The following is a 57671-nucleotide window of genomic DNA, read 5'->3' on the forward strand; positions in this document are numbered from 1 at the left end:
GCCGCTGCGACGAGGTCCGCCGGAGAGGTCATCTCCAGCGACCAGGTGGTGAGTGTGATGGTGCTCATGCAGCTCAGGGAACCATGCCGGGCCCCGTGCGGCCCAGGCGGGCCCGGATCACCGCCGGAGCCGTCGAGTGCGGGAGCAGCGCGGCCGGGTCCCGGGGGCGGATCAGCTCCACCTCCACGTCCTCCGCGAAGCGGTACGGCCGGTGCGCGAGGACCCCCGCGAGGTGGCGGCGTACGCGGGACAGCTCCGCGCGGACCGTCACCGTCCGCGTCGGGTCCCCGAACACCTCCCCGGCCAGCTCCGCCGCCGAGCGCCCGCGCGGGCTCTCCGCCAGCAGGAACAGCAGCTCCGCGTGGCGCGGACTCAGCTCCTGCGACCAGCTCCCCGAGGGCCCGTACACCGTCGCCGACCAGCAGCGCGCCCGGCTGAGGTCCAGCACGATCCGCGACACCGCCGTACTCGTACGGTCCTGCGCGACCCGCAGCAGCCAGCCGCCCGGCAGCGGCTCCACCACGCACTCCCCGAGCTGCGGCACCCACACCCGGCCCGGCCCGAAACTCTTCGGCAGCGGGATCCGCTCGGCCGGGACCAGCCCCGTCACCGCCGCCGTCCAGCCGTTCGGGTCCACCGCCAGCGCCCGTCCCGGCAGGCGGGCCAGCAGCGGGGCCGCCACCGTCCGCAGCCGCTCCAGCGACTCCAGGTGCCGTACCCGCAGCTCCCGCTCCGCGAGGCGCGCCACCGAGCTGACCCACGCGAGGGTCGCCGGGTGCATGGTCGCCAGTGGCCCGCTGACGTCGACCACGCCCAGCAGCCGCCCGTCGCGGGGATCCCGTACGGGCGCCCCGGCGCAGGTCCAGTCGTGGTGGCTGGAGACGAAGTGCTCGGCCGAGAACACCTGCACCGGGCGCCGGGCCACCAGGGCGGTGCCCACCCCGTTCGTGCCGACGACGGCCTCGTCCCAGTCCGCCCCGACCGCGAAGCCGAGCCGGTCCGCCTTGCGCAGGATCGAGGAGTGGCCCTCCCGCCACAGCAGCCGCCCGTCGGCGTCCGCGACGACCATGATGTGCAGCGCCTCGTCCAGGGCGGGCAGCAGCCCCTCGCGCAGCACCGGAAGGATCTCCCGCAGCGGCGACACGTGCCGGCGCTCCTCGGTCTCTGCCGCCGACAGCATCCGCGAGCGCGCGTCCCGGTCCGGGTGCACCCCGCCGGCCAGCATCCGGCGCCAGGACTCGGCGATCTCCGGTCTCGGGGCGGCCGGCGGCCGGTCCCCGGCCAGCGCCGCCGCCCGCACCCCCTTGAGCAGACGAGCCGCCGCCCGCGCGTCCATGGCCGAGATGCGAGCCGCATCGACCGTGCTGCCTGTGGTGTCGGCCACCGGAACCTCCCCGTGCGAACAGGACGTACGACACAAGCCGCCCGGGTGGTCCGTGCCCACTGCTTCCCCGGGCACCCCGACGGACGGCTGCCGACCCAAAGGTTGCAACGGTATGCAACTCTCGCCAAGTCCCGGTCCGCCGACCGAAACTGTCCGGACGCCGCAGAGCGGCGTGCCGGCTCCTCCTCGGGGCTTCGGATCAGGGGTGGTGCCGAGTCGGCGCGGCGCCACCCCTGTACCGGTCGACGGGCCCGGATCCCGGTCGGGAGCGGTTTGGGGACCGCAGCGGAGCCCGACGGGGGCTCCCTTCCTAGCCCGTGATCCGTGCCCGTTCCACCACCGCGCGCAGGTCGAGGCTGTGCGGCAGCGTGCCGAAGGCCGCGCCCCAGTCGCCGCCCAGCCGCGAGGCGCAGAAGGCGTCCGCGACCTCCGGCGGGGCCCACCGCACCAGCAGGGATCCCTGGAGCACCAGCGCCATGCGCTCGACCACGCGGCGGGCCCGCGCCTCGATCCCGTCCAGATCGGCGAGATCCGTCAGCAGGTTCTTGATGGCCGAATCCAGCCGGTGGTCGGCGCCTCGGGCCAGGCCGACCTCCTGGAGGAAGGCGTTCAGTGCCTGCGGCTCCCGCTGCAGGGCGCGCAGGACGTCCAGCGCCTGTACGTTGCCCGAGCCCTCCCAGATGGAGTTGAGGGGGGATTCGCGCAGCAGTCTGGGCAGCCCCGACTCCTCTACGTAGCCATTGCCCCCCAGACATTCCAGGGCCTCCGCCACCATCGGCGTACAGCGCTTGGTCACCCAATACTTGGCGGCGGGCACGGCGAGGCGCAGGAAGGCCTTCTCCTGCTCGGTCCCGGCGTCGTTGGCGGCCGCCAGGCGCAGGGTCAAGGTGGTGGCGGCCTCCGACTCCAGGGCGAGGTCGGCGAGCACGTTGCGCATCAGCGGCTGGTCTATGAGCAGCGCTCCGAAGGCAGAGCGGTGCTCCGCATGGTGCACGGCCTGCGTCAGGGCCTGCCGCATCAGCGAGGCCGAGCCGATGACGCAGTCCAGCCGGGTCGCCGCGACCATCTCGATGATGGTTCGCACCCCGCGGCCCTCCTCACCGACCCGCCGCGCCCAGGTCCCGTCGAACTCCACCTCGCTCGATGCGTTCGACTTGTTGCCCAGCTTGTCCTTCAGCCGCTGGATCGCGAACACGTTGCGCGTACCGTCCGGCAGCACCCGCGGCACCAGGAAGCACGTCAGCCCTCCCGGGGCCTGCGCCAGCACCAGGAAGCCGTCGCTCATCGGCGCCGAGCAGAACCACTTGTGCCCGGTCAGCAGGTACTCGCCGGACGCGTCCAGCGGCACCGCAGCCGTCGTGTTCGCCCGTACGTCGCTGCCGCCCTGCTTCTCCGTCATCCCCATCCCGAAGAGCACACCGCCCTTCTCGGCGGCCGGCCGCAACCCCTGCTCGTACACGTGCGAGGTCAGCCGCGGCTCCCATTCGGCGGCCAGCACCGGATCGGTGCGCAGCGCCGGCACCGCGGCGTGCGTCATCGAGATGGGGCAGCCGTGCCCCGCCTCGGCCTGCGACCAGACGAAGAACCCGGCGGCCCGGCGCAGGTGCCCGGCCGGACGACCCCAGGCGTCGGTCAGCCCGGAGGCCACGGCGTGCCCGAGCAGCCGGTGCCAGGACGGGTGGAACTCCACCTCGTCGATCCGGTTGCCGTACCGGTCGTGCGTCCGCAACCTGGGCGGATTCTCGTTCGACTGCACACCCCATTCCTGGGCCTGCGCGGAACCGGCCGCGCGCCCGAGGCCGGTGAGCTCCTCCCTTACCTCGCCGAGGAGTTCGGGATCGGCGGATGCGAGGTGACGCTCGACGCCCTCCGTGAGGGCCCGATCGCCGCCGTAGACGTCGTGGCCCACCAGGGGCGGGGCCTGGTTGCTGACTGTGTGGGTGGTGGCTGCCATGCGGATACCGTAAGGACGTGCAGCCAGCAAAAGAAACACCCGAGCGGATCCCAGGACGGCTCCACCGGGCCCGCGCCCTCTACCGCAACGTCTCGAAGCGGAAAATGGGCTGGCTGCTGCTGAAGGACACCGTCAACTCGTGCATCGAGTACCGGATCCTCGGGCTGGCGGCCGAGGCGGCGTTCTTCACGCTGCTCTCGCTGCCCCCGCTCTTCCTGGGCCTGCTGGGCCTGCTCGGCTACGTCGACGGCTGGACCGACACCCGGACGGTCGAAAGCATCGAGGAGAACATCCTGCGGGCGGTCGGCACCGTCCTGTCCGACCGGGGCGTCAACGACATCGCGCGGCCCCTGCTCGACGACGTCACCGGCCGCGGCCGCCCCGACCTGATCTCGCTCGGCTTCGCCTTCGCCCTCTGGTCGGGATCGCGCGCCGTCAACGTCTTCATCGACACCATCACCGTGATGTACGGGCTCGACGGCCAGCGCGGCATCGTCAAGACCCGGCTGCTGGCCTTCCTGCTCTACATCATTGCGCTGCTCATCGGGGCGATCGTGCTGCCGCTGATGGTGGTGGGCCCGGACGCGGTCGTCCGGCTGGTGCCCTGGGGCACCGAGGTGATCGCGATCCTGTACTGGCCGACCGTGACCCTGCTGTCCATCGCCTTCCTGACCACGCTCTACCACGTGTCCGTACCCGTGCGCTCGCCGTGGATCGAGGACGTGCCGGGGGCCCTGGTGGCCCTCGCCATGTGGGTGCTGGGCTCGTTCCTGCTGCGGATCTACCTGACCAACACCGTGGAAGGGCCGACGATCTACGGGTCGCTGGCGGCGCCCGTGGCCGTACTGCTGTGGATCGGCATCTCGGCCTTCGCCGTGCTGGTCGGAGCCGCCGTCAACGCCGCGATCGACCGGGTCTGGCCGTCGGTGGCCACCGCCGCGGCCCGCGAGGCGAACGAGCGGGCCCGCGAGGCGGAGGCCGCCCAGCTGATCGCGCGGGCCGCCGCCTGGCGGGCGATGGCGGAGGGCGAGTCGGAGGACGACGAGGACGCCGGGATGCCGTCGGAGTTTCCGGAGCGGTGGTCGAAGTTCCTGCCGCCGGAGGACTACCACTCCCGGCTGCGCAAGCACTGAGGAACCCGGACGGGACGGCCGGACGGCCAGGACATCGTCTAGGCCGGGCCCTTCACGCCCCAGGCGGTCAGCAGCCCGGGGGAGAGCGCGGCGCAGTCCGGTGAGTCCAGGTAGCGGATCGCCTCGTCGATCGCCGCATCGTCGACCAGACCGGTGGCCGTCATCGGCTCCCGCGCGCGGTCCCACGTACCGGCCCAGAACCGGCTGATGGGGCTGCCCGGCAGCAGCGGCGGGACGAGGATCTCGGCCCCCACGGACAGCAGACCGGCCTCCCGCAGGTGCCGGGGGTAGTCCGGCACCCACGAGACGTCCGTGCCCAGGCTCTCCCGCAGCCCCTGCCACATCGCCCGCATCACCCGGCCGTACGTGGCCGTGGGCGCGGCGGGGGTGGTCAGGTCGACCGCGTCGCCGAGGACCAGGACACCGCCCGGGGCGACCAGGGAGGCGAGCTTGCCGATCATCCGCGGCCAGTTCCGCAGGTGCATCAGCACGAACCGGGCGTGCACCAGCCGGAAGCGGCCCGGGCTGAAGTCCAGGGCGGTGATGTCCGCCTCCAGGGGGGTGAGCCCGGCCGTCGGGTGCGCCCGGAGGAAGGCCGTGTCCCGGTCGACGGCCAGCACCTCCGAGACCCCGGCCCGCTCCAGGAGGAGCCGGGCGACGGTGCCCGTACCCGCGCCCACGTCCAGGCAGCGCCAGCCCGGCCCGGCCCCCAGCGCGCGCAGCCGGGCCAGGGTGAAATCGTCGTAGGCGAGGGCGCCGAGGTCGATGCGGTCGTCCTCGCCCGCCAGCTCCGGGCGGAACACCGCCTCGCCGTAGCGTCCGCCGGCCGGCGACCCGCCTGCGGGCGTTCCCGGGGCCGGCGTGCCGTCGGCCCCGCCGTCGGCTGCGCCGTCGGGACGCGGCGGTTCGTCGTCGGGCAGATTCACGTCCGGACCTCTTCACGGGCTGGGGAGCAGCGGGTGCGGCCCGCATCGGCGTCGCCGCCCCACCGATCCTCCACCGGCGCCGGACGGCCCCACCGAGGCGCGCCGGGCCTGATCCGAATGAGCGGCCCGGTCCGTAACCTGGAGGCGTGTACGAGGAAGCTCCGTCGGCGGTCGTCCCCGGCGCCGTGCTGTGGCGGGCCGCGGGCGGCGGCCGGACGGTGCTGCCCGACGGCTGCATGGACCTGCTCTGGGCCGACGGCCGGCTGCTGGTCGCCGGACCCGACACCGGGCCGCATCCTGCCGGGGAGGTCCCGGGCGGCGCCTTCGCCGGGATCCGGCTGGCGCCCGGCACCGCGCCCGCACTGCTCGGCGTACCGGCGCACCTGCTGCGGGACCGGCGCGTCGAGCTGACCGAGCTGTGGCCCGCCCACGAGGTGCGCAGGCTGTCCGGGCTGGTCGAGGGACACGTCGAGGGGTACGGGGACGCGCGCGCGGGACTCGAAGCGCTGGCCCGCACCCGATCCGCCGCGGCCGGGCCGCCCGACCCGCTGGCCGCCGAGGTCGCCGCCCGGCTCCGCGCGGGGGAGGCGGTGGCTGCGATCGCCCGGGCCGTGGGCCTCGGGGAGCGCCAGCTGCACCGGCGCTCGCTCGACGCCTTCGGGTACGGCCCCCGGACGCTCGGCCGCATCCTGCGGCTGCGCCGCGCCCTGGCCCTGGCCCGTGCGGGCATGCCGTTCGCCGAGGTCGCCTGCGTCGCCGGGTACGCCGACCAGGCACACCTCGCCCGCGAGGTGCGTGCGCTGGCCGGGACGACGCTACGGGCCTACGCCGCCGGATCCGACGGGGCGAACAGCGAGACCCCGCCGCCGTCCGGGTCGAGCACGACGGCGTAGCGCTGGCCCCAGAAGGCGTCCCAGGGCTTCAGGTGCCCGGTGTGCCCGGCGGCCGTCAGCTCCGCGTACAGCGCGTCCACCTCCGCCGGGGAGTCGCACAGGAAGGCCAGGTCCCGACGGCCGTCGCCGGTGGGAGGGGTCCAGGACGGGTCGAAGGACCGGACGGTGTCCTCCGTGTCCCACGCGATCCGCAGGCCCCCGGGCAGGACTGCTTCCACGTGCGGCAGGCCGTCCGCCTCGGCCGGGATGTCCAGCCCGAGGCGGCGGTAGAAGGCGAGCGAGGCGGCCATGTCGGAGACCACCATGCCGAACAGATCGAGTCGAGGAGTCATGGCAGCAGGCTAGGCGCGCACCGGGCGCCCGTCTTGAACGAATCGGACACCGGCGGCGCCGTGTCCCGTCGGTCCGCAGGGCATCGGTACGGGCCGCGGCCGGCCACCGGCGTGCTGCGCCGCGTCACCCTCGTCGGCACCGCACCCGACCCGCAGGGTCGACCCGACGGCCGCGCCCGGGCCGCGTACCCGGACGGAGCCCGGTCACAAGCCGCGGCCTAGGCTTCCGCCGTGAACGACACGACACACGAACTGCGGATCAGGCCGGGCGTCCCCGCCGACGCCCCGGCCGTCCTGGACATGCTCGACGCCGCGGTGGCCTGGATGAACGCCCGCGGGAACACCGAGCAGTGGGGCACGACCCCGTACTCGCAAAAGCCCGGAGGGGCTGCCCGGGTCGACCGGTACCTGACCGAGAACACCCCGTACGTGGCCGAGTCGGCCGGGGTGCCCGTCGGAGCCATGGTGCTGGACTCCGGCCCCAGCCCGCAGATGCCGATCGCCCCGGCCGGGGAACCCGAGAGGTACGTCCGGCTATTGGTCTCCGACCGGCGCCACGCCGGTCTGGGCATCGGCGCGGCCTTGCTGGCGCACGCCGCCGAGGAGACCCGGCGGGCCGGCGTCGGCCTGCTGCGCGTCGACTGCTGGGCCGGTGGCGGGGGCGAACTCGTCGCCTTCTACGAGCGCAACGGATTCACCCGCACCGAGCCCTTCCTGTCCGACGACTGGCCGGGACAGGTACTGGCCCGCCGGCTCGGCTGAGGCCGCCCGGAAAAACAAGTGGCCCCGGCGGGAGCGGGCTTGTTACGGTGGGTCCGTTCCCGCCGACCGGTGGGGAACGACGGCATGTGTGTGGACCCGGAGGTGAGTTCGTTGATGACTGTCATTGCGCAGGGCGCTGCCCGCACTCAGAAGACCATCAATGTCACTTCTGTGGTCTCCGGCTGACCTCACACCTCTTCGCGCGCCGCCACCGAGCGAGCGCACGCGGCCGGGGCCACCCTGTGAAGGGTTCCCCTTGTCTCTCTCGTCCTTCTCCGCTTTCCCCTCCACCTCGCAGATCTCGCTCCCGCACGCCCTCGCCCCGTTCGGCTGGGACGACGCATGGGAGGCCGAGTTCGCCCCGTACGCCGAGCAGGGCCTGCTGCCCGGCCGGGTCGTACGCGTCGACCGCGGCCAGTGCGACCTCATGACCGCGGACGGCATCGTCCGCGCCGACACCGCCTTCGTCACCCCGCACGACCCGCTCCGGGTCATCTGCACCGGGGACTGGGCCGTCGTCGAGGCGGCGGGCAGCCCGCGCTACGTGAAGGCGTACCTGCCGCGGCGCACCGCCTTCGTGCGGTCCACCTCCTCGCAGCGGTCCGAGGGGCAGATCCTCGCCGCCAACGTCGACCACGCCATCATCGCCGTCTCCCTCGCCGTCGAACTGGACCTGGGGCGCATCGAGCGCTTCCTCGCCCTGGCCTGGGAATCGGGGGCGCAGCCGCTCGTCGTCCTCACCAAGGCGGACCTGGTCCCCGACCGGGCGACCCTCGGACACCTCGTCCAGGACGTGGAGGCCACCGCGCCGGGCGTCCAGGTCCTGACCGTCTCCTCCGTCACGGGCGAGGGTACGGACGTCCTCGCCGCGATCGTCGGCGACGGCACCAGCGTGCTGCTGGGCATCTCGGGCGCCGGCAAGTCCACCCTGGCCAACGCACTGCTCGGGGCCGAGGTCATGGAGGTCCAGGAGGCGCGCGAGGTCGACGGCAAGGGCCGTCACACGACCACCACGCGCAATCTGCTCGCCCTGCCGGGCGGCGGCGTCCTCATCGACACGCCCGGACTGCGCGGCGTCGGGCTGTGGGACGCCGAGACCGGTGTCGGCCAGGTCTTCTCGGAGATCGAGGAGTACGCGGAGCGCTGCCGCTTCCACGACTGCGCCCACGAGGCGGAGCCGGGGTGCGCGGTGCTGGCCGCGCTGGAATCCGGCGAGCTCGCGGAGCGCCGCCTGGAGAGCTACCGCAAGCTGCTGCGGGAGAACCAGCGCATCGTCGCCAAGACGGACGCCCGGCTGCGGTCGGAGATCCGCCGTGACTGGCGCCTGAAGTCGGCGGAGGGCCGCGCCAACTATGCCGCGAAGCGGACCGGCCGGGCCTGAGGCACGTGACGTCCGTGGGCGGGGCGGACTCGCCGCCGCCCCGCCCACGGACGCGTCAGCCGGGCTGCCGCAAGGCCTGTTGCGCGGTGCAGGTGATCCGGCGGACCGACGACAGGGCGTACCCGGCCGTCACGTACCCCGCGATGACCGACAGGGGGCCGAGCGCGGCCAGGCCCAGCAGGGCGGACGACATCAACGGGTCGCCGGGCTGCTGCCGAGGGGCAGCGGGCGCCGGGGGCGCAGCGGGCGCCGGGGGCGCAGCGGGCGCCGCGGGCGCAAGGACGACCGGGGTCCCCGCCTGCACTTCGAAGACCGGGTCATTGCCCCTGTCCACGGCCTGCACCGCGAGCAGGTGGACCACGGCCAGCAGCACCGTCCCGGCCATCATGAACACCCCGCCGTACAGGCAGGTGAGACGTAGGCGGCTCACGGAACGCCGCTGCGGCCAAGGCCGCTCACCGGCCACGGCATCAACGACCACACGGCCCCCGACTCGGACAGGCACCTGTACTTCCCCCCTTGCGACGTGACAGGCCATCACTCCCCAACTGTCGCTGTTGCTCCCCTAAGCAGAGCGTCAGTACGGCGGCGGTGGGAGCCGGTGAGTGCCGGCCGGCCCAGGCCGGCCCGGGTCGGCTCCGGTCAGAGCCCCCACACATGGACGCGCTCCGGGTGGATCCGGATCACCTCCGGACTGAAGTGGGGACCCAGCTCGTGCGGGCCCGTCTCCAGCGTGGCGCGGCCGCGGATCTCGATGCCGCGCACCTTCCACGGCCGGGTGCTCACCAGGTCGTCCACGACCAGGGACAGCCGCGGGTTCCCCTGCAGGTTGCGCCACTTCTTCGTCGTGCCCATCGCCAGCCCGCCCACCAGGATCGTGCCGTCCCCCTGCGGGAAGAACCCCACCGGGTTCGCCTGCGGCTGACCGGCCGCGTCCACCGTGGCCAGCCGGCCCAGATGCCGGGAGCGCAGGTACGCCAGCTCCGCCTCGCCGAAACCCTCGAATTCCCTCATATCGGTGAGCCTGGCAGCCCTCGCACCGCGCCGCATCGGGCCGCAGCCCTACGCCGGGGGGCGTACGCCGCCGCTGCGACGGCTACTGCGCCGCCACCGCCCCCACCCACGCCCCGACCACCAGCAGGCACGCGAACAGCTCCACCAGCACGCTCGTCCCCACCGAACGCATCACCGCCCGCACCGAGGCCCGGGCCTCGCCGTGCGTCCCCAGGCGGCGCCGCTCGCACAGGTAGATGCCGCCCACGAAGCCCGGTACCGCCCCCACCACCGGGACCAGGACGAAGCCCAGCACCGCGCCGGCCCCCGCGAACACCGCCGTCCGGGGGGTGACGCCCAGCCCCCGCACCCGCCGGGGCGGCAGCAGCCACTTCACCACCTGGACCACCAGCAGCAGGGCCGTCGCCGCGACCAGCAGGGACCAGGAGAGCGTCGAGCGCACGTGCAGCGCCCACCACAGCAGCCCCGCCCACACCAGCCACGTGCCCGGCACGCCCGGGATCAGTACTCCGACCACCCCGAGCAGCAGCACCAGACCCACCAGGAGCAGCTGAGGCAGATCCATCTGCTCAGCGTGACCGACCAGGGGCTATCGGGCCACCCAGCCCCGCTCGAACGCGTGCCAGCCCAGCTGCAGCCGGGTCGTCACCCCGGAGAGCTCCATCAGGCCCTTGACCCGCCGCTGCACCGTCCGCAGCCCCAGCTCCAGGTGCTTGGCCACGCTCGCGTCCGTCATGCCCGCCAGGAGCAGCGAGAGGATCTCCAGATCCGTGGCGTCGGGACTGCCCCCGGACTCCTCCGCCGAACCGGCCGGCCCCAGCCGCAGCGGCAGCGACTCCCGCCACACCGCCTCGAACAGGCCGGTCAGCGATTCCAGCAGCCCCGACGCGTGCACCACCAGGGCCGCCGGCTCCGCCCCGCGGGCCGTCAGCGGGACCATGGCCAGCGTCCGGTCCGCGATCACCAGCTTCGTCGGGACCCGGTCCGTCACCCGGACCTGCTCGCCCCGGGCCAGCGCCGCCGACGCCTCCCGGATCCCGCTGGGCAGGCTCAGCACCTCCCGCTCGATGACCACCCGGTAGTCCACCCCGCGCCCGGAGGCCCGGTCCTCCGCGTCGTTGTCCGTCCCCGTCACCACCTGGGGCCGTCCGGTGACCAGCGCGCAGACCTCCTTCTCCGCGCCCAGCTGGATCTGGTGGAAGCGGTGCGCCACCGCGCTCGCGCCCTGCACCACCTCGACCAGGTCGTGCACCGCGGGCTCGGTCGCCTCCGCCCGGTACTCCTCGGCCAGGAGCGCCGCCGCCAGCTCGGCCTGCTCCAGCTCGTGCCGCTGCTGGGTCAGCAGGGCCCCGAGGGCCACCCCCGGCGGGGCCGCCACCCAGCGCCCGGGCCGGGCCGATGACTGCGCCGCCAGCCCGTGCCGCTCCAGGTGGCGCAGGGCCCGTTCGGTGTGCGGAACCGGCAGGGTCAGCCGGTGCGCCAGGTCGGGTACCTCCGCCGCCCCCAGCGCGACCAGCGCGCGGTACGCCGACTCCTGCCCCTCGTCCAGCCCTATCGCACCCAGCAACCCGTCCACCCACCTTTCGACACGCGCCTGGCGGGAAGCGGCCACGGCGCAAACCCGCCGCGGACATCATCGCCGCACCCCCCGCCACTCTGCCAAGGTGACGCCACCGCAGCACCAACATCCGCTGGCCAGAAGCCATTTACGCGGCGCTTTCGCCGTGCAATGCAGTAGTTGGCCGGAATTCACCTGGGGAGAGCGATGCGTCCGATATCGCGCACGGCGCTCGGGGCGGCCACCGCGGCCGTCCTGGCCGTCACCGCCGTCGGCCCGTCCACGGCACAGCCCGCCGACGGAGCGCCCGGAGCGGGAAGGAGACCACTCGTGGGCAGCGAGGCGGCCGGAAAGCAGCCCACCGCCCCCGTCACGGTGACCCTGGTCACCGGAGACCGGATCCTGGTGTCCACCGACGCCGCCGGCCGCACCGCCGCCACCGCGATGCCGCGCGCGGACGGTTCACAGCCGCTCGTGCAGACCCGGCAGTCGGGCAAGGACCTCTACGTCCACCCCGAAGGCGCCGTCAAGGCGCTCGCCGCCGGCAAGGTCGACCCCGAGCTCTTCAACGTCACCGGCCTCGTCCGGCAGGGCTACGACGACGCGCACACCAAGAAGCTGCCGCTCATCGCGGTGTACGACGGTTCCGTGAACGTGGCGCGCAGCGCCCCGCCCGCCCCGCGCGGCGCCGACCGCTCGCTCGTCCTCGGCTCCATCGGCGCCGTCGCGCTCGCCGCCGACAAGGAGCAGGCCGCCGCCTTCTGGTCCGACGTCACCGGTACGGACGCCCGCGCGCGCTCCGTCTCGGGCGGGCTCAAGAAGCTCTGGCTGGACGGCAAGGTCCGGGCGAACCTGGAGCGCTCCACGAAACAGGTGGCCGCCACCGCCGCCTGGGCCGCCGGGTACGACGGCAAGGGCACCAAGGTCGCCGTCCTCGACACCGGCACGGACCTGGACCACCCCGACCTGAAGGGGCGGGTCTCGGCGTCGAAGAACTTCACCGACTCCGACACCGACGCCGACCGGCAGGGCCACGGCACCCACACCATCTCCACCGTCGGCGGCTCCGGCGCCGAGAGCGGCGGCGCGAAGAAGGGGGTCGCCCCCGGCGCCGAACTGCTCAGCGGCAAGGTCCTCAACGACGGGGGCTACGGCCTGGATTCGTGGATCATCGCGGGCATGGAATGGGCCGTCGAGGCCAAGGTCGACGTCGTCTCCATGAGCCTCGGCGATCCCTCCCGGACCGCCTGCGACGACCCGCTCGCCACGGCCGCCGAACGGCTCTCCCAGCAGGGCCCGCTGTTCGTCATCGCCGCCGGCAACTCCGGCCCCGGCAACAACACGCTCTCCTCGCCCGGTTGCGCCGCCTCCGTGCTGACCGTCGGAGCCGTGGACCGCGACGACACCACGGCCACCTTCTCCAGCCGCGGCCCGGCCGGTCTCCAGCACACCCTCAAGCCCGAGATCGCCGCCCCCGGCGTCGGGATCTCCGCAGCCGCCGCGGGCGGTCGCGGGGTGTACGCCTACCAGTCCATGTCCGGCACCTCGATGGCCACCCCGCACGTCGCGGGCGCCGCCGCCATCGTCAAGCAGCGCCACCCCGACTGGACCGGGCAGCAGATCAAGGCCGCCCTCGTCGGATCCGCGAACACCAAGGTCCCCGGTGACGTACGGGAGACCGGTGGCGGCCGCCTCGACGTGAAGGCCGCGATCGACACCACCGTCACCGGCGCCCCCGCCGTCCAGGGCGGCGCGTACCACTGGCCGCAGGACCGCAGCGACCGCACCACCGTCGAGGTTCCGTACACCAACGCCGGCACGAGCGCCGTCACGCTGAACCTCGCCGTCGAGAAGGTCACCGGCAACGACGGATCCACCGTCCGCAGCCAGGTCGCCCGACTCGACCGGCGCACCGTCACCGTCCCGGCCGGGGCCACCGTCAAGGTGCCGCTGGCACTCGACCCGGCCGCGAAGCTGGAGCGCTCCCAGTACGGGGACGTCACCGGCCGCGTCGTCGCCACCGCGAGCGGCGTGCGCGTCTCCACTCCCTTCTCGCTCTACGTCGAGCCGGAGACGGTGACCCTGCGCGTCAAGCTCGTCGACCGCGCGGGCCGGCCGGCCGCCGGGCCGTCCTCCCTGGACGTGATCGGCACCGACGACGCCACCGGCGAGCGCCGCTTCAACGACGGCTCCGTCGACCAGGTCTACCGGGTGCCCCCGGGCGCCTACTTCCTCGCCGCCTTCGTGGGCACCCCCGACGCGGGGGAGGGCGCCGAACTGATCGACTCCCTCACCTATCTCGGCCGCCCCCAGGTCGAGGTGAAGAAGGACACCACGATCGTGCTCGACGCCCGCAGGGCCGGGCGCCTGAACATCGCCGCCGACAGGCCCGTCGAGGCCCGCAACACCACGCTCGGCTTCGCCCGCAGCTGGGGTCGTGATGCATGGCTGCACGCGGGCACGGCGATGGGCGGCCGGACCATCCGCGGCTTCTACGCCTCCGTCGAAGGCCGCGCCAAGGACGGCGACTTCGAGTTCGGCAGCTACTGGCGGGCGGCCGCGCCGCAGATCACCGAGCTGAACGCCGTGGGCGGACCGGTCCTGCACCCGCTCACCGCCTCCACCGGCAGCGACAACCTCGACGGAACCGGCAGCGCGCCGCTCGTCGACGCGGGCTCCGGCACCCCCGAGGAACTCGCCGCGGCGGGCGCCGCCGGCGCGGTCGTCCTGGTGAAGGCGGTCGACGGGGCACTGCACGAGGTCGCGCAGAACGCGCAGGCCGCCGGCGCCAAGGCGGTGCTCGCCCACCGCGAGGCACCGGGCCGCTGGGTCGCCTTCACCGGTTACGCGGGCGGCGCCCTCCCCACGATGGCCATCGAAGCCGCCGAGGGGCAGGCGCTCCTGGCCAGGCTGAAGACCGGCAGGGTCACGCTGTCCTGGAAGGCCACGGCGAAGAGCCCGTACGCCTACTCCCTCGCCTTCCCCGAGACGGGGGAGGTCAAGGGCAGCCGGACGTACCGCGTGCGCGACCGCGACCTCGGCCAGGTCGAGTCCTCCTACAACTCCATGGGTGTGGCCGCCGACTTCATCGACCTGGCCGGCGCCTACCGGCCGATCGGCAGCGCGGTGTACTTCGGCGGGATCGAGACCGTCGCGGCCCCGGGCACGCGGACGGACTACTACTCCGCCGGGGACACGGCCTGGGACCAGATGCTCTCCAGCAGCTTCCCCTGGGGCGAGTTCATGGTCGGTGAGCAGCGCACCTACACCAAGGGTCAGAAGGTGAAGGTGAGTTGGTACGACGGGATCATCGGGCCGGTCGCGCCGCGCGACCTCTCGGGCAAGGAGACGCTCGCCGCCGAGCGGCAGGGCAACCTGATCGGCTTCGCCCCCGCCATGTGGGGCGACGGCGGCCACGCCGCGCAGCCGGGCTCCTTCGGTGACATCGGCGGGCTCCAGCTCAAGCGGGGCGGCGAGGTCATCGGGGACAGCTGGTACCCGTTCGGCGTCTTCGAGGTCCCGGCCGAGGAGGGCCGCTACGAACTGACCCAGAGCATCGAGAAGATCGGCCCGCCCGCCCGGGTCTGGCAGCGGTCCACCTCCGTTCTGACGACCTGGGGCTTCACCTCGAAGCTGGACGCGTCGGCGTACTCGCAGGGGCTGCCGCTCCTCTTCCCGCGGTACGCGGCCCCGCTCGACGGGATGAAGACCGTGGAGGCGGCGAACGGCCAGAGCATCGGGCTGGGCGTCACCGGGCACGCGGGCTACACCCCGGGTGCGCTGAAGTCGGCGAAGCTGTCGTACTCCTACGACGGTGAGAACTGGACGCAGGCGAAGGTCGGTGAACGGGGCGGCCGCTGGACCGCGGTCGTGGACCACGCCGGCGCCTCCGGCAGGCCGGTGTCCCTGAAGGTCGAACTGACCGACGCGAAGGGCGCCACGGTCAGCCAGACGGTCGTACGGGCATACGGCGTGCGCTGACCCGTACGGGTATCGCGCGAGGGGTCCACCGGACGGCGGTCCGGTGGACCCTTTTCCCGCATTCGGCGTTTTCCACCCCCGTGGGGGGCCAAGAATGGAGCCATGAGTCAGCAGGGCGCGGACGACTGGTGGCAGAAGCTCTACGAGGGCCCGGACGCGGGAGCGGAACCCGACCCGGGGGACACCCTGGACAACCGGTTCCGCTCGGCGGCGGGCGTGACGACGGAACCGGCACCGAACCGGGGCCAGACCCTGGGCCACGGCCCGGGCCAGGGTGCGGGGCAGGGCTCGGGGCCGGATCCGGGCCCCCCGGAGCCCCAGCGCCCCCCGGAGCCCGCGCGCCCCCCGGAGCCCCAGCGCGCCCCGGAGCCGCTGGTGCCCGGCCCCCGGCAGGGGGACGCGGAACCGGGGCCCGCCCCGGCCCCCGCCCCGACACGGACCCCGGCCCTGCCCACCCTGCCGCCGCCGCGGGATCCCCGGGCGGGCGACGCCACCGGGTACGCGCTCGGGGGTGTGGCCGTGCCCCCGGTCCCGGTGCAGGAGCCCGAGCTGCCGGTCCGGCGACCGGAGTCGCCGCGCACGGAACCCCGGTTCGATCCGCGGCCGGTAGCGGCGCCGGAGGCCGCACCGGATCCGGGTCCCGAGGAGGCACCGGCTCCCGGGTGCGCAACGGTGGCGGCCGGACCCGCGGCCGCCCGGCCCGAGGTGTCCCACCTCGGCGACCGCGCCCCCACCTACGCTCCGGAGCCGGGAGCCCTCCCGCCCGCCGACCCGGCCGCCCTCGAAGGGCTGACCCCGGACACCGTTCTGGAGGGCGCCCGCTACGGCACCTACACCCTGCGCGCCGCCTCCCTGCGCGGGGACTCCGCCCGCTACCGCGGCGAGGCCCGCCGCGATTTCCTGCTCACCGCCCGGTTCGGCAGCGGCGACGACGCGCTGGTCCTGGTCGCCCTCGCCGGCGGGGACCGGGCCGCCCCCGGGGCAGCCGAAGCCGCCGCCGACCTGTGCCGCACCGTCGCGTCCGCCGTCGGGCGGAGCCAGGACCGGCTGGCCGAGGACATCCGGGCAGGGCGCCGCGACGCGCTGCGTTCCGGTCTCCAGCGCCTCACCGACCGGGGCTACGGGCGGCTCCGGGCCCGCGCCGCCGAGCTGGGGCTCGCGGAGACCGCGTACACCGCGGGACTGCGCGGGCTGCTGCTCCCGGTGGACCCGCAGTGCCGCACCCGGGTGAGCTTCGGCGCCGGCGCGGGCGGGCTCTTCCGGCTCCGCTCGGGCGAGTGGCAGGACCTGGAGCCCGACGGGCAGCCCGAGGACACCGAGGGAGGTTTCCGCTTCCGCGCGTCCGTGGCCCGGCCGGGGGACACCCTGCTGCTGTGCTCCGGGGGGCTGGCGGAGCCGATGCGGGAGGAGGCCGCCCTCTCGGCGGAGCTCGCCGCGCGCTGGTCCGAGCAGGAGCCGCCGGGTCTCGCGGCCTTCCTCGCGGACACCCAGCTCCGCCTCAAGGGGTACGCCGACGACCGCACGGCCGCTGCGGTCTGGGAGGCGTAACCGGCGCACCCGTGGCTGGATGGGAGGCACACGCGGCAGAGCCGGAGCCGGACCGGAGCCGGACCGGGGCCGGACCCGAGACCGGGAAGGGTGCCTCCTCATGGCCAAGCAGAACGTGGCGGAGCAGTTCGTCGACATCCTCGTACGGGCCGGCGTCCGCCGGATGTACGGGGTGGTCGGCGACAGCCTCAACCCCGTGGTGGACGCGATCCGCCGGACGGACGGCATCGACTGGGTGCAGGTCCGCCACGAGGAGACGGCGGCCTTCGCGGCCGGCGCCGAGGCCCAGATCACCGGCCGCCTCGCCGCCTGCGCCGGCTCCTGCGGCCCGGGGAACCTGCACCTCATCAACGGGCTCTACGACGCCCAGCGCTCGATGGCCCCGGTCCTGGCACTGGCCTCGCACATCCCCTCGGGAGAGATCGGCCTCGGCTACTTCCAGGAGACCCACCCCGACGAGCTCTTCCGCGAGTGCAGCCACTACAGCGAGCTGATCTCCAACCCGCAGCAGATGCCCCGGCTGCTGCAGACCGCCGTGCAGCACGCCATCGGCCGCAGCGGGGTCAGCGTCGTCGCGCTGCCCGGGGACATCGCCTCCCTCCCCGCCCCCGAGAAGGCGGTGCAGCATGCCCTGGTCACCGCCCGGCCGACGGTACGGCCCGGGGAGGGCGAGATCGAGAAGCTGGTCCGCCTCGTCGACGAGGCGGACCGGGTCACGCTGTTCTGCGGCAGCGGCACGGCCGGGGCGCACGCCGAGGTGATGGAGTTCGCCGGCCGCGTCAAGGCGCCCGTCGGGCACGCCCTGCGCGGCAAGGAGTGGATCCAGTACGAGAACCCGTACGACGTCGGTATGAGCGGGCTGCTCGGCTACGGCGCGGCATACGAGGCCACCCACGAGTGCGACCTGCTGATCCTGCTCGGCACGGACTTCCCGTACAACGCCTTCCTTCCCGACGACGTGAAGATCGTCCAGGTGGACATCCGGCCGGAACACCTGGGCCGCCGCTCCCAGCTGGACCTCGCCGTCTGGGGGGACGTACGGGAGACCCTGCGCGCCCTGAACGCGAGGGTGCGGGCGAAGACGGACCGCCGCTTCCTGGACCGGATGCTGAAGAAGCACGCCGACTCCCTGGAAGGGGTGGTGAAGGCCTACACGCGCAACGTGGCGAAGCACACGCCGATCCACCCCGAGTACGTGGCCTCGGTGCTCGACGAATTGGCCGACGAGGACGCCGTGTTCACCGTCGACACCGGCATGTGCAATGTGTGGGCGGCGCGCTATCTTTCCCCGAACGGCAAACGGCGCATCATCGGCTCCTTCAGCCACGGCTCGATGGCGAACGCCCTTCCGCAGGCCATCGGCGCACAGTTCACCGACCGGAAACGTCAAGTGGTGTCGATGTCGGGCGACGGTGGTTTCTCGATGCTGATGGGAGATTTCCTCACCCTGGTGCAGTACGACCTGCCCGTCAAAGTGGTCCTCTTCAACAACTCGTCCCTCGGCATGGTCGAGTTGGAGATGCTGGTTTCCGGCCTGCCCTCCTACGGGACGACGAACAAGAACCCCGACTTCGCGGCGGTCGCGCGCGCGGCGGGCGCCTACGGGGTCCGCGTGGAGAAGCCCAAGCAGCTCACAGGGGCTTTGAAGGATGCTTTCCGGCACCCGGGACCCGCTCTGGTGGATGTGGTGACGGACCCCAATGCCCTGTCGATTCCTCCGAAGATCAGGGCCGAGATGGTGACCGGATTTGCACTGTCCGCCAGCAAGATCGTGTTGGACGGCGGGGTGGGCCGCATGATCCAGATGGCTCGATCCAACCTCCGTAACGTGCCCCGCCCGTAAGCCCGCAGGAGTGCGGAACCGCCCGGGGGGCATGCATCCCGTAGACCTGTTCGAGAGCGTGGACACGGGAGGGACATCGCCGTGCGGGTGGGGGCGAAGACCGGAAAGCTGTGGGGGAGAGGGAGGCCGGTGCCGCGCGAACCGTCCGCCGGCGAGGACGGGGGAACGGTGGACATGCTGCGCATCACCCGGAGTGTACGCCGGGCCGACCTGAAGGCGGTGGGTGAAGTCCGCAGAGCACTGAGGGAGTTGATGCGCCACCGGTGCCGGACCGATGCCGCCGAGGTGGCCGAGTTGCTGATCACCGAGCTCGTCACCAACGCGCTCGTCCACACCGACCGGGGTGCGGAGGTGCACGCGAGTCTCGCTGCGACACGCTTACGGGTGGAGGTGCGGGACTACGTCGCACGCCGGCCCCGGCCGTACGTACCGACCGCCGACGACGGTACGCACGGCCGGGGACTGCTGCTGGTGCAGGCGCTCGCCGACGACTGGGGGGTGGACGCGCTGGCCCTGGGCAGCGGCAAGGTGGTGTGGTTCGAGCTCGACGGACGGCATGACCCGTCGTACGACGCAGGGCCCGCCTGACCGGCGGGCCCTGCGGGGGTTTCCCCCGGCATCGGGATCTGTCAGCCGAACTGCTGCTCCAGGTCCTTCAGTTTGCGCTCCAGTGAGTCCAGTCGGGGGATGGTCTGGGTGTCGTCCTCGGCGGTGAGGTCCACCGTCCGGGTGCCGGTCACGTCAGTGGATTCGGTTCGGTTGACGGCCTGCAGGGAGGGCCGGCGTCGCAGAGGCAGTTGTCCCGGATCCGATATGGCCGGCTCCGCGCCGACCGGCGCGGAGCCCGCTCCCTGCGTCAGTTCCGGTAGCTCGACCTGACGGCCGCGCGACCGCCCGAACGCCCGGTTCTGCCGGCCCAGCGCCTTGATGCGCGCCCGGTCCAGCCGGTTCTGGTCGCGCCGGCGGTGCCGGTCCTGCTCCCTCTCCTTCTTGTCCTCGCGCACCTCGTCCACGGCTTCGTCGAGCGTGCGTACCCCCTCCAGCAGCATGAGCGACCAGGCGCCGAAGGTCTCCCGGGGGGCCCGCAGCCAGCGGACCATCCGGATCTGGGGCAACGGCCGCGGGATCAGGCCCTGTTCGCGCAGCGCCGCCCGGCGCGTCTGCTTGAGGGCGCGGTCGAAGAGCACGGCCGCCGAGAGCGACATCCCCGCGAAGAACTGCGGGGCCCCGTCGTGACCCAGGCCGCGCGGGGCGTGCACCCAGTTGAACCAGGCGGCCGCGCCCGCGAACAGCCACACGAGCATGCGCGAGCCGAGGGCCGCGTCACCGTGGCTGGCCTCGCGCACGGCGAGCACCGAGCAGAACATGGCGGCGCCGTCGAGGCCGAAGGGGACCAGGTACTCCCAGCCTCCGGTGAGGTTGAGGTTCTGCCGGCCGAAGCCGACCAGTCCGTGGAAGGAGAGCGCGGCGGCGACCGCCGCGCAGCAGAAGAGCAGGACGTACGAAGCGGTGCCGTAGACGGCTTCCTTGCGCCGCCTTCGTTCCTCGCTGCGCTCCCAGCTGTCGTCGGCCGCGGCCTTCTCGCTCTCGCGCTTGCCACGGGCCAGTACCGCAACTGCCGCAAGTACGCCCAGGATCAGCAGGCTGCCGGGCAGCAGCCAGTCCAGCGATATGTCGGTCAGTCTCATGCGGATGTCCCTTGCCTCGCGTATGCGGCTATGCGGCTGTGCGGCTTTCCGGGCGCCATAGTGGCGCAGCGGGTGAGGCGCGCACGCGGGTTTCGGGGCAAGTGGACGCCATCGGGGGGCGGGGCCCGCCGGATAGGGTGTTGTGACTCGAACTGGCGCCCGTGCGAGCCCAGTTGTGTTCGAATTCGGTCAGCCGTACGGGGTGGGTTCAGGCGGCGTTCGCCGCGAGGCGGGCGATACGGTCGGCGTCGCAGGTGCGGGGGCAGGTGACGCAGGTGTCCTCGGGTCGGATGGTGTAGAAGAAGCAGCAGCCGGCCCGGTCCCGGGTGGGCAGTTCCTCGCCGGCGGGCCCGGTGAGCGTACGGAACCCCGCGCCCCCGGTGTACGGAGCCGTCGAGCCGGGCAGCAGCGCCTCCAGCTCGGCCATGGCCCGCTGTTCCTCGCCGAGCAGGCTGCCGATGTACCAGAGGCCCTCCACGACCTCGTCGGTCACCATGCCCCACAGGGCGCGACGGCCGCGCCGCATGCGCGGGCCGAAACCTTCCAGCAGCGGTCCGAGGTGATGGGCCACCGCAGCCCGCACCTCTTCGCGCAGCGCCTCCTCGTCGGGCACGACACGGGCCCCCGGGAGTGCGGCCGCAGGATCGTCCGGCAGGCAGGCGAATTCCCCGACGCGCACGCTCATCCGGCCGAGGGTCCGGTGGAAGGCCACCTCCGCGACCGGGAACCGCGGGGCCCGCCGGTGCAGGAACCACGGGAGGGTGATCAGCAGGCAGGCCGGCCACGCGTACCGGTGCAGCCCGAAGCCCGCGATCACATCGGGCCGCGCGTGGGTCCCGTAGTCCCGCAGGACCTGGGCGTTGTCCCAGGCGAGGAAGGCGTCCAGGGCCGGCCCGCCGGCCGCGAGCTCGTCCGCGCCGACCCATCCCGCACCGCGAGGGAGGGGTTCGTCAGCGGCTCGCTCGACCACGCGCAGCCCGCCGTACGCCTCGGCCAGCCGGTCGAACGCATCCGTCACCGCAGAGCCGGGCGGGGCGGATGTGACAGCCGAGAAGGTCGTGACGGTCATGACGGGCCACCGAATCACAGAATCACACGATCGTTAACAGGTTAGCCTTACCTTACCTGATCCGGCTCGATCCGCACCCCCCTCGCCCGGCGCACGCCGTCACTTATTCTCAGGACAGGTCGAGACCCGCAGGAGGACCGAGTGCACGAAACGGCCCACGCCCGGGTACCGGCACAAAGGCAGAAGGTGTTGCGCCATTCGGTGCGCGGTCAGGTGCTCGACGCGCTGCGCGCGGCCCTGATCGACGGCGAGCTGGTGCCCGGTGAGATCTACTCCGGCCCGGCCCTGGGAGAGCGCTTCGGGGTCTCCGCCACCCCCGTGCGCGAGGCGATGCAGCAGCTGGCCCTGGAAGGGGCGGTGGAATGCCTCCCGAACCGGGGGTTCCGGGTGCTCTCCCGCAGCCCGCGGGAGCTGGCCGAGCTGGCCGAGGTACGAGCGCTGCTCGAAGTCCCCGTGATGCTCCGGCTGGCCCGTAGCGTGCCCGCGGACGCCTGGGAGGCCCTGCGCCCGGCCGCGGCCGCCACGGCCGAGGCGGCGGCCGCCGGTGACCTGCCGGGGTACGCGGAGACGGACCGGGACTTCCACCGGGCCGTGCTGCGACTGGCCGGCAACGACCAGCTGGTGCAGGTGGCGGAGGAGCTCCACCGACGCGCCCAGTGGCCCCTGCCGGGTGCTCCGCGGGTGCGGCGGGCGGATCTCGTCGCCGATGCGGCGGAGCACTCGGCACTGCTGGAGGCACTGATCGCGCGGGACCTGCCGGTGGTGGAATCGCTGGTGCGGGAGCACTTCGCGGGCTCGCCCGGCTGACCGGAGCCCTGTCCCGGGCCCCGGGCCCCGCGCCTCAATCGCCGGCGGGGCTCAGGATCGGGGCTCCGCCCCGGACCCCACGCCTCAAACGCCGGCGGGGCTGGATTCGGTCGGGTGGAGTTGGTCCGCCAGCCAGGTGGGGATGCCGCCCAGCAGGTGGAACAGTCGGCGGGCCTCCGCGCGGAGCCGGGCGGCCTCCGGCTCCGGCTCGGCCTCGGCCAGCGCCGCCAGCGCCGGGGCCGTGCCGATCAGGAAGCCCAGGTCCTCCCGGATGCGCAGGGATTCCGCGAAGCCCTTGCGGGCCTCGGCCACCTCCCCGTCCCGCAGGGCCAGTGCGGCCAGATGCCGCCAGGTGAAGGACAGCAGCAGGGTGTCCCCGTGCGCCTCGGCCCCTGCGTGGGCCCGGTGGTAGGCCGGACGGGCCGACTGCGGGGCATCCGCCAGGTGCTCCGCGACGAGCCCGCGCCGGAAGTCCAGCAGCGGGCGGGTCCGGGACCCCGGGGACAGCAGGGCGGCCGCCCTGCCCAGCGCGGAGCGGGCCTCGTCGGCCCGGTCGCGCACCCCGAGCACGGTCGCCGCGTACGCCAGCTGACCCCGTTCGCACGCGGCCGCGCCCCGGTCGTCGTCGTCCTGGGCGACCGCCTCGGCGATCCGCAGTGCGTCCTCGGCCTCGGCCCAGCCCTGGCCGGTGAACAGGCAGCGCTCCACCAGCAGCGCGGTCCGCTGTACGGCCGCTCCGGCACTGCCGACGTGCGGCGTCAGCAGCGCCGCGGCATCGGTCCAACAGCCGCGCGAGCGCAGCCGCCATATCGCCCGCTGAAGGGGGTCGTCCCCTCCGGTTGTTCCGGCACCCGACATGGCGGTGTCCGCCACATTGCCCTCCCCAAAGCAACCAAGCAGCGCGTCATTGAGCCCTGGGGCGAAATGAGAGCACGGATCGGCGGCATCGGCCAAGGGGTTGGGTGAACTCTTTCACAAAGTCCGGACGGATCATCAGCCGCCCCGTGGCCGAACCCTGCGGCCGAGGGGCGGATCTCCTCAGCTCATCCGCAGTGCGAGGAAGAAGTCGAGCTTGTCCTCCAGCCGCGACAGGTCCCGGCCCGTCAACTGCTCGATTCGCCCGACGCGGTAGCGCAGCGTGTTGACGTGCAGGTGCAGGCGCGTCGCGCAGCGGGTCCAGGAGCCGTCGCAGTCCAGGAAGGCCTCCAGTGTCGGGATGAGCTCCGCGCGGTGGCGCCGGTCGTAGTCCCGCAGCGGGTCCAGCAGCCGGGCCGTGAAGGCGCGGCGGACGTCGTCCGGGACGAACGGCAGCAGCAGCACGTGCGAGGCCAGCTCGTGGTGGCCCGCCGCGCAGACCCGGCCCGGGCGCGCCGCGGCCACCCGGCGGGCGTGCCGGGCCTCCTCCAGCGCCCCGCGCAGCCCCTCCGCGGAGTGCACGGCCGCGCTGACGCCCAGGGTGAGCCGGCCGTCGTCGGCCAGACCGGCCGCCAGGGGGTCCCGTACGGCCGCGAGCAGCTCGTCGGCGTGCAGGGCCGAGTCCGGGCCCTTGTCCTCCCCGGCGTCCCCGGACAGCGAGGGCAGCGGCACCAGGGCGATGGCCTCGTCACCCGCATGGGCCACGGCGATCCGGTCCGAGGGCTCGGGCCCCGAGACCGACGGGTCGACGAGGATCTCCTCCAGCAGGGACTGCGCGACCGGGCCGCCGGGGATGTCCCCGCCCTCCCAGTCCACCCGGGCCACGACGACCTGCCAGTGCGGGGCGGCGCCCAGTCCCGGCAGCAGTACCGGCGCAGCCACCCGCAGGCGGGCGGCGATCTCGGCGGGCGGAGCACCCGTCTGGACCAGCTCCAGCACCTCCTGCGCGAGGCGGCGGCGCACGGTGCGGGCCGCGTCGCGCCGGTCCCGCTCCACGGCGATCAGCTGGGTGACGCCCTGGAGCAGGTCCAGGCGCTCGGCGGGCCAGTCGCCCGCGTCCGCCTCGACGGCCAGCAGCCAGTCCGAGAGCACCGTCTCGCGCACGTCACGGGCGGCCGGACCGGCCGGGCCGCGGCCGTGTCCCCTGATCGGGAAGAGCGAGTAGGTAATACCCTGGATGGAGATCCGATGCGGCCCCCTGCGGCCCGTCCGGACCGCCGCAAGGTGCTCGCCCGCCAGTGCTGCGCACACGCCCGGCGCCAGCGGCTCGCCCGCCCCGGCGATCTGCCGGCCGGTGGGGGACAGCACCCAGGCCCGGAGATCGAGGTCGGTGGTGAGCAGATCGAGCACCACGTCGGGGCCGCCGCCGGCCGGACCCGAGGTCATCAGCCGGCGGTGTCGGTCCACGACGGCCGCGAGGTCCCCGGCACGCTCGCCCGAGACCTGCCGTACGACGTACTCCGTGATCGTGGCGAATGCAACGTCCTCGTTCACGGCGAACAGCGGCAGCCGGTTGCGCACGCAGGCCGAAACGAGATCATCGGGGATCGCGCCCAGCTCCGCCTCGCCCGCGGCGAGCCCGGCCACGCCCGCACTCGCCAGGATTCGTACGAATGGCTCGGAGTCGGCTGAATTTCGTCTCCAGGCCAGGCCGGTAAGGACCAGCTCGCCCCCCGACAGGTACCGGCTGGGATCGCGCAGGTCGGTCGTCATGACCCCGCGGACCGTCCGGTCGAGTTCACCCTCGCCGCCGAGCAGCCGCAGCCCCAGCGCCTCGGTTTCCAGCAGTGCGCGCAGCCGCATGATGTCGCCGCCGATCTGTCTCGAATGTTGCCGTTGGAAATCGGGCAGGTCGTCGCATCCCGCCTTTCATACGAATCTACAAGACGAGGGAGGCCGTCAGCCAACTCCTTCATGGTTTCGGTGACTGCACCCGGGGGACGGGCGGCTTGTGTACTGGGTCCACACCGCGTTAACAGCACGTGAACGACCAGTCGAGGGCTCTTGGGCCTCCTGGCTCGAAGTAAACGACACGATGAAGAAGAAGAGAGCCGCTCATGGACTTCCTTCGCCCCGCCAGCTGGGAGGAGGCGCTCGCCGCTAAGGCCGAGTACCCCTCAGCTGTGCCGATTGCGGGTGGCACCGACGTGATGGTCGAGATCAACTTCGACCACCGTCGGCCGGAGTACCTCCTGGACCTGAACCGCATCGGTCTGCTGCGGGAGTGGGAGGTCGGCGAGGACGTGGTTCGTCTGGGCGCCTCCGTCCCGTACACGCAGATCATGGAAAACCTCCGTACGGAGCTTCCGGGACTCGCGCTCGCCTCGCACACGGTCGCGTCCCCGCAGATCCGCAACCGCGGCGGCGTCGGCGGCAACCTCGGTTGCGCCTCGCCGGCCGGCGACTCCCACCCCGCGCTGCTCGCAGCGGGCGCCGAGGTCGAGGTGGAGTCCGTACGCGGCTCGCGCCTCATCCCGATCGACGAGTTCTACACCGGCGTCAAGCGCAACGCGCTCGCCGCCGACGAGCTCATCAAGACCGTCCACGTCAAGAAGGCGGACGGTCCGCAGCAGTACTCCAAGGTCGGCTCCCGCAACGCGATGGTCATCGCGGTGTGCGCGTTCGGTCTGGCGCTGCACCCGGAGACCCGCACGGTCCGCACCGGCATCGGTTCGGCCGCGCCGACCCCGATCCGTGCGAAGGCCGCCGAGGAGTTCCTGAACGCCGCTCTCGAAGAGGGCGGCTTCTGGGAGTCCGGCAAGGTCATCACCCCGTCGATCGCCAAGCAGTTCGGTGACCTCGCCTCCGGCGCGGCCAACCCGATCGACGACGTCCGCGGCACGGCGAAGTACCGCCGTCACGCGGTCGGCATCATGGCTCGCCGCCAGCTCATCTGGACCTGGGAGCAGTACCGCGGAACCGGCAACGGCCGCTCGCTTGAAGGGGCTGCGTAATCATGCGCGTCAATTTCACTGTCAACGGCCGTCAGCAGGAAGCCGACGACGTGTGGGAGGGCGAGTCCCTCCTCTACGTCCTGCGCGAGCGCTTGGGCCTGCCGGGTTCCAAGAACGCCTGTGAGCAGGGCGAGTGCGGTTCCTGCACCGTCCGCCTCGACGGCGTGCCGGTCTGTTCCTGCCTCGTGGCCGCCGGCCAGGTCGAGGGTCGCGACGTCGTGACCGTCGAGGGTCTGGCGGAGTTCTCCAAGCAGCGCGAGGAGCACGGCCACGGCGGTGCCTGCGGCACCGGCGGCGGCTGCGGCAGCAAGGGCGTGTCCCTGGACGCGGCCAAGCAGTGGCAGGCGCACGGACCCAACAGCGAGCTCCGCTCGCGGGCCGGCGACTCGCAGACCGGCGAGGGCGTGGAGCTCTCCAACATCCAGCAGGCGTTCATCGACGCCGGTGCCGTGCAGTGCGGTTTCTGCACCCCGGGTCTGCTCATCCAGGCGGACGCGCTGCTGGAGGAGAACTCCTCCCCGTCCGACCAGGACATCCGTGAGGCCCTGTCCGGCAACCTCTGCCGCTGCACGGGCTACGAGAAGATCCTCGACGCGGTCCGCCTCGCGGCCGCCCGTCAGTCAGAGGCGGTCTGACCATGGCTCAGAACACCCGCACCGTGCCCGCAGGTACGCCGACGAACGTCACCCAGAAGCACAACAAGGGCGGCATCGGCGAGTCCATCCTCCGTCCGGACGGCACCCTCAAGGTCACCGGCGAGTTCGCGTACTCCTCGGACATGTGGCACGAGGACATGCTGTGGGGCCAGACGCTGCGCAGCACCGTCGCCCACGCCGAGATCGTCTCCATCGACATCTCCGAGGCGCTCGCCATGCCCGGCGTGTACTCGGTGCTGACGTACGACGACCTGCCGGCCGAGATGAAGAACTACGGCCTGGAGATCCAGGACACCCCGGTCCTCGCCCACGGCCGGGTACGGCACCACGGTGAGCCGGTCGCCCTCGTGGCGGCCGACCACCCGGAGACCGCCCGCCGCGCGGCCGCCAAGATCAAGATCGACTACCGCGAGCTGCCGCTCGTCACCGACGAGGCCTCCGCCCTCGCTCCCGACGCGCCGCTGATCCACGAGGGCCGCGACGACCACCACATCGGTCACGTCCCGCACCCGAACATCGTGCACCGCCAGCCGATCATCCGCGGCAACGTGGAGGAGGCCCGCAAGCGCGCCGACGTCATCGTCGAGGGCGAGTACACCTTCGGCATGCAGGACCAGGCCTTCCTCGGCCCGGAGTCCGGCCTGGCCGTGCCGTCCGAGGACGGCGGTGTCGAGCTGTACGTCGCCACCCAGTGGCTGCACTCGGACCTCCAGCAGATCGCCCCGGTCCTGGGCCTCCCGCCGGAGAAGGTCCGCATGACGCTCTCGGGCGTCGGCGGTGCCTTCGGTGGCCGCGAGGACATCTCGATGCAGATCCACGCCTGCCTCCTGGCCCTGGCCACGAACAAGCCGGTCAAGATCGTCTACAACCGGTTCGAGTCCTTCTTCGGTCACGTGCACCGTCACCCGGCGAAGCTCTACTACGAGCACGGCGCCACCAAGGACGGCAAGCTCACGCACATGAAGTGCAAGATCGTCCTGGACGGCGGCGCGTACGCGTCCGCCTCCCCGGCGGTCGTGGGCAACGCGTCCTCCCTCTCGGTGGGTCCCTACGTCCTGGAGGACGTGGACATCGAGGCGATCGCGCTCTACACGAACAACCCGCCCTGCGGCGCGATGCGCGGCTTCGGCGCCGTCCAGGCCTGCTTCGCCTACGAGGCCCAGATGGACAAGCTCGCGGCGAAGCTGGGCATGGACCCGGTCGAGTTCCGCCAGCTGAACGCCATGGAGATGGGCACGGTCATGCCGACCGGCCAGGTCGTGGACGCCCCGGCGCCCGTCGCCGAGCTGCTGCGCCGCGTCAAGGCCCGCCCGCTGCCGCCGGAGCGCCAGTGGGAGAGCGCCGGCGAGAACGCGGACGTCCGCGCGCTGCCCGGCGGTCTGTCGAACACCACCCACGGTGAGGGCGTCGTCCGCGGCGTCGGCTACGCGGTCGGCATCAAGAACGTCGGCTTCTCCGAGGGCTTCGACGACTACTCGACCGCCCGCGTGCGGCTCGAGGTCATCAACGGCGAGCCCGTCGCGATGGTCCACACGGCCATGGCGGAGGTCGGCCAGGGCGGTATCACCGTCCACACGCAGATCGCCCGTACCGAGCTGGGCGTCACGCAGGTGACCATCCACCCGGCCGACACGCAGGTCGGCTCCGCCGGTTCCACGTCCGCCTCCCGGCAGACGTACATGACCGGTGGCGCCGTGAAGAACACCTGTGAGGCGGTCCGCGAGGCCCTCCTGGAGATCGGCCGCCGCAAGAACGGCTCGTACCACCCCGCGTGGGCGACGGCCGAGCTGCTGCTCGAAGGCGGCAAGGTCGTCACCGACGGCGGCGAGGTCCTCGCGGACATCGCCGACATCCTGGAGAACGAGGCCATCGACCTCGAACTCGAGTTCCGGCACGCGGCGACCGAGCCCTTCGACCTGGTCACCGGCCAGGGCAACGGCCACGTCCAGTACACCTTCGCCGCGCACCGCGCGGTCGTCGAGGTGGACACCGAGCTCGGCCTGGTCAAGGTCGTCGAGCTGGCGACCGCGCAGGACGTGGGCAAGGCCCTCAACATGCTTTCCGTGGTCGGCCAGATCCAGGGTGGTACCACCCAGGGTCTCGGCGTCGCGATCATGGAAGAGATCATCGTGGACCCGAAGACCGCGAAGGTGCGCAACCCCTCCTTCACGGACTACCTGATCCCGACCATCCTCGACACCCCGACCATTCCGGTCGACGTCCTGGAGCTCGCCGACCCGAAGGCCCCCTACGGCCTGCGCGGTATGGGCGAGGCCCCGACCCTCTCGTCCACCCCGGCCGTCATCGCGGCGATCCGGCAGGCGACGGGTCTGGAGATCAACAAGACGCCGATCCGTCCGGAAGCCCTCACCGGGACCCTCTAGGACGGCGTGGTCCGGGGGCCGCGAGGCCCCCGGACCTCCTCAGACTCTTCGGGCGGTGCGCATGGGAACGTCACACTTCACGGCGCACCGTCCGGAGGACCAACGAAGCACCGCACCGCTCGCGGTCCCTTCACCCGGCAGTACCCCTGCAAGAACCCCCGTAGTACCAGCGGTCACCCCCGCACTACCCGCAGTACACGCAGTGCACATTCGCGTCGCCTCGGGCCGTCACCCCGGGTCGTGCAGCCAAACGCAGCATCCCAAATCCCGCATCTCCAATCTCCAAGCGGGTGCCCCTTTGAACCTTGGGAGTTAGGCACCATGACCCAATCGTCAGTAGAGCCCAAGACCACCGCGGAAGAGGCCGGCGACGGCTCTCAGCCACCCGCCGGCAGGTCCTGGCTCGACCGGTACTTTCACATAACGCACAGAGGCTCCAACATCGGCAATGAGGTTCGTGGCGGTATCACGACCTTCATGGCGATGGCTTACATCCTTCTGCTCAACCCCCTGCTCCTCTCGGGCAAGGACGTCGCCGGTACCACGATGGCCGCTTCGGCGATCATCACCGCCACCGCGTTCGCCGCAGCCGTCACGACGCTCCTCATGGGCTTCGTCGGCAAGGTGCCGCTCGCCCTTGCCGCCGGTCTCTCCGTGTCCGGCGTGCTGGCCTCGCAGGTGGCCCCCCAGATGACCTGGCCGCAGGCCATGGGCATGTGTGTGGTCTACGGTGTCGTGATCTGTCTCCTGGTCGTCACCGGCCTCCGCGAGATGATCATGAACGCGATCCCCCTCGCGCTCAAGCACGCGATCACCATGGGCATCGGCCTCTTCGTCGCCCTGATCGGCTTCGTCAAGGCCGGTTTCGTGGGCAGGGGTCCGGAGTTCGGTCCCCCCGTCCAGCTCGGTGCGGTCGGTGAGCTGTCCGGCTGGCCCGTCATGCTCTTCTGCGTCACCCTGATCACCATCTTCATGCTCCAGGCCCGCAAGGTGCCCGGCGCCATCCTGATCGGCATCGTCGGCGGCACCGTCCTGGCCGCGATCCTCAACGTCATCGTGGACATCGATCCGAAGGCCTGGAAGAGCGGCCCGCCGGAGCTCAGCGGCTCCGCAATCTCGAAGCCGGACTTCTCGCTCTTCGGCGACGTCTCCTTCGGCGGCTGGGGCGACGTCGGCTACATGACGGTCGGCATGATCGTCTTCACGCTGGTGCTCGCCGGCTTCTTCGACGCCATGGCCACCATCATCGGTGTCGGCACCGAGGCCAAGCTGGCCGACGACAAGGGCCGCATGCCGGGCCTGTCCAAGGCGCTGTTCATCGACGGCGCCGGTGGCGCCATCGGTGGTATCTCGGGCGGCTCCGGTCAGACCGTCTTCGTCGAGTCCGCGACCGGCGTCGGCGAGGGTGCCCGCACGGGTCTCGCCTCCGTCGTCACCGGCCTGTTCTTCGCCGCCTGCCTCTTCTTCACCCCGATCACGCAGATCGTCCCGGGTGAGGTCGCCTCCGCGGCCCTGGTCGTCATCGGCGCGATGATGATGCAGAACGCCCGCCACGTGGACTGGTCCGACAGCGCGACCTCGATCCCGGTCTTCCTGACCGTCGTGATCATGCCGTACACGTACTCGATCACGGCCGGCGTCGCCGCCGGTGTCATCTCGTACGTGGCCATCAAGATCGCTCAGGGCAAGGCCCGGGAGATCGGCGGCTTCATGTGGGCGCTGACCGGGATCTTCCTGGTGTTCTTCGCCCTGAACCCGATCGAGCACTGGCTCGGGGTCGGCTGACCCGGACCGATCGGGTCGGTCCACCGATGAGGCCGACCCGATCGACCCGGTCGACCTGCTGGTCGATCGGCTTTTCGAGAACCGCACGCTCCACGTATCCGATACTGGAACCGAACCTCTCCGAGGAGGCCCCCCATGCTGGACATCGCCGAAGAGCTGAACCGGTGGGTCGAGCAGGGACGTGACTTCGCCGTCGCCACCGTCGTGGCGGTCGGCGGGAGCGCGCCCCGGCAGCCCGGTGCCGCACTCGCCGTCGACAGCGAGGGCACGGCCATCGGTTCGGTTTCCGGTGGATGCGTGGAGGGTGCGGTGTACGAGCTGTGCCGGCAGGCGCTGGAGGACGGCGAGACCGTCCGGGAGCGCTTCGGCTACAGCGACGACGATGCCTTCGCCGTGGGCCTGACCTGCGGCGGAATCATCGACATCCTGGTCACCCCGGTCCGTGTGGGCTCTCCCGCCCGCGAGGTGTTCGCGGCCGGCCTGGCCGCCGCCGCCCGCGGCGAGGCCGCGGCGGTGGCCCGGATAACGCAGGGTCCGGCCGAGCTGATGGGCCGCGCCGTGTTCGTCCGTACCGAAGGCGCCCACCAGGGCGGATTCGGCGGACACCCCGAGCTGGACCGCACCGTCGCCGAGGAGGCCCGCGCCATGCTCGACGCCGGCCGGACCGGCGTGCTGGAGATCGGCGCCGACGGCCGGCTCTGCGGCGAGCCCCTGCAGGTACTGGTCGAGTCCAGCGTCCCGCCCCCGCGGATGATCGTCTTCGGCGCCATCGACTTCGCCTCCGCCCTCGTGCGGATCGGCAAGTTCCTCGGCTACCGGGTGACGGTGTGCGACGCACGGCCCGTCTTCGCGACGAAGACCCGCTTCCCCGAGGCGGACGAGATCGTCGTGGACTGGCCCCACCGCTACCTGGAGACCACCGACGTCGACGGCCGGACCGTCCTGTGCGTGCTCACCCACGACGCCAAGTTCGACGTCCCGCTCCTCGAACTGGCGCTCAAGCTGCCCGTCGCCTACGTCGGCGCCATGGGCTCCCGCCGCACCCACGAGGACCGCAACAAGCGACTGCGCGAGGTCGGCGTCACCGAGCTCGAACTGGCCCGGCTGCGCTCCCCGATCGGCCTGGACCTCGGGGCTCGATCCCCGGAGGAGACCGCGCTGTCCATCGCCGCCGAGATCGTCGCGAACCGCCGCGGCGGCAGCGGCGCGGCCCTGACCGGCGCGCACATCCCGATCCACCCGGACGTCTCGAGAACGACGATCGACCGGATCGGCTCCGTGGCTTGACTGCCTGACCGGCCGCCCGGCCGCCGAAGATGAGAAAAGGGCGCGACCCGTAGGGGTTGCGCCCTTTCGGCGTCCCCCCTATCTTACCGGCCGGTAAGAGGAGGCACCCTCTCCATCCCTTCCCCGTAGCGGAGTCGATCGGATGTTACGAACCGTGCGCACCCTGGGCCTGCTGGCAGCTGCCGCCCTGCTCACCGCATTCACGCCGGCCCCGACTGCTCCCGCCCCGGGCGGCGGTCTGCGCGAGGTGCTCTTCGTAGGGAACAACTGGGAGGGGACCGCCGACGTCCTCGCCTCCACCGGCGACCTCGCCAAGGTGGGCCGGATCGACGTGGTCCCCGACAAGGCGGAGCGGCTGCGCGAGATCTACCTCAACCCCGTGAAGCTCGCCTTCTTCCTCGGCATCCGGGAGAGCGCCGGTGAGGGGCACGACCAGTTCGTCGACGACATGTACACCACCCCCGACGGCACCGCCGTCGTCGTCTCCCGCCCCAGCTTCGCCGACGTCGTGTCCATCGACGTGACCTCCGGCCGGATCAACTGGCGCTTCCCGGTGTCCGGTTACCGCTCCGACCACATGGCCGTCTCCCCGGACGGGACCCGCGTCGCCGTGTCGGCCTCCACCTCCAACACCGTGCACGTCCTGGACATCACCACCGGGCGCCAGGTCGGCTCCTTCGGCACCGGCGACAAGCCGCACGAGAACACCTTCACCCGCGACGGCCGCTTCCTGTGGAACAGCTCCATCGGCGAGGTCAACACGGCGTTGGACGCGCCCTGGCTGGACTGGACGAAGGGCGACCGCAAGATCACCGTGGTCGACGCGCAGACCTTCCGCACGGTGCGGGTGATCGACATGCGGGAGCGGCTGGACGCCTTCGGCCGCCGCGACCTGTCCGACGCCGTCCGCCCCGTGTCCTTCAGCCCCGACGAGTCGAAGCTCTACTTCCAGGTGTCCTTCTTCAACGGCTTCCTGGAATACGACGTGCCCTCCGACCGGATCACCCGTCTCAAGACCCTCCCGGCGAACCCCGCCACCAGCCCCGACCGCACCACCTGGGTCAACGACTCCCGCCACCACGGCATGTCCATGAGCCCCGACGGGGCGAAGCTCTGCATCGCGGGCACCATGGACGACTTCGCGACCGTCGTGGACCGGGCCACCCTCGCCGAAGGGCCGCTCGTGCCCGCCGCCAAGCCGTACTGGGCCACGGTCGACGGCGACGGCAGCGCCTGCGTGATCTCCGAGAGCGGCGCCGACCGGGTCACGGCCATCGACTTCGCCACGGGCACCAAGCGGGTCTCCGTTCCCGTCGGCGACCATCCCCAGCGCGTCCGGCTCGGCCATGTCCCGGCGGGCTGGACCGGTCCCGTCGGGCGCTAGGCCGGCGGCGTGGGGCAGGCCCGGAAACTCAGCCCACCGTCACGGTCGGCTCGTGCCGGACGGGGAAGTTGACCGAGTTGGCGATGAAGCAGGCCCGGTGGGCCTCCTCGTGCAGTGAGATCGCCGCGGCCACCATCGACTCGTCGCCGACGGTGATCCGGGGGTGCACCACGGCCTCCGTGAACTGCCCGCTGTCCCCGGCGGTGGCCATCGTCCCGGTCGCCTCGTCGACGTACGAGGTGACCACCACGCCGTTGATGGTGCAGAAGTGCAGGTAGGAGAGCATGTGGCACTGGGACAGGGCGGCGAGCAGCAGTTGCTCGGGGTTCCAGCGGGAGGCGTCACCGCGGAACGTCGGGTCGGCACTGCCGAGGATCGCCGGCAGCTCTGCGGCGACCACCTCGTGCGCCCGTGAGTAGGCGCGGTAGTGGCTGGTGCCGGTGCCGAGGTTTCCGGTCCAGGTCACGCGGGTGGTGTAGGAGTGCAGTCGGGCCATGGCGGCTGCTCCCTCTCTCGGGTACGGACCGGGCGGGCGGACGCCCGGGACGTGGCGGCGGCCTGGTCGAACCGTGCCGGACGTCGACCTGGATCGTACGGCCGTCGCCACGGCCGTGTCGGCCGCGCCCTCCGCGAGGCGATCGAAGGCACCGCCGGCCTCCGACGGGCGCACCGTCGGCGGGGTCAGGCCCGCCACTCCTCCCGGAGCATCCCGAACAGCACCTCGTCGTACCGCTCACCCGCCAGCAGCACGGCGGCCCGCCGCCGCCCCTCCTCCCGGAAGCCGAGCCGGGTGAACGCTCGTACGGCCCGCTCGTTCCCGCTCCAGGTGTCGAGCTGGAGCCGGGTGAGCGGGAAGGCGCCGAAGAGGTGGTCGACCAACAGCCGCATCGCCTCGGAGCCGTGCCCCCGGCCCCAGAACTCCCGCTCGCCGATGGTGATCCCGAGCGTGGCCGATCCGGCCCAGGGGTCCAGGTCGCGGTAGTCGACGGTGCCGATCACCCGGCGGTCCGGCAAGGTCTCCACCGTGAACACCGCCGACTCCCGGGGCGAGAGCACCAGCATCCGCTCGAAGAGCATCGTCAGCGCCTCCCGTGTGACCGGGCCGAAGCACGGGTCCCCGGCGGACGCCCAACGGGCCACCTCGGGGTCATTGCGCCAGCGCAGGTGGTGCTCCGCGTCCTCGGCGCGCAGTGCGCGCAGTGCGACGAGTTCTCCCTCGATCAAGCTCTGATCCTCACTCCGTGACGTCCGGAGGCACACGGTAGCCACAGATGATCACGGAGGCGACGGAATTTCGGAGACACCGGGGCGGCACACCCCGGCGGCCGACCGCCGGAGCGACTGAAATCCATGACCTCCGGCCCTTATGGGATGACCGGTCCGCGATGACCGATTAGTCTCGCGATCATGGTGGACATCCGCGAAGTACCCGAGTCCGACATCGACCGTGCTCTGGAGCTCGCGTACCTGGTCTTCCACGACCGGCCCGAGAAGGAGGTCCGGGACAAGCACCACGCGCTGCTCGCGAGTTGCGACCGGATCGGCGCCTACGACGGCGCCGCCTTGGTCGGCTTCATGGCCGCGCACGACTTCCGGCTCTCGGTGCCCGGGGCGGACCTGCCCTGCCCCGGGCTCACCTTCGTCTGCGTCGCCCCCACCCACCGCAGGCGCGGCGTACTCACCGCACTGATGACGCAGATGCTGCGGCGGACGGCCGCCGCGGGCAGTCCGATCGCCGCCCTCTGGGCCTCCGAAGCCGCCATCTACGGCCGCTTCGGCTACGGCAGCGCCACCACCGGAGCCACCATCGAGATCGACTCCACCCGCCCGCTGGCCCTGCGCATCGAACCGGACCGGCGGCCGCTGCGGCTCCTCGACCCGGAGGAGGCCCTCGCCGTGATCGGGCCCTTCCACGAGGCCGCCCGTGCCGGGCGGGCCGGCCGTCCCACCCGCAGCGCGGAGCGGTGGCGCGAGGAGTGGCTCGCCGAACAGGACGAGGAGGACGAGGAGCTGAGCCCGCCGCGGATCATCGTCCTCGGGGGAGCGGGCGAGCCGATCGCCGGATACGTGCTCTACCGCACCAAGCCGGAGGACGACGCCGCGGCCGTCCGCGTGCCGGGCCGGGTCCGGGTCGACGAGCTGGAGGCCGACACCCCGGCGGTCGCCGCCGCGCTGTGGGAGTGCGTGGCTTCCCTCGACCTCACCGGCAAGGTCTCGGCGTGGGGCCGCCCGCTCGACGACCCGCTGCTGCACTTCGCCGCGGACCGGGACCAGGTACGGGTCACCGCCCAGTTCCCGGCGCTCTGGGTGCGCCTGGTCGACGTACGCGCCGCCCTGACGGCGCGCTCCTGGGCCGCGCCGGTGGAGGTGGTGCTGGAGGTGCACGACGTACGGCTGCCCGCCAACGCCGGGCGGTTCCGGCTCAAGGCGGGGCCGGCCGGGGCGACGTACGAGAACGACCACGCGGACTCCGCCACGGCAGACCTGGCCCTGGACGTACGGGAACTGGCCGCGTGCTACCTCGGCGGAACCCGGATCGAGGAGCTCGCCCTGGCCGGCCTGGTCCAGGAGCACACCCCCGGCGCGGCGGCGGCCCTGGACGCGGCCCTGCGCACGCCGGTACTGCCGCACACGAGCGACGAGTTCTGAGGTCCGGCGGCGGGGGCGGTCGGCCGGCGAGCCGGTCCTGCCCCCGCCGCACGGCCTCGGGGTCAGGCGGGCAGTGAGATCCGGGCGGCCGACATGCCGAAGCCTGGGCCCAGGATGCGGGTGGACAGCAGGTCGGGCTGCGGGTGCAGGTCCTCCGGGCGGTAACGGCGGATCTTCTCGTGCCAGTTGAGGATGCCGGCGTGCCAGTCCTTCAGCTCGCCCACGTACGCGTCCAGCGCCTCCCGGGCCTCGGCGCCGAGCTTCCAGTCGTCGTAGAGCAGCGGCAGCTGGGTCGCCACGATGTGCTCGAACTCCTCGGTCCGCCGGGTCATCAGCTCATGGCAGATGTGCAGGGCCTGCGGGTAGTCGATGTCGAAGAAGTTCCGTGTGACCAGGACGTAGTTGTGGACCTCGCCCTCGACCTCCACCTCCTTCTGGTAGGAGTAGATGTCGTTGATCATGCAGGCGGCGTCCGCGACCGCGTTCTCCAGTGAGCGGATGGTCCCGGAGGTGTAGATCTCCTCGGGGATCCCCCGGCCCTGGTGCCCGAGGCGGCACAGGTACATCGTGAGGTGGCTGCCGAAGGTGTGGCGGCGCATCTCCGCGTAGTCCACCGGGTCAGGGATGCGGTTCTGGACCTGGTTGTCCACCTCCCACAGCCAGCTCTCCAGCATGCTGACCAAGGTGGCCCGGAACTCGGTGCGCTGCTCGACGGACATGCCGGCGCTGGTGCGCACCCACAGGTCGCCGAGAGCGCGCTCCATCGCGGTCACCGGCTCGGGCTGTCCGGCGTGGTCGACCGGGATCATGGAGATCAGGCGGGCGGTGGTCGCCTTGGCGGCCGGAAGGTTCCTGCTCTGGGCGAAGACCACCGGGTAGTAGTCGTCCCCGTACGTGCCCCAGGTCAGCCAGCAGGCGTTGAGCACCAGCTGCTCCGGTGTGGCGTCGGGGTCGATCCCCGCCGAGCAGACGGCGAAGTCGAAGCCGCGCAGCCGCTCCTCGGTCCAGATGGCCGAGCCGGGGTCGCCGGGCTGAGGGTCCAGCAGGCCCATCCGCCGGGACCAGGCCACCGATTCCTCGCGCGCGTGCGCCAGGTGCGGGCTGAGGCTGAGCCGGTGCGGCATGTAGATCTCGGGGATGACGGAGGGGCCGGTGCGTTCGAAGGGCACGTGGGTGAAGGAGCGGTGGCGCAGCTCCATCGAGCGCTTCGTGAACACGGACCGCAGGTCGAGCGCGGTGGTGCCGAGCCCGGACGGCAGGAAGGGCAGGGTGGTCGGGGCGGTGGGCCGGGCCTCCTTGTTCATGTACCGGCTGGAGACCATGTGCCACTCGTGGCCGCCGGACTGCCAGTCCTGCAGGCCCTTGGCGTAGGCGAGGACGGCCGCGATCTCCGCCGGGTTCAGCGCGTGGTCGGCGAAGAGCTGGGGGAGCTCGACGAGCGCGGTCTGCTCGAACTGCTGGAGGCGGGAGGTGAGCAGGTCGTTGGAGGCCTCGGCGGCCTCCTGGGTGGTGCAGCCGAGGAAGGTCTCCAACACCAGGATGGCGTTGGAGAGTTCACCCTCGTCGGCGACCTCGCGTTGGTAGGAGAAGATGTCGTTCCTGATGTGCACGGCGTCGGAGAACGCGTCGCGCAGGACGCCGAGCGCGCGGGAGTGCGCGACGCGCGCGGGGACCTCGGCGGACACGTACTCGATCAGGCCGGCCGACCAGGGGGCGCCACCCACCTTGCGGCGCATCTCGATGTATTCGAGCGGGTTCGCGACGCGCCCGATGTTGATGTTGGCGAGCTCCCACATGGACTCGTTGAGGAGGTTCTTCGTCGACAAGGAGAACCGTTCCCGCCAGTCGGCGGACATGGCGGGAACGGTCCGCGCCCACAGGTCCGCGAGTCCCGCCTCCACCGGGTTGGTGGCCTCGGGGAACCCGCCGGACAGGTCCATCGGCATGAAGGCGGCGAGCCGGTCGAGGTACTCCTTGGCGCCGTCGCGGTCCTGCGAGCGCTTGTACATCTCCAGGAAGTGGTCGTCGAAGAAGAACACCCACACGTACCAGTCGGTGACCAGCGCCAGGGCGTCGCGGTCGCAGTCGGGGTGGGTGTACGAGCAGAGCAGTGCGTAGTCGTGCGAGTCGAGGTCGCTCTCCTCCCAGACGCCGGACCCCTCCAGCATCCCGAAGTCGCGCGCCCACTGCTTGGTGTGGGTCCGCGCGTCCTCCAGGTGGGGGTTCAGTCGTGCCGGATAGGGAACATAGAAATCCGGCAGTTGAAACGGCTGCGTCACGGCGGGCTCGGCCTTTCGTCCATGGGTACGGGAGCCCGGTCGGCCCGGTCCCCCGCACGAGATCAGCAGTGCCCTACCCCTGGTACGCATGGGACAAGGGTGAATTCACTTCATCAGGTGACGAACCGCCCGTTCCGCGCCGCGGGGCCCTGCCGGGGGCTACGGGGCGGGGGAGGGAACGGCGGAGGCCGCCTTGCCGGGTGCGGGAAGGCGGCCTCCGTTCGTGCGATGTGCGATGTGCGGTTACGGCGTGGGGATCGGGAGCGGCGCCGTGCCGAGGGTGGGGACGGTCCAGCGCTGGGCCGGGCCGGCGTGGCAGTCGTAGAGCCAGAGCTGCCTTCCGGGAGTGGTGTCGTAGTTGCCGAGGTCGAGGCAGCGACCGGAGGCGGGGTGGTAGATGCCACCGTCGGCCCGGGGCAGGAACTGCTGGCTGCCGGCGCTGCCGTCACAGGTGCGGAGCTCGATGAGAGTGCCGTTGACGACACCGCCGCCGGCGGCGTTGAGGCACATGCCCTGGTTGCGGATGGTGCCGTCGTTGGAGATCTGGAACTGCTGGGGGGCGCCGCCGGTGCAGCCCCAGAGCTGGATCTTGTTGCCGTCCTCGAGGCGGTCGAAGTCGTTGTCCACGCAGAAGCCCGTGGGCGCGGTCAGGTGGATCGGCCCGGTCGCCTGCGGGGCGGTGACGGGGGCGGCGTAGGGGTAGACGGCGAGGTTGCTGATGCCGCCCTTGAAGGGGGAGGAGTCGAGGTACGCACCGGCGTCCTTGAAGCGGCCCAGGTGGAAGGGGCCGACGGGGGCCGGGCTGGTGGACGCCTTGTGGTGGCCGGTGGCCGCAAGGGTGCCGTTGACGTACAGGCGCATGAGGCCGGTGTTCTCGTCGTAGACGGCGGTCAGCTGCTGCCAGGTGTTCAGGGTGATGGTGCCGGCGCTGTTGACCTCATTGGTCTCGTCGTACGGCCAGGGGTTCGTGTCGCCGTTGGCGATGGAGAACTGCCAGACCTTCTTGTTGTGGTTGGGGAAGAGCAGCAGCGAGCTGTTGCGGCCCAGATCCTGGCTGAGGACGACTCCGCCGAGTTCGGTGGCCTTGACCCACGTGCTGATGGTGAAGCTCTTGCGGGTGTCGATGACGGGGCCGGTGGTGCTGGCGTAAGAGCCGCCCGCGTTGCTGAACGCCGCGTAGGACGAGCTGCGGCCGCCGATGTTCTCGGCCGCGGGGAAGGTGACGTTGGTCGTCGTGGCGGGGAAGCTGCCGACGGCGCTCGGGGTGGTCGTGCCGGTCCGACCGGTCAGCTTCCACTGCGCCTTGGGCAGGTTGAGGTTGCCCAGGGTGACGGGGGTCGTGCTGACACCGGTGGCGGTCGGGAAGGGCGTCGCGGTGCCGACGCCGTTGAAGGCGACGAGCTGCTGGTTGGTGTCGACGGCCCACAGGTCGGGGATGCCGTCGCCGGTCAGGTCGCCCTCGGAGCCGACCCGCGGGTAGACCTTCGGGTCGATCGTGCCGGAGACGAGGCCCGCGGCCGGGTTGGTGAAGCCGGTGAGGTCGGGCGCCTGGGCCGTGCCCTTGACCGAGAAGGCGTGGAGCGTGCCGTCGGTCTTGGAACGGGCCCACAGGGTCGGGAAGTCGGTGCCCTGCGCGCGGCCGGGGGTGAGCAGGTCGTAGCCGGCCCACTTGGTGTCGTTGGCGGAGAGGAGGACGGCCTGCGGGGCGAGCGCGTTGAGCGAGCCCGCGGTGCCCAGCCACAGCCGTCCGTTCTCGACGAACAGCAGGGACGTGGTGGGCAGCTTGTCCGCCGTGTCACCCGAGTCCCCGGTGGGGGAACCCAACGCCGCGATCTGGGTCACCTTGGACCAGTTGGTGACGCCGTAGCCGTGGGCCGCGCAGTCGATCGAGGCGCCGGCCGGGGTCACGCAGGTGGCCGGCTTCGTGATCGGCGCGTTGGCCTGCCCGTCGAGGCGGCCGCTGTTGTCGTTGCTGTAGAGGTAGAGCTCGGCCTTGCCGGGCTCATGGGCGAAGAGGTCGTCGACGGTCTTGCGTCCCAGACTGCCCCGGTGGCTGATCTGGACACCGTTCCAGTTGGGGGTGGCGCCGGGCGCCGCCTGGACGACCGCGTTGGGCGCGCCGTACGGGTCCTGGCCGCCCGCGATCGTGCGAAGGTTCCCGGCGGTGTCGGGAAGCAGCACGTCGGGCTTGCGGTCGTTGTTGATGTCACCGAACACGGGCTTGCCCGCGTCGGGGTTGGACGGCGCGTAGTAGCTGTAGACGAACGGCTGGGACATGTTGCCCGCGTTGTCCTGGGTCTGCAGGTAGACGTAGTTGGTGCCCCAGTGCGGCGGGGTGACCTTGACGTCGGCCTTGCCCCCGGTCAGCTTGATCACGCCGGGGTCGGTGCACTTCCAGCCGGTGGCGGCCGCCTTGACCGGGTCGGTGGTCCAGCGGGCGCAGGCCAGGCCGGAGGTGCGGGTACCGGTCGCCGGGGCGGGGTCGGTGCCGCTGAGCGTGAAGGTGCCCTCCTGGCCGACGAGCTTCGGGTGCGCCCCGATGGTGCCGGACGCGGGGAAGTCCGCGGAGGCGACGGTGGCGGTCGGCGGGGTGCGGTCGACGCGGAAGAAGCACCACTCACTGTCGGCGCTGGTCAGGAAGCCGTCGGTGTTGCGGGCGTGCCAGCCGTACTGGTGGCCGTCGATCAGCTGACCGGCATCGACGGTGACGGGACCGCTGCTGCCGTTCCAACCGCTCTCCTTGAAGTCGGTCTTCCCGGCGTTGTCGTCGTCCCAGTAGATGAAGGCCGTCCACAGCTGGAGGCCGGTGGCCGAGTGGGTGTCGGCGGTGAAGGTGATGTTGTTGTTGGTGCCGACCCAGCCCGGATTGTCCCAGGCGTTGGCGGCTCCGGGGGTGCGGCAGCCCGCGTAGGTGTTCGTGTCGGCGAAACCGGGCGTCGGGCCGGTGCGGGGCGACGACACGGTGGGCGTGATGTCGTACTCGACGACGATGCGCGGGGTGTTGTCGAACCGCTGGCGGTAGTACTTGTCGGACTCGTTGTCGGGAGCGAGACCCACGGTGATGGTGGGCCACCTGTACTGGACCGCCCTCTTCACGAGGTTCTTGACGTCGAAGGCAATGCCACCGGACCCCGACATGGTGATGCCGGCTTCCTTCGCGCAGCCGCCCATGTGCGAGTTCTTGTCGCAGGGCTGCCGGTTCCAGCTGGTCGGGTTGCCGATGGCGTTGGTGGAATACAGACCCATCGGGGTCTGGGTGCTCGGGCTCGAGGAGGAGACCACGTTCGCCTCGAACCGTGCGCTGAGGACCTCGGTGCCGTAGAGCCGGGTGTCCACGCCGATCTGGAAGTAGGCGCGGGTCCTGCCGATGCCGTCGCACGGCGGATTGCCCACGTTGTAACCGCAGTAGCCGGTGGCGGGCCTGTCCTGCCCGTACTGCGTGCCGTTGAACTCGTTGGTGTCCGGGTACGCCTCCTGGACCTGGGCCCACGCCTGGTTGGCGTTGTTCAGGCTGGGCGCCCAGCCCGGATCGATGTACCAGGGGCCGGTGCCCTGACCGAGGAGCGCGGTGTCAGGGACGAGTTGGATGCCGCGGTCGTCGACGGTGGTGGCGATCGGCTTCACCGTGGCGCCCTCGCCGGGGCCGTCGGAGCTCGACGCGATCGAGGGGGCCAGGGGGGTTTCCTCGGCCGGCGCGGCCTGCTTGGCGAAGGCGCCCGCCGACTTCGTGCGGCCGGCGCCGGCGCCGCCGGTCGACGCGGAGCGGGCCGAGTCCCACATGACCGGGGTCGGGGCGGTGAAGCGGGCGTTGCCCTGGGCGTCCGCCGCCTTGAGGTTGCCGGCCGCGTCGGCACTGACCGTCAGGCCGTCGGTCTCGACGGGGAACTGGAGCTTCTGGAGGGCGGGACTGGCGGCGGCCTCGGCGGTGCGGACGATCAGTACCTGGCGCCAGCCGCCGACGGTGGTGGCGGTGAGTTCGAGGTCCACGCCCGGCAGAACGGACGGGTAGAGGGCGCTGTCCCCGTTGAGCGTCGGCTTGGGCAGCGAGAAGGGTGCCTTGAGGGCCAGCTTCTTGCCGTCGGCGGCCGTCATGGTGGCCATCGGACCCGTTCCGCCGCCGGAGAAGGCGAGGCGGGAGGGGACGGCCAGCGGGGCCACCGTGCCGTCGGCGGTGGTCTGCAGGGTTGCGTCGACTTTCTGCCATTTTCCGGAAGGGTTCTTCACCCGCTCCGGCGCGAGCGAGGTCTCTGTGGTGAGCGTCCCGCCCGGGGTGGCGAAGGTCTGTGAACTGGCCGTCGTCAGCGAGTCGATGAGGACCCGCTTGCCGTCGCTCTTGGCCCGGGCCTTCGCGGTACCGATCGCCGAGGACGCCCCGGATGACGGCGGGGGCGGGGGTGTGGGCCAGGAGGTGTCGGCCGGGCCGTGGCCGCGCTCCTCGGCGGCGTACGCAGGAGGGCCGGTCAGCAGACCGGCCCCGAGAGCGATTACGGCGGCGCCGGCCAAGGGGATGGTGAGCATGCCGGGGGAGCGGCGTCTGCCGGACACCCCCGGGCCGGAGTGGCTTGAAAGGAATGCAGGCCTCAAGTCGGAGGTCCTCGCTGTCAGCGGTAAATGAAGAGAAGTCAGGGGCACAGTTCCTTCCGATCTGCAAACCTGTCAACAGTCTGTGAGAAACCTGTGAAGGTGCGATGTCCGGTTCATGTCACGAATCGCCATGTTGTCCATGGGTGACATTGCTCATGGCGGGACATTCTTAATATCTCCTTAGACTTCCCAACGCCCGTTCCATAGCGTGCACTTGGTCCGGACCCTCACGGGCCGGCCTTTTCCTGTACCGGTTTCCTGGGGGGATCCTGTTGTCTCATCGGAGTCGCTTTGCCATGCGCTCAGCGCGTGGCAGAGCACGGGTCGCGGTTGTTGCCGCACTCGCCGTTCTAGTTTCCGGCCTGGGTCTTCCCGCGGTCCAGGCGGCTGACAAACCGCCAAAAGTGTGGGTGCCACCGAAGACCGCCCTGCCCGGCGCGAAGCCGGTCAAGGGGTCGGACGCCAAGTCCTCGAAGGACAAGGCGCCGGCCGCCAAGCCCTGGAAGCCCGCGCCGAAGTCGAAGGCTCCGGTCGGGACCAGCCGGGTCGAGGTCGGCGCCCGCCCCGAGTCGAAGCCTGCCGCCGGAGCGGGGTCGGTCCAGGCCGGCGAGTTGCCCGTCTGGGTCGCACCCGGGAAGGACGCAAAGGCCAAGGCCCTGCCGTCCGGGCCCGCGAACGCGCCCTCGGCTGCCGGGAGCGGCAGCCTGAGCGTTGAGGTGAAGGACGCGGCCAAGGCGCGCGCCGCCGGAGTGAACGGTGCGCTGATCACCCTCACCGAACCCGCGGGCGTTGCCGCCACGGGCAAGGTCGAGGTCGGCCTGGACGTGTCGGCGTGGGCCAACGGCGCCGGCGCCAACTGGGCCGACCGTGCCCGCCTGGTGCAGCTTCCCGCGTGTGCCCTGACGACCCCGGGTGCGGCCGGTTGCACCACCCGTACGCCCGTCGCCTCGCGCCGGGACGCCTCCGGGCGCCTGGTCGCCGAGGTCGAGGTGGCGAAGAACGCGGCGACTCCCAGCATGCTGCTGAAGTCGCAGCAGGGCGCGCAGGCGGCGCCTTCCGCGGCCCCGCAGGTCATGGCCGCCCAGGGCGTGGCCCTCGCCGTGGAGCCGGGCCCGTCCGGCAACCTCGGCGACTACTCGGCGACGCCGCTCCTGCCGTCGGCCTCCTGGCAGGCCGGCGCGAACTCGGCGAACTTCACCTACGGCTATACGGCCGAGATCCCGTCGACGATCGCGGGCGCGGCGCCGAGCGTCGTGCTCGGCTACGACTCCTCCTCGATCGACGGCCGTACCGCGTCGACCAACGCCCAGTCCGGCCTGATCGGTGAGGGCTGGGACTGGCACCCCGGCTCGATCTCCCGCTCGTACAAGGGCTGCAAGGACGCGGGCATCAAGGACTCGGGCGACGAGTGCTGGGCCGGCGACATCCTCTCCCTGTCGATGGCGGGTCACGCCGGGCAGATCGTCCGCGACGACAACACGTGCGTCTACCGCCTGCAGGGCGACGACGGCACGAAGATCGAGCGCCTGACCGGCCAGCGCAACTCCGCCTGGAAGGGCGAGGGTTTCCGCGTCACCACGACCGACGGCACGCAGTACTACTTCGGCGCCAACCGCCTCCCGGGCGGTGACGGCACCGACCCGGAGGCCAAGTCCGTCTCCACGGTGCCGGTCTACTTCAACAGCGGCCAGGACAAGTGCCTCGGTGCCGACACTCCGGCCAACGGCACCCACCAGCAGCTGGGTTGGCAGTGGAACCTCGACTTCGTCGTGGACCCGCACCAGAACCTGACCTCCTACCGCTACGAGCAGGAGGACAACCACTACGGGCGCGGCGGCGGCCAGAACAACGGCAACGGCACCCCCACCCTCTACCAGCGCGCCTCCTACCCGACCTGGATCGGCTACGGCCAGCGCCTCCCCGACCAGATCGCGGCCAAGGGCAAGGCGAACACCGCAGCCCAGATCTGGCTCCGCTCCGCGGACCGCTGCTTCGAAGCGGGCGACGCCTGTGACCCCACGAAGCGCAAGACCAACGCCACGGCCTGGGGCGACACCCCGGTCGACCAGGAGTGCGCGGCCACCGGCCAGTGCCTGAACCTGTCGCCGACCTTCTTCACCACCAAGCGGCTGACGAAGATCGACACCGAGGTCCTGGGCACCGGCGGCTACCGCAACATCGACTCCTACGCGCTCAAGCAGCGCTTCGAGGCGCCGGGTGACGGGACCTCGCCGTCCCTGTGGCTGGAGTCCATCCAGCGCACCGCCACCAACGCCCGGTCCCCGCTGACCGTGCCGCCCGTGCTGTTCGAGCCGCTGCAGATTCCCAACCGCGTCGACGGCGTGGTCAAGCGCCCCGACGGCACCGAGGCCAGTACCTCCCGCTACAACCGGCCGCGCATCCAGACCATCACCACCGAGACCGGTGGCCGCATCAACGTGGTCTACAAGGCCCCGGAGTGCTCGCGGGTCAAGGGCACCATGCCCGCGGCCGACGACACCAACACCATGGCCTGCATGCCGGTCAAGTGGTACCTGCCCGGCCAGTCCTACCCGGACCCGGTCAACGACTGGTTCCACAAGGTCGTCGTCGAGTCCGTCACCCAGCAGGACATGGTCGCCGGCCAGGTCAGCACGGTGACCAACTACGAGTACGGCGGTGGCATCGCCTGGCACCGCAACGACTCCGAGTTCGCCGACCCCAAGACCCGTACGTGGGACCAGTTCCGCGGCTTCGCCACGGTCACCACCCGTACCGGCAGCGGCAACGCGTCCGAGGCCCCGCGCACCAAGTCGGTGGCCACCTTCCTGCGCGGCATGGACGGCGACGTCCTCGCCAACGGCACCAAGCGCAGCGTGAACGTCCCGGACAGCCAGGGCGGCACCATCAAGGACGAGGACGTCCTGTCGGGCTTCGTCCGCCAGACCGAGACCTACGACCGCGACGGCGGCACCGTCGTCGGCGACGAGGTCTCCACCCCCTGGCTCGGCGCCGTCACCGCCACGCGCGCCCAGTCCGGCGGCATGCCCGCCATCACGGCCCGCGCGCTGAACACCGGCAAGGTCACCAGCCGCGCCAAGCTCGCGAGCGGCGCCTGGCGCACCACCGAGCGGACGTCGACGTACGACGACACCCTGTTCTCGCGGCCCCTCCAGGTCGACGACAAGGGCGACGTCTCCCGCACCGACCAGCGCATGTGCACCACCTTCGAGTACGCCACCGGCCCCGGCGGCGCACTCTCTCAGCTCGCTTCCCGCACCCTGATCGTCTCGGGTGCGTGCGGTCAGACCCCGAACGCCGCCAACACGGTAGGTGACACGCGCACCTACTACGACGACAAGGCGTACGGTCAGACCGGCGCGACGGCCGACCAGACCGGCACCGAGGTGCTGGAGAGGTACGACGGCGCGGGCAAGCCGGTCTACCGGCTCAACATGACGGCCGCGTACGACCTGTACGGCCGTCTGACCACCAGCACGAACAAGGTGCGCAAGGACGCCGCCCACCCGGACGGCGCGGTCACCAAGACCGAGTACAGGGCACTGCCCAACGCACTGCCCTACGAGGTCACCCACACCAACCCGCTGGGCTGGAAGACCACCACCACCCTCGACACCGGCCGTTCGCTGCCGATGAAGACGACCGACGAGAACAACCACGTGGCCGAGCGCGGCTACGACGCCCTCGGTCGTGTCACCACCATCTGGCAGCCGGGGCAGGACCGGACCGTCGACCCGCCGGTCCGCAAGTTCTCGTACGCCATGAACGGCGCCAACGCGCCGACCACCGTTCTGAGCCAGGCGCTCATGAACGACAACAAGTACATCAACAGCTACACGATCTACGACGGCCTCGGCCGCGTCCGCCAGACCCAGGCGCACACCCCGTCCGGCGTCACCGGACGCATGGTCACCGACGCGCTCTTCGACTCGCACGGCTGGCAGGTCAAGACCAGCGCGCCGTACTACAACGACGAGAAGGCTCCCGGCGGGGCGCTCTTCCTGCCCAACGGCGGGGTCAACCCCGACAGCAAGATCCCGTCCCAGACCGTCTCGATCTTCGACGGACTCGGCCGTACCACCGCCTCCGTGTTCCAGTCCTACGGGACCGAGCAGTGGCGCTCGAAGACGGAGTACCCGGGCGCCGACGAGGTCCGAAACATCCCGCCGGCCGGTGGCTACGCCACGGCTAAGATCACCAACGGCTTGACGTCGGTGGTGCGCCAGTACAAGGGCAACACGCCCGCGGGTGACTACGACGCGACCACGTACGTCAGCAACACCCAGGGCAAGGAGCTCTCCCGCAAGGACTCCGCCGGCAACGAGTGGACGTTCGCCTACGACCTTCTGGGCCGCACGGTGAAGACCACCGACCCGGACTCGGGCACGGCGGAGACTGTCTACGACGACAGCAAGAATCTCGTCACGGTCAAGGACGCACGCGGTAAGCAGGCCACGGCCGTCAGCGACCTTCTCGGCCGCACGGTCGCAACGTACGAGGGCGCGGCAGTCGACCCGGCGAAGCGGGTCGGTGCCTTCACCTACGACACCAAGGCGCTCGGCAAGCCGTCGACCAGCACGCGCTTCGTCGGCGGAGAATCGGGCAGCGCGTACATCACGGAGGTCACCGGCTACGACAGCGGCTACCGCCCGTTCGGCAGCAAGGTCACCATCCCTGCCGTCGAGAAGGAGCTGCAGGGCACCTACGAGACGAAGAACTCCTACGACAAGTACGGCCAGCTCAAGACCACGGGCCTGCCGGCCATCGCGAAGGCCGGCCTGGACGCGGAGACCCTGACCTACGGGACGAACTCCGTCGGCAGCTTCACCTCGCTCGACGGCAAAATCGGCTCCGTGATGACGCCGTACGTCGTGGACATGCGCTACGACCCCTTCGGCAGGGCCATCCGCACCACTCTCGGTGACACCGGCCGACAGATCGTCTCGACCGTCGACTACGACGAGGCCACGGGCCGGCCGGTCCGGTCCACCCTGGACAAGCAGACCGCGGCCACGGCGAGCGTCGATGTCCTCGACTACACCTACAACCGGGTCGGCCAGCTGACCTCGATCAGCAACACGCAGGACGGCGCCGCCCGTGACCTGCAGTGCTTCACGACCGACTACCTCGGCCGGCTGACGCAGGCCTGGACCGACACCGGGACCACCACGACGGCTCCCCAGCCGAGCGTGCGCGGCATCGGCGGCTGCTCCAACGCCACGGGGCCCAAGGTCGACGGGACGGGCAAGCCCAGTGTGGGCGGGCCGGCGCCGTACTGGCAGCAGTACGAGTACGACAAGATCGGCAACCGCACCAAGCTGGTGAAGAAGGACGTCACGGGCAACGCGGCCAAGGACACGACGGTCACCCAGACCTTCGGATCCGGCCCCAACACCCCGTCCACCGACCCGAAGACGGGCGGCGGCACGGGCGGCCCGCACGCGCTGATGGCCTCCACGGAGACCAGCAGCACGGGCACCAAGGTCACCTCGTACACGTACGACGCGACCGGTAATACCGCCTCGATCACCAGCACCCCGGGCACCAAGACCCTGACCTGGAACGACCAGGGCAAGATCGACAAGATTACCGGTACCGGTGAGAGCGGTGGCACGAGCTACCTCTACGACACCGGCGGCAATCAGCTCATCCGCCGCGAGCCCGGTAAGACCACGCTCAACCTCGGCACCGACCAGATCACCCTGGACACCGCCACCACCAAGGTCTCCAACGTCCGTACGTACGGTGCGCCCGGCGGCCTGTCCATCACCCGCACCACCACGGCCGGCGTCTCGTCGCTCGCCTACCAGTCCTCGGACCACCACGGCACGAACGGCGTCCAGTTCAACGCGACCGACCTGGCCCAGGTCCGCCGCCCCGCGGACCCGTTCGGCAACGAGCGCGGCACCCGGCCGACGCCGGGAGCCTGGGTCGGCGACAAGGGCTTCGTCGGTGGCACCAAGGAGAAGTCCACCGGCTTCACCCTCTTGGGTGCCCGTGAGTACGACCCCACGACGGGCCGGTTCATCAGCCCGGACCCGATCATCGACGGTGGCGACCCGCAGCAGTGGAACGCGTACGCCTACTCCAACAACGACCCGATCAACAAGTCGGACGCGAGTGGCCTCCGCTACATAGACGACGACCAGGCAAACGTCGACTACTACATAAGGAACACGACGCAGGAGGGCGAGACACCTAGAGCCATCCGCGACGAAAGCCCTGAGCAGAAGGAGCTGACCTCCTCCAACCACGAGCTCAACAAGGCCAAGAAGAAGCGCGACGAACTGAAGCACGCCGTAGTCGATCTGGTCCTGGATCTGATCGGTTACAACGACGCCCGTGACTGCTTCACCAAGGGCGACGTCATGGCGTGCATCAACACGGCGCTCAACGCGGTTCCCTGGGGCAAGCTGGCCAAGGCCATCAAGATCGGCATCAAAGCCTTCAAGATCTACAAGGAACTGAACAAGGCCTACGACGCGGTCAGTGCCGCCGAAAGTAAGGCCTCCAAGGCCATGGCGGCCTTCACCAAGGCCAAGAAGGCCGAGGACGAGGCATCTGCTGCAGCGGCTCAGGCACGAAAGGCCGGGGACGAAAAGGCGGCGACGGAGACAGCCACCGACAGCGCCGGCACAGAATCCAAGGCCGGCAGAGGCGATGCCGACGCCGAGACGGGCGGCGGAGGAGCGGAAGCCCGCGCAGCCGACTCCGAGGCCGGAGCCGCGTGCCCCATCAAGAGGAACAGCTTCCCCACGGGTGCGCGCGTCCACATGGCCGATGGTACGAGCAAGGCCATCGAGGACGTCCAGGTAGGCGACGAGGTCCTGGCCACGGACCCGCAGACCGGTGAAACCGAAGCCAAGACGGTCACGGCGACCATCACCACCCCCGACGACAAGGAGTTCACGGACCTCACCCTCACCGACGACGCGAACCCCCGCGGCCCGCCGGTCACCCTCACCTCCACCTCCCACCACCCCCACTGGAGCGAAACCCGCCGCCAGTGGCTCGACGCCGGCGACTTCGCCGAAGGCGAGCAGCTCCGCCAGCCCGACGGCTCCACTCTCACCGTCAAAGCCACCCGGAACTACCCGCTCGCCGTCACCACGCACAACCTCACCGTCGACGACTTCCACACGTACTATGTGCTGGCGGGCGCCACGCCGGTCCTCGTTCACAACTGCGGTCCCGTATATTCGGAAATTGCCGATGGGCGCCGGGGTGCGGCCTACGCGGAGGTCTCCCCTCAAACTCTGGATAATGCGAGCGCCGGACATATTGGCAGTGAGCCTGGAAAGCGGAAGCCTGATGGTTTCCGGAGTGGCGTGGGCGACTCTCGGGGCCACTTGATCGGCAGGCAGTTTGGTGGCGATGGGCGTGATATGCGAAATATCATCGTGCAGGGTGGGGCGCAGAATAATGGCGCCATCTCGGCCGCAGAGGACGCTATTGCAGCCCATGTGCGTGGTAGCAGAAACACGATCATGATGAGCGTGACGCCCATCTATGGGGAGGCGAAGTACCGCGCAACGCATGTTCGGATCGAGGCAGTAGACGACTTCGGCTGGTCGTTCGATCAGATCATTCCAAATTTCTAGGACCTTGCCATGAGCGCGCTAAGTTCACTCACCCGCCTGTGTGCACCACCGATGACGCAAGCGGGATCACCCGGAGGGTTGCCCAGCGGGGCAGGTCTGGTCATCCCACCAAGCCACACGGCCATGCTTGAGCTCTACGGTCCTGGCTGTTTCAACGATTTCCTCTGGATCTATGAAAATTCGCGCCCTGATATTTGGCCGAACATCGGAGCGCGCAGTCGCGAATCATCGGAGATCCTTTCAGGGAAGGACATCCTCGACATTCGGTCCACAGTGGGGCGACTTGGAGCCGCTCCAGGTGATTTGATCCAGTGGGGGAGCACCGATAATGCAGATTCCCTCTTCTGGATCCCTGTAGGCCCAGAGGACCGCTGGCCGACCTTAATTGTCGAGGCTGGGCAACTGGACTTCTTGGTGATCGAAGAACAGTCTCCGGCAGTCATCCTCGGTCTCCTTGAAGGGGCACTCGACTGCCCATTCTTCCCTGTTGAATTCAAGGACTCCGGCCCTCTCTTTGAGAGGTGGTCGGGCGGTCAGGTGGGTGAAGGCGAGGCGCCTTAGTGCATCACCTTCCCTAGTGGAAATATGTGAGCGTTGCTAAGGTGATCCGATTCACCCTTGCGATGAACGGGGAAACGCGAGGCCCCCCGCAGGAGAGTTTCCTTCGGGGGGCCTTAGCGGCTGTTTGACGGCAACGGTGACGGCAACGTCAGCGGACAGTAGGTGCGACGGGCGGGTCGTCGGGGCCGTGGTCGGCTGGGCTGAGGGCGTGGTCGAGGGTGTTGATGGCCTGTCGTTGGAGGCGAAGCCTTACGTGGGCGTAGACGCCGGCCGTGACGCCGATGTGAGCGTGGCCGAGGAGCTCTTTGATGACGACCAGGTCAACACCTTGCTCCAGGAGCAGGGTGGCGGTCGAGTGGCGTAGGTCGTGGAAGCGGATGCGGCGCAGACCGGCCCGGTCGAGCAGTCCGCGGAAGTGACGTGTGACGTTGGCGGGGTCGAGGGGGCTGCCCGCTGTTGTCGTGAAGACGAGACCAGAGTCCTTCCAGCTCGCCCTTGCCACTTGTTTCTCTTCGTCCTGTTGCTCCCGGTGGCTGCGCAGGGAGCGGGCGCACTCGGTCGGTAGAGCGATGCGGCGTTCAGACGCTCGGGTCTTGGTGGGCAGCGAGGTGAGACCGGCGGTGCGGGTGCGTTGGAGTGAGCGGCTGATGTTGGCCGTACCACTGTCGAGGTCGAGGTCTTCCCAGCGGAGGCCGAGGAGTTCGCCTTTGCGGAGTCCGGTGCGTAGGGCGAGTTCGTACAGCGCGTGCAGCCTGTCGCCGCCCGCCGCCTGGAGGAGCTGTCGGGCCTCGGCTGCTGTGAGGGGCTGGAAGCGTCTCGGGCGAGGTGCGGTGGTCTTGACGTTCCGGGCGACGTTGCGGGGCAGCTCGTCCTCGCGGACGGCGTGTTCCAGAGCGGACTTCAGGACCGAGTGCACGTAGGTCACGGTCAGCGGCGACAGCACCTTGCCGCAGCACTGGCCGATGGTGCAGCACCGCTTCCAGACGGTGTCCAGCCCCTGGGCGCAGCACTGGCAGGTGGTGCGGAGCCGGTCAAGGAAGGTCCGCACGTCCCGTGTGGTCAGTCGGGCGAGCTTCTTCCTGCCCAGCCCGGGGATGAGGTAGAGACGGATGCAGGTGCCGTACCGAGTGTGCGTGTTCTCGCGGAGCTGATGGACGGCGACGCTGCCGAGCCAATAGGCGAGGTACTCGCCCACAGTGCTGTCTGCTGTTGCGACGGGGAGACCGCGGTTGCTGTCTGCGATCTTCCCGGTGAGCTTGTCCGCAGCTTCCTTCCGGGTGGTCCCGTAGACGCGGACGCGCTTGCGGCTGCCGTCGGCGGCGAGGACGTAGCCGGCGGCCTCCCAGCGTCCGTCCTTGCGCTGGTAGATGGTGCCCTCGCCGTTTGCGCGGGCCTTCCCCTTCGGGGCGGTCATCGGGCGGCCCCTTCCAGATGCAGCTGGATGTAGTCGGTGAGCGCGTGGACGGGGATGCGGCGGGCGCGGCCGACCGTGAGCGAGGCGAGACGGCGGCTGCGGATCAAGTTGTAGAGAGCGGATCGGCCGATCTTGAGGTGGGCCATCACTTCGGGCACGGTGAGGAGTTCGTCGTCACGCACGGGCCGTCACCGCCTGGGGGTGGGTGCTGCCGATGAGGCGGGCGAGTCGTTCGAGGTCGGGTGTGAGGCCGGTGCCGTCGAAGGCCCAGCGGGCGAGTACGAGCGTGGTCGCCTCGGGCGTGGGGGTGTGGCGGCGATGCCAGGCGGTGCGGGCCTCGCGGAGCGCGCCAAGGGTGGTGGAGTAGGTACGGGTTTTGGTGGAGAAGTGGCCGCGGAAGCCGAGCATGTGGGCCCAGGTCCGCAGTTTCAGGTGTTCGAGGTCGAGGCGGGCGCCGAGGGCCCACGCGGTGCGGATCATGCGGGCCGCGTGGTCGGGAATGGTTTCCTGGCCGAGTTCGGCGATCAGCTTCAGGCGGTGGTCGAGGGTGCCGGCCGTGCTTTCGGCGCCCTTGGTGGCGTACTTCGCCACGTACCCGGCGACCTTGCCCTCGGTGATGGTGGTCCCGTCCTGGAAGGCGGCGGACTGGATGACTTTGACGTCCAGCTCCTTGCCGAAGCCGAAGGAGTAGGTCCGGCCGTCGATCTCCGGCCCGCCGACGTGGGAGCGGGCGGCGGCAGCGTGGACGGCATCGGCCAACATCACGGGCGTGGCCCACGCGGGTGGCGGGGTGTGACCGCCTCTGGGGCCGTCGAGGCGGATCACAGCGTGGAAGTGGATCAGCCCGCGTCGCTGGTACTCGGCGACCTTCGCGTACGAGACTCGGGCGACCTTGGGGAGCAGGCGCTGAGGGATTCCGGCTACGGCGGCGATAGTGCGGCGCAAGTGGAGCATGAAGCGGGCCCACAGGGCGGAGGCGTGGGCGTTCCACAGGACCGCACCCCTGTAGTCGTACCGTTCGGTGTTGAGCGGGGTGCCAAGGGCCGGGTCGTCCTTGGCGTGGGTGCGCCCGCACCCACAGCGCGCGGAGGAACTGGAGCGCCGGCCGTGAACCGGACCGTACGACGGGGCGGTGAGCGTGGCGAACACTCGCGGATGGGCAGCGACTTGCTCAGGGATGCTCTTCCCGCCGCGCAGACCGGCGGCCATGAGATGGAACGTGTCCTGCCGGTACAGCTCGGCGCAGGAGCGGCAGCGGGTGGTGCGACGGTTGCCGCAGCGGACCAGGAGGTGCCCGGCGGGCATCTTCGCGGAGTCCAGGTGCCGCAGTATCTCGCCGGTAGCGGTGTTGATCTCGGTGAGATGGCCTTCGAGCCGGATCGGCTGGGCGCAGCCGCCGAGAGAGGGAAGCTGCCGGACGAGGCCCGGCAGGTCCCGGTAAGAGGTGAACGCCGCCAGCTCGGCGGCGGTCGGCTCGGGGCGGGGGATTGTGGCGGTGCGGTCGTGCGATGGCATGCTGGCAGGACCTCTCTGCGTTCCGGCACACGCGTGTGCCGTGGATGAAGGGGGAAAGGGCCCCGGCAGGGGCGAGGGTTTGGCGACTACACGCCTCAGCCGGGGATCACTGCGATACGGGACCGGGGCGGTCCTGATCTTCGTGGTTCGGGTGGATGGCCGGCGGGCGTCACGCGGCCTTGCCGAGGTCGATGTGGTCGGGGAGTTCGCGGATCTGGAGGCCGTCGGCGCACATCAGGTCGTTGATCTGCCAGCAGGCTTCGGTGGGCAGGTAGACGGAGCGGAGCCGGACGGGGGTGCGCATGTCGCCGACGGAGGCGATCGAGACACCGGGCGGCATTTCCCGGTCGGCGGCGGTGATGTCGAGTTCCCGGCCGTCCGGGAAGAGGTGCAGGAAGTCCTCCGTGGTGTCGACGCGGTGGCAGATCCGGGCGGACAGGTTGGTCCGGACGGCGGTGGTCAGCACGTCGGCGGAGGGCTTCTGGGTTAGGAGCCACAGCCGGACCCCGAACTTGGCGCCCTGGCTGGCGATGGCCAGCAGTTCGGCCTCGAAACGCTCGCGGGCCTTGCGGTTCGGGTGCCGGGTGTAGTTCGCCACCTCGTCGATCGCCAAGACGATCAGCGGCAGTTCGGGGCTGAAGTTGGTGATGCGGTCGGTACGGCCGGACCAGAACAGCCGCTCCCGCCTCTGCATCTCCTCCCGCACCCAGCGCAGGATCTCCGTCGGTTCGTCCGGGTGGATCGAGTCGGAGACCTTGTAAGCGGTGCGCCACCAGGGGGCGACCGCCGCGAGGTTGGGGTCGATGATGATCAGACGTACGTCTCGCATGAGGGACGCGTAGGCGAGCAGGGTGTTCACGGTGATCGACTTGCCGGAGCGGGTGGCGCCGGCGACCAGGGCGTGCGCGGAGAGGGCGAGGTTGAGCACGATGGGAGTGCCGTCCTCGTCCCACCCCAGCAGCACGTCATCCGTGGAGACGAACTGGCCCGGGCGGCAGGCCGGGGAGCCGTCGGGGCCGAGCAGGGGTGAGCTGATCACTGCTTCCAGGGGTTCGCGCCGGAACCCGCGTGCGACGATCACCCCGGGCTTGGGCTGGGAGATCCGGATGCGCCGCATCCCCCAGGCGTCGCGTAGGCCTTCGTTGGCGTCCTGCCAGGCGCTCAGCCCGACCTGCGGGAGGGCATCCGCGGTGACGGTGACGCCGAACGGGTCGGCTTGGGTGTGCAAGCGCGGCGCCAGCACTCTCGGCTTCGCGGGCGATTCCTGCGGGCTGAGGTGCTGGGGCATGGTGGGCGTGGCGTCTTTGACCACCAGGTCCAGCATCAGGGCCAATCGCTTCCAGCCCCACCTCGGGTGAGCTGAGGGTGCGCTCAGGGACGTCGCATCGTCAGCGTTCCCCCAGCGGCCCCACCGGATCTGTTTCCGGTGGGGCCGCTGGGCTGTTTCAGGGCAGGGGCAGCGACGGTTCCTCGTCGCCCGATCTCCGGAGGCGCCTACCAAGAAACCCGGGAGCGCCAAGGCCAAACGCAAGCGTCACAGGGTGAGCCTTGGTTGGCCCCGGAGGACCCTGGTGCGGCGAAGCTGCCCAACCGGCGAGAGGCCCCTTCCGCGCCGGCCTCGATTCTTCCGGCGACCCGATCCGTATGGTTGCGGAAGCCTGCTCGGCAGCAGGCGTGGTGGTGGCACCGATCGGGCGGCGATCTCGGGGCGCCGAACTGCACGTAGTGTGCTGGAACTCGCGGATATCAGCATTACGTCCGGTGGTGTGGTGACCCTTCATCGGGCGGCGGGCTTGGCAACTCATGAGGGGATGGTTCAATGGCCGTCGAGGCCAGTGAAGCGCGTGCCGTTCTGGACGAGTTCACGCGTGATGGTCGACTGTCGCCGAGCTCCTTGGAGCGGGCGGAGTGGGGGACATGGGACCGGGTCGCACCGGGATGGGTTCTCCTCCTCAGTCTCAAGGCCCTGGTTCTCTTCCGCTGGGAAGAGGGGCGGACGGGACCGGAGCTGCTTCCTGACGTGCCCGCCGGCATGTCGCGCAATGAATCCGACAACCTGATCGAAATGCTGCGCGGCAGCCTCTCGGCTGCCGCGGTCGCCCGGACCACGGGTGGGCTGACGCTCGAACGGGTGCTTTCTCTGTTGGTCTGCGTCATCGCTGACGAAGCGATGACGCACCAGGAGGTCGACACCCTGCTGGAGTCGGCGGTGGCGCTGAATGAGGAAGCCCTGCAGGCCGCGGACCTCTCGCGGCCGCTGTACCGCGGAACCGATGTCGGTCCGTGGGACGTGAGCGAGACGGATTGGGAGGCGATGGGCCTGCTCGATCTCGGTGGGCTGAAGGTGCCGCGCACGGAAGTGAGCAAGGTGGATCTCAATTCGCTCGATTCCGATACCGAGGTACTGGCGGCGGCGGTTCTGTTCCGCGGCACGACCGCCAGCTTGCAGCTCCAAGCCTTCCCGACCTCCTCCGGTGAACCCGGGTGGGGCACGATCTGTGATCGGCTGGAGGCGAACCTGCGGTCTCGCGGTGCCGAGGTCGAGCGGTGGTCCGAGCGGGTGGGCGTCGAGCTCAGGGCTGTGGTTCCGGTCGTGAGTGAAACCCGCGGCCGGGACCGCATGACGGTTCGGTACATCGGGTGCGACGGTCCGGGTTGGGTTCTGAGGGGCGTGATCGGCGGCGCCCCAGCTCTTCCCGGCAGTCGTGACGACTGGGCGTACGGTTGTTTCCAAGGCGTGGTGGTCGATCCGGCCTTCGTGGTGCCGAGCGTGGCTCCCGCCTGGCCGGCCGTCGGCGATCCTTTGAGGTCGCGCGATCGGAGCGGGATCATCCCACTGCGTTTTCCTGAGTGAGCGTTCCGCGCTCTCCCTCCGACGAGCGGCGTGCATGAAGTCATGCACGCCGCTCGTCGGGCTTGCGCTCCGTCCAGTGCCCCGGGGTGTCGGAGCGTGAGGTGATTGTCGGATTGGGTTAGGTTTGCCCCGATATTCGTTTCGGGATTCCGAGAGGGACACTCATGGCGATCGATCTGGACAAGGTGCTCGACAAGGCGTGGGCCGACAAGCCGCTCGCCGAGGTGCTCGCAGCACCCGTCGCCGCGCTCAAGGGCGTCAGCGACGAGGACGGCAAGCTGCTGCACGAGGCGTTCGGGGTCAAGACCGTCGCCGATTTCGGGCAGCTGAAGTACGTCCGGTGGGCGCAGGCCCTCGTCGCGCTGAACCAGACCGTCAAGGCGTAGTGGTCAAGGTCCGCGTACTCGGGGTTCGTGGGCCTGAATGAAAAGAGCCGTCCCCCTCACCCTTCGGCAGGGTGAGGGGGACGGCTCGTGTGACGGGGGAGCGGACTACTCCGACTCGCCCTCCAGGTTGCCCTCCGTGTCCAGGTAGACCTGGCGCAGCGATTCGAGGATGTGCGGGTCCGGCTTCTCC

At 71.0% G+C, this 57671-nt stretch carries 41 protein-coding genes (1 of these 41 running past the window's edge); 20 read left to right on the forward strand and 21 right to left on the reverse strand.

Annotation, left to right across the window (positions count from 1 at the left end):
• Positions 1 to 73 precede the first annotated feature (73 nt).
• Both IE257_RS11865 and IE257_RS11870 read right to left on the reverse strand, forming a co-directional pair.
• Positions 74 to 1336: a GAF domain-containing protein gene (locus tag IE257_RS11865; RefSeq protein ID WP_189968300.1), complete on the reverse strand. Its 1263-nt coding sequence runs from the start codon at positions 1334 to 1336 to the stop codon at positions 74 to 76.
• A 358-nt stretch (positions 1337 to 1694) separates the two neighbouring features.
• Entirely contained in the window at positions 1695 to 3338 is a 1644-nt protein-coding gene (locus tag IE257_RS11870) for an acyl-CoA dehydrogenase family protein (protein WP_189967618.1), read from the reverse strand.
• Between the two features lie 17 nt (positions 3339 to 3355).
• Here IE257_RS11870 and IE257_RS11875 point away from each other — a divergent pair, with 17 nt between their 5' ends.
• A complete protein-coding gene (locus tag IE257_RS11875) occupies positions 3356 to 4471 on the forward strand; it encodes a YihY/virulence factor BrkB family protein (RefSeq protein WP_189967620.1) in 1116 nt (371 codons plus the stop codon).
• Positions 4472 to 4509: 38 nt separating this feature from the next.
• Here IE257_RS11875 and IE257_RS11880 read toward each other — a convergent pair whose 3' ends face one another.
• Positions 4510 to 5274, reverse strand: coding sequence for a class I SAM-dependent methyltransferase (locus IE257_RS11880; RefSeq protein ID WP_229920334.1), 765 nt, complete (start codon positions 5272 to 5274; stop codon positions 4510 to 4512).
• Positions 5275 to 5543: 269 nt separating this feature from the next.
• Between IE257_RS11880 and IE257_RS11885 the strand changes: the two genes are divergently transcribed.
• Complete coding sequence (locus IE257_RS11885; RefSeq protein ID WP_189967624.1) at positions 5544 to 6290, forward strand: helix-turn-helix domain-containing protein; 747 nt, start codon at positions 5544 to 5546, stop codon at positions 6288 to 6290.
• Here IE257_RS11885 and IE257_RS11890 read toward each other — a convergent pair.
• Positions 6221 to 6622, reverse strand: a complete 402-nt coding sequence (locus IE257_RS11890; protein WP_189967626.1) for a VOC family protein — start codon at positions 6620 to 6622, stop codon at positions 6221 to 6223. The two genes, IE257_RS11885 and IE257_RS11890, sit on opposite strands and share 70 nt — an antisense overlap.
• Positions 6623 to 6853: 231 nt before the next feature.
• Between IE257_RS11890 and IE257_RS11895 the strand changes: the two genes are divergently transcribed.
• Both IE257_RS11895 and rsgA read left to right on the forward strand, forming a co-directional pair.
• Positions 6854 to 7384 (forward strand): GNAT family N-acetyltransferase, encoded by a 531-nt coding sequence (locus tag IE257_RS11895; RefSeq protein WP_189967628.1) that lies wholly within the window; start codon positions 6854 to 6856, stop codon positions 7382 to 7384.
• A 256-nt stretch (positions 7385 to 7640) separates the two neighbouring features.
• Complete coding sequence (gene rsgA, locus IE257_RS11900) at positions 7641 to 8765, forward strand: ribosome small subunit-dependent GTPase A (protein WP_229920288.1); 1125 nt, start codon at positions 7641 to 7643, stop codon at positions 8763 to 8765.
• Between the two features lie 55 nt (positions 8766 to 8820).
• On the opposite strand, the gene IE257_RS11905 is transcribed toward rsgA, so the two are convergent.
• The 4 genes from IE257_RS11905 to IE257_RS11920 form a co-directional block, all read right to left on the reverse strand.
• Entirely contained in the window at positions 8821 to 9195 is a 375-nt protein-coding gene (locus IE257_RS11905) for a hypothetical protein (RefSeq protein ID WP_189967632.1), read from the reverse strand.
• Positions 9196 to 9407: 212 nt separating this feature from the next.
• Positions 9408 to 9779: a PPOX class F420-dependent oxidoreductase gene (locus IE257_RS11910; RefSeq protein ID WP_189967634.1), complete on the reverse strand. Its 372-nt coding sequence runs from the start codon at positions 9777 to 9779 to the stop codon at positions 9408 to 9410.
• An 82-nt stretch (positions 9780 to 9861) separates the two neighbouring features.
• Positions 9862 to 10344 (reverse strand): DUF456 domain-containing protein, encoded by a 483-nt coding sequence (locus IE257_RS11915; protein WP_189967635.1) that lies wholly within the window; start codon positions 10342 to 10344, stop codon positions 9862 to 9864.
• A 24-nt stretch (positions 10345 to 10368) separates the two neighbouring features.
• Positions 10369 to 11346 carry a helix-turn-helix domain-containing protein gene (locus IE257_RS11920; RefSeq protein WP_189967637.1) on the reverse strand — a complete coding sequence of 326 codons (978 nt, stop codon included), beginning with the start codon at positions 11344 to 11346 and terminating at the stop codon, positions 10369 to 10371.
• Positions 11347 to 11544: 198 nt separating this feature from the next.
• Here IE257_RS11920 and IE257_RS11925 point away from each other — a divergent pair, with 198 nt between their 5' ends.
• The 4 genes from IE257_RS11925 to IE257_RS11940 all read left to right on the forward strand — a co-directional run bounded on the left by IE257_RS11925 (position 11545) and on the right by IE257_RS11940 (position 19297).
• Positions 11545 to 15318 (forward strand): S8 family peptidase, encoded by a 3774-nt coding sequence (locus tag IE257_RS11925; RefSeq protein WP_189967639.1) that lies wholly within the window; start codon positions 11545 to 11547, stop codon positions 15316 to 15318.
• 102 nt (positions 15319 to 15420) lie between these two features.
• Positions 15421 to 16866, forward strand: a complete 1446-nt coding sequence (locus IE257_RS11930) for a protein phosphatase 2C domain-containing protein (RefSeq protein WP_189967641.1) — start codon at positions 15421 to 15423, stop codon at positions 16864 to 16866.
• Positions 16867 to 16966: 100 nt separating this feature from the next.
• Entirely contained in the window at positions 16967 to 18709 is a 1743-nt protein-coding gene (locus IE257_RS11935; RefSeq protein ID WP_189967643.1) for a pyruvate dehydrogenase, read from the forward strand.
• A gap of 174 nt (positions 18710 to 18883) precedes the next feature.
• Entirely contained in the window at positions 18884 to 19297 is a 414-nt protein-coding gene (locus IE257_RS11940) for an ATP-binding protein (protein WP_189968302.1), read from the forward strand.
• A 41-nt stretch (positions 19298 to 19338) separates the two neighbouring features.
• On the opposite strand, the gene IE257_RS11945 is transcribed toward IE257_RS11940, so the two are convergent.
• Positions 19339 to 20397 carry a DUF2637 domain-containing protein gene (locus tag IE257_RS11945; protein WP_189967645.1) on the reverse strand — a complete coding sequence of 353 codons (1059 nt, stop codon included), beginning with the start codon at positions 20395 to 20397 and terminating at the stop codon, positions 19339 to 19341.
• A 208-nt stretch (positions 20398 to 20605) separates the two neighbouring features.
• The gene (locus IE257_RS11950) at positions 20606 to 21466 is read right to left on the reverse strand and encodes a (2Fe-2S)-binding protein (protein WP_189967647.1); all 861 of its coding nucleotides are present in this window, start codon (positions 21464 to 21466) and stop codon (positions 20606 to 20608) included.
• A gap of 105 nt (positions 21467 to 21571) precedes the next feature.
• On the opposite strand from IE257_RS11950, the gene IE257_RS11955 reads away from it, so the two are divergent.
• Complete coding sequence (locus tag IE257_RS11955; protein WP_372453017.1) at positions 21572 to 22273, forward strand: GntR family transcriptional regulator; 702 nt, start codon at positions 21572 to 21574, stop codon at positions 22271 to 22273.
• Positions 22274 to 22357: 84 nt separating this feature from the next.
• On the opposite strand, the gene IE257_RS11960 is transcribed toward IE257_RS11955, so the two are convergent.
• Both IE257_RS11960 and IE257_RS11965 read right to left on the reverse strand, forming a co-directional pair.
• Complete coding sequence (locus IE257_RS11960; RefSeq protein ID WP_229920290.1) at positions 22358 to 23146, reverse strand: hypothetical protein; 789 nt, start codon at positions 23144 to 23146, stop codon at positions 22358 to 22360.
• Positions 23147 to 23311: 165 nt separating this feature from the next.
• Positions 23312 to 24991, reverse strand: coding sequence for a PucR family transcriptional regulator (locus tag IE257_RS11965; protein ID WP_189967649.1), 1680 nt, complete (start codon positions 24989 to 24991; stop codon positions 23312 to 23314).
• A gap of 254 nt (positions 24992 to 25245) precedes the next feature.
• Here IE257_RS11965 and IE257_RS11970 point away from each other — a divergent pair, with 254 nt between their 5' ends.
• The 6 genes from IE257_RS11970 (at position 25246) to IE257_RS11995 (ending at position 33638) form a co-directional block, all read left to right on the forward strand.
• Positions 25246 to 26142, forward strand: a complete 897-nt coding sequence (locus tag IE257_RS11970) for an FAD binding domain-containing protein (protein ID WP_189967651.1) — start codon at positions 25246 to 25248, stop codon at positions 26140 to 26142.
• Positions 26143 to 26144: 2 nt separating this feature from the next.
• Positions 26145 to 26777: a (2Fe-2S)-binding protein gene (locus IE257_RS11975; RefSeq protein ID WP_189967653.1), complete on the forward strand. Its 633-nt coding sequence runs from the start codon at positions 26145 to 26147 to the stop codon at positions 26775 to 26777.
• A gap of 2 nt (positions 26778 to 26779) precedes the next feature.
• On the forward strand, positions 26780 to 29182 hold the full coding sequence (gene pucD / locus IE257_RS11980; RefSeq protein ID WP_189967655.1) for a xanthine dehydrogenase subunit D: 2403 nt from the start codon (positions 26780 to 26782) through the stop codon (positions 29180 to 29182).
• A 321-nt stretch (positions 29183 to 29503) separates the two neighbouring features.
• Positions 29504 to 30967, forward strand: a complete 1464-nt coding sequence (locus IE257_RS11985; RefSeq protein ID WP_189967657.1) for an NCS2 family permease — start codon at positions 29504 to 29506, stop codon at positions 30965 to 30967.
• Between the two features lie 135 nt (positions 30968 to 31102).
• Positions 31103 to 32254, forward strand: coding sequence for an XdhC family protein (locus IE257_RS11990; RefSeq protein WP_189967659.1), 1152 nt, complete (start codon positions 31103 to 31105; stop codon positions 32252 to 32254).
• A 142-nt stretch (positions 32255 to 32396) separates the two neighbouring features.
• Positions 32397 to 33638: a YncE family protein gene (locus IE257_RS11995; protein WP_189967661.1), complete on the forward strand. Its 1242-nt coding sequence runs from the start codon at positions 32397 to 32399 to the stop codon at positions 33636 to 33638.
• Between the two features lie 28 nt (positions 33639 to 33666).
• On the opposite strand, the gene IE257_RS12000 is transcribed toward IE257_RS11995, so the two are convergent.
• Together IE257_RS12000 and IE257_RS12005 are read right to left on the reverse strand one after the other, a co-directional pair.
• Positions 33667 to 34134: an OsmC family protein gene (locus IE257_RS12000; protein ID WP_189967663.1), complete on the reverse strand. Its 468-nt coding sequence runs from the start codon at positions 34132 to 34134 to the stop codon at positions 33667 to 33669.
• A 185-nt stretch (positions 34135 to 34319) separates the two neighbouring features.
• Positions 34320 to 34862: a GNAT family N-acetyltransferase gene (locus tag IE257_RS12005; protein WP_189967665.1), complete on the reverse strand. Its 543-nt coding sequence runs from the start codon at positions 34860 to 34862 to the stop codon at positions 34320 to 34322.
• A gap of 183 nt (positions 34863 to 35045) precedes the next feature.
• Here IE257_RS12005 and IE257_RS12010 point away from each other — a divergent pair, with 183 nt between their 5' ends.
• Positions 35046 to 36287 carry a GNAT family N-acetyltransferase gene (locus tag IE257_RS12010; protein ID WP_189967666.1) on the forward strand — a complete coding sequence of 414 codons (1242 nt, stop codon included), beginning with the start codon at positions 35046 to 35048 and terminating at the stop codon, positions 36285 to 36287.
• Between the two features lie 62 nt (positions 36288 to 36349).
• Here the strand turns inward: IE257_RS12010 and IE257_RS12015 are convergent, their stop codons facing one another.
• Both IE257_RS12015 and IE257_RS12020 read right to left on the reverse strand, forming a co-directional pair.
• Entirely contained in the window at positions 36350 to 38566 is a 2217-nt protein-coding gene (locus IE257_RS12015; RefSeq protein WP_189967668.1) for a terpene synthase family protein, read from the reverse strand.
• A 243-nt stretch (positions 38567 to 38809) separates the two neighbouring features.
• The gene (locus IE257_RS12020; protein WP_189967670.1) at positions 38810 to 43084 is read right to left on the reverse strand and encodes a ricin-type beta-trefoil lectin domain protein; all 4275 of its coding nucleotides are present in this window, start codon (positions 43082 to 43084) and stop codon (positions 38810 to 38812) included.
• A gap of 476 nt (positions 43085 to 43560) precedes the next feature.
• On the opposite strand from IE257_RS12020, the gene IE257_RS12025 reads away from it, so the two are divergent.
• Positions 43561 to 50751 (forward strand): polymorphic toxin-type HINT domain-containing protein, encoded by a 7191-nt coding sequence (locus tag IE257_RS12025; RefSeq protein ID WP_189967672.1) that lies wholly within the window; start codon positions 43561 to 43563, stop codon positions 50749 to 50751.
• 123 nt (positions 50752 to 50874) lie between these two features.
• Positions 50875 to 51312, forward strand: a complete 438-nt coding sequence (locus IE257_RS12030) for a hypothetical protein (RefSeq protein ID WP_189967673.1) — start codon at positions 50875 to 50877, stop codon at positions 51310 to 51312.
• 148 nt (positions 51313 to 51460) lie between these two features.
• On the opposite strand, the gene IE257_RS12035 is transcribed toward IE257_RS12030, so the two are convergent.
• From IE257_RS12035 to IE257_RS12050, 4 genes are all read right to left on the reverse strand, one after another.
• Entirely contained in the window at positions 51461 to 52726 is a 1266-nt protein-coding gene (locus IE257_RS12035) for a tyrosine-type recombinase/integrase (RefSeq protein ID WP_189967675.1), read from the reverse strand.
• Positions 52723 to 52908, reverse strand: coding sequence for a helix-turn-helix domain-containing protein (locus IE257_RS12040; protein ID WP_189967677.1), 186 nt, complete (start codon positions 52906 to 52908; stop codon positions 52723 to 52725). Before IE257_RS12040 ends, IE257_RS12035 begins: the two co-directional genes overlap by 4 nt.
• Positions 52901 to 54241 carry a replication initiator gene (locus tag IE257_RS12045; protein WP_189967679.1) on the reverse strand — a complete coding sequence of 447 codons (1341 nt, stop codon included), beginning with the start codon at positions 54239 to 54241 and terminating at the stop codon, positions 52901 to 52903. Before IE257_RS12045 ends, IE257_RS12040 begins: the two co-directional genes overlap by 8 nt.
• A gap of 169 nt (positions 54242 to 54410) precedes the next feature.
• On the reverse strand, positions 54411 to 55565 hold the full coding sequence (locus tag IE257_RS12050; protein WP_229920335.1) for an FtsK/SpoIIIE domain-containing protein: 1155 nt from the start codon (positions 55563 to 55565) through the stop codon (positions 54411 to 54413).
• A 495-nt stretch (positions 55566 to 56060) separates the two neighbouring features.
• Here IE257_RS12050 and IE257_RS12055 point away from each other — a divergent pair, with 495 nt between their 5' ends.
• The gene (locus IE257_RS12055) at positions 56061 to 57095 is read left to right on the forward strand and encodes a DUF3710 domain-containing protein (RefSeq protein ID WP_189967684.1); all 1035 of its coding nucleotides are present in this window, start codon (positions 56061 to 56063) and stop codon (positions 57093 to 57095) included.
• A gap of 164 nt (positions 57096 to 57259) precedes the next feature.
• Positions 57260 to 57481 (forward strand): hypothetical protein, encoded by a 222-nt coding sequence (locus tag IE257_RS12060; RefSeq protein WP_030390548.1) that lies wholly within the window; start codon positions 57260 to 57262, stop codon positions 57479 to 57481.
• Positions 57482 to 57586: 105 nt separating this feature from the next.
• Here the strand turns inward: IE257_RS12060 and cobN are convergent, their stop codons facing one another.
• Positions 57587 to 57671, reverse strand: partial view of a cobaltochelatase subunit CobN gene (gene cobN, locus IE257_RS12065; protein WP_189967686.1) — the 3' portion only. The gene runs 3533 nt beyond the window's last position; 85 of the gene's 3618 nt are visible here — the last part of the coding sequence; its start codon lies off the right edge, out of view — the gene reads right to left on this strand; its stop codon occupies positions 57587 to 57589.

The organism is Streptomyces avidinii (assembly GCF_014650695.1).
GTDB lineage: Bacteria > Actinomycetota > Actinomycetes > Streptomycetales > Streptomycetaceae > Streptomyces > Streptomyces avidinii.

Coding starts and splice junctions, on each gene's coding strand:
- IE257_RS11970 (WP_189967651.1), top strand. CDS start 25,246: ATGGACTTCCTTCGCCCCGCCAGCTGGGAGGAGGCGCTCGCCGCTAAG.
- IE257_RS11925 (WP_189967639.1), top strand. CDS start 11,545: ATGCGTCCGATATCGCGCACGGCGCTCGGGGCGGCCACCGCGGCCGTC.
- IE257_RS11940 (WP_189968302.1), top strand. CDS start 18,884: ATGCTGCGCATCACCCGGAGTGTACGCCGGGCCGACCTGAAGGCGGTG.
- IE257_RS11975 (WP_189967653.1), top strand. CDS start 26,145: ATGCGCGTCAATTTCACTGTCAACGGCCGTCAGCAGGAAGCCGACGAC.
- IE257_RS12020 (WP_189967670.1), bottom strand. CDS start 43,084: ATGCTCACCATCCCCTTGGCCGGCGCCGCCGTAATCGCTCTCGGGGCC.
- IE257_RS12000 (WP_189967663.1), bottom strand. CDS start 34,134: ATGGCCCGACTGCACTCCTACACCACCCGCGTGACCTGGACCGGAAAC.
- IE257_RS12055 (WP_189967684.1), top strand. CDS start 56,061: ATGGCCGTCGAGGCCAGTGAAGCGCGTGCCGTTCTGGACGAGTTCACG.
- IE257_RS11985 (WP_189967657.1), top strand. CDS start 29,504: ATGACCCAATCGTCAGTAGAGCCCAAGACCACCGCGGAAGAGGCCGGC.
- IE257_RS11945 (WP_189967645.1), bottom strand. CDS start 20,397: ATGAGACTGACCGACATATCGCTGGACTGGCTGCTGCCCGGCAGCCTG.
- IE257_RS11995 (WP_189967661.1), top strand. CDS start 32,397: ATGTTACGAACCGTGCGCACCCTGGGCCTGCTGGCAGCTGCCGCCCTG.
- IE257_RS12010 (WP_189967666.1), top strand. CDS start 35,046: ATGGTGGACATCCGCGAAGTACCCGAGTCCGACATCGACCGTGCTCTG.
- IE257_RS11870 (WP_189967618.1), bottom strand. CDS start 3,338: ATGGCAGCCACCACCCACACAGTCAGCAACCAGGCCCCGCCCCTGGTG.
- IE257_RS11910 (WP_189967634.1), bottom strand. CDS start 9,779: ATGAGGGAATTCGAGGGTTTCGGCGAGGCGGAGCTGGCGTACCTGCGC.
- IE257_RS11915 (WP_189967635.1), bottom strand. CDS start 10,344: ATGGATCTGCCTCAGCTGCTCCTGGTGGGTCTGGTGCTGCTGCTCGGG.
- IE257_RS12060 (WP_030390548.1), top strand. CDS start 57,260: ATGGCGATCGATCTGGACAAGGTGCTCGACAAGGCGTGGGCCGACAAG.
- IE257_RS12035 (WP_189967675.1), bottom strand. CDS start 52,726: ATGACCGCCCCGAAGGGGAAGGCCCGCGCAAACGGCGAGGGCACCATC.
- pucD (WP_189967655.1), top strand. CDS start 26,780: ATGGCTCAGAACACCCGCACCGTGCCCGCAGGTACGCCGACGAACGTC.
- IE257_RS11990 (WP_189967659.1), top strand. CDS start 31,103: ATGCTGGACATCGCCGAAGAGCTGAACCGGTGGGTCGAGCAGGGACGT.
- IE257_RS11890 (WP_189967626.1), bottom strand. CDS start 6,622: ATGACTCCTCGACTCGATCTGTTCGGCATGGTGGTCTCCGACATGGCC.
- IE257_RS12030 (WP_189967673.1), top strand. CDS start 50,875: ATGCTTGAGCTCTACGGTCCTGGCTGTTTCAACGATTTCCTCTGGATC.
- IE257_RS11965 (WP_189967649.1), bottom strand. CDS start 24,991: ATGCGGCTGCGCGCACTGCTGGAAACCGAGGCGCTGGGGCTGCGGCTG.
- IE257_RS11865 (WP_189968300.1), bottom strand. CDS start 1,336: ATGGACGCGCGGGCGGCGGCTCGTCTGCTCAAGGGGGTGCGGGCGGCG.
- IE257_RS11935 (WP_189967643.1), top strand. CDS start 16,967: ATGGCCAAGCAGAACGTGGCGGAGCAGTTCGTCGACATCCTCGTACGG.
- IE257_RS12050 (WP_229920335.1), bottom strand. CDS start 55,565: ATGCTGGACCTGGTGGTCAAAGACGCCACGCCCACCATGCCCCAGCAC.
- IE257_RS12045 (WP_189967679.1), bottom strand. CDS start 54,241: ATGCCATCGCACGACCGCACCGCCACAATCCCCCGCCCCGAGCCGACC.
- IE257_RS11930 (WP_189967641.1), top strand. CDS start 15,421: ATGAGTCAGCAGGGCGCGGACGACTGGTGGCAGAAGCTCTACGAGGGC.
- IE257_RS11950 (WP_189967647.1), bottom strand. CDS start 21,466: ATGACCGTCACGACCTTCTCGGCTGTCACATCCGCCCCGCCCGGCTCT.